40 protein-coding genes (2 of these 40 only partly in view) are annotated in these 57,671 nt (G+C 56.0%); 24 read left to right on the forward strand and 16 right to left on the reverse strand.

Going from position 1 to position 57,671, the window contains the following annotated elements:
• Window positions 1–636: the 5' end (the start) of a TolC family protein gene (locus Poly21_RS07435; RefSeq protein ID WP_146406234.1), read on the reverse strand. The gene continues 1,815 nt to the left of window position 1, outside the view; the window shows 636 of its 2,451 coding nt (coding positions 1–636); it begins with the start codon at window positions 634–636; its stop codon lies off the left edge, out of view.
• A 256-nt stretch (window positions 637–892) separates the two neighbouring features.
• Here Poly21_RS07435 and Poly21_RS07440 point away from each other — a divergent pair, with 256 nt between their 5' ends.
• Window positions 893–2,659 (forward strand): AI-2E family transporter, encoded by a 1,767-nt coding sequence (locus tag Poly21_RS07440; protein WP_302117992.1) that lies wholly within the window; start codon window positions 893–895, stop codon window positions 2,657–2,659.
• 4 nt (window positions 2,660–2,663) lie between these two features.
• On the opposite strand, the gene Poly21_RS07445 is transcribed toward Poly21_RS07440, so the two are convergent.
• From Poly21_RS07445 to Poly21_RS07455, 3 genes are read right to left on the reverse strand one after another with little or no spacing between them, the layout of a single operon-like run.
• Entirely contained in the window at window positions 2,664–2,939 is a 276-nt protein-coding gene (locus Poly21_RS07445; RefSeq protein WP_146406235.1) for a hypothetical protein, read from the reverse strand.
• Window positions 2,940–2,995: 56 nt separating this feature from the next.
• Window positions 2,996–4,183, reverse strand: coding sequence for a hypothetical protein (locus tag Poly21_RS07450; RefSeq protein ID WP_146406236.1), 1,188 nt, complete (start codon window positions 4,181–4,183; stop codon window positions 2,996–2,998).
• A gap of 12 nt (window positions 4,184–4,195) precedes the next feature.
• Entirely contained in the window at window positions 4,196–5,134 is a 939-nt protein-coding gene (locus Poly21_RS07455) for a DUF2167 domain-containing protein (protein ID WP_146406237.1), read from the reverse strand.
• Between the two features lie 214 nt (window positions 5,135–5,348).
• On the opposite strand from Poly21_RS07455, the gene Poly21_RS07460 reads away from it, so the two are divergent.
• Complete coding sequence (locus Poly21_RS07460; RefSeq protein ID WP_146406238.1) at window positions 5,349–6,290, forward strand: YihY/virulence factor BrkB family protein; 942 nt, start codon at window positions 5,349–5,351, stop codon at window positions 6,288–6,290.
• On the opposite strand, the gene Poly21_RS07465 is transcribed toward Poly21_RS07460, so the two are convergent.
• The 3 genes from Poly21_RS07465 to Poly21_RS07475 all read right to left on the reverse strand — a co-directional run bounded on the left by Poly21_RS07465 (window position 6,291) and on the right by Poly21_RS07475 (window position 10,161).
• Window positions 6,291–7,193, reverse strand: coding sequence for a thiazole synthase (locus Poly21_RS07465; protein WP_146406239.1), 903 nt, complete (start codon window positions 7,191–7,193; stop codon window positions 6,291–6,293).
• Between the two features lie 106 nt (window positions 7,194–7,299).
• Entirely contained in the window at window positions 7,300–8,778 is a 1,479-nt protein-coding gene (locus tag Poly21_RS07470) for a hypothetical protein (RefSeq protein WP_146406240.1), read from the reverse strand.
• Window positions 8,779–9,069: 291 nt separating this feature from the next.
• Complete coding sequence (locus tag Poly21_RS07475; RefSeq protein ID WP_146406241.1) at window positions 9,070–10,161, reverse strand: hypothetical protein; 1,092 nt, start codon at window positions 10,159–10,161, stop codon at window positions 9,070–9,072.
• 1,425 nt (window positions 10,162–11,586) lie between these two features.
• On the opposite strand from Poly21_RS07475, the gene Poly21_RS07485 reads away from it, so the two are divergent.
• On the forward strand, window positions 11,587–12,999 hold the full coding sequence (locus Poly21_RS07485) for a Gfo/Idh/MocA family protein (protein ID WP_146406243.1): 1,413 nt from the start codon (window positions 11,587–11,589) through the stop codon (window positions 12,997–12,999).
• 217 nt (window positions 13,000–13,216) lie between these two features.
• Here Poly21_RS07485 and Poly21_RS07490 read toward each other — a convergent pair whose 3' ends face one another.
• On the reverse strand, window positions 13,217–14,449 hold the full coding sequence (locus Poly21_RS07490) for an alpha/beta hydrolase (protein WP_302117998.1): 1,233 nt from the start codon (window positions 14,447–14,449) through the stop codon (window positions 13,217–13,219).
• Between the two features lie 429 nt (window positions 14,450–14,878).
• Between Poly21_RS07490 and Poly21_RS07495 the strand changes: the two genes are divergently transcribed.
• Both Poly21_RS07495 and Poly21_RS07500 read left to right on the forward strand, forming a co-directional pair.
• Window positions 14,879–17,773 (forward strand): PVC-type heme-binding CxxCH protein, encoded by a 2,895-nt coding sequence (locus Poly21_RS07495; RefSeq protein WP_302118000.1) that lies wholly within the window; start codon window positions 14,879–14,881, stop codon window positions 17,771–17,773.
• A 177-nt stretch (window positions 17,774–17,950) separates the two neighbouring features.
• On the forward strand, window positions 17,951–18,493 hold the full coding sequence (locus Poly21_RS07500) for a DUF1269 domain-containing protein (RefSeq protein WP_146406246.1): 543 nt from the start codon (window positions 17,951–17,953) through the stop codon (window positions 18,491–18,493).
• 367 nt (window positions 18,494–18,860) lie between these two features.
• Here the strand turns inward: Poly21_RS07500 and Poly21_RS07505 are convergent, their stop codons facing one another.
• The 3 genes from Poly21_RS07505 to Poly21_RS07515 form a co-directional block, all read right to left on the reverse strand.
• Window positions 18,861–23,888 carry a tetratricopeptide repeat protein gene (locus Poly21_RS07505; protein ID WP_146406247.1) on the reverse strand — a complete coding sequence of 1,676 codons (5,028 nt, stop codon included), beginning with the start codon at window positions 23,886–23,888 and terminating at the stop codon, window positions 18,861–18,863.
• 198 nt (window positions 23,889–24,086) lie between these two features.
• A complete protein-coding gene (locus Poly21_RS07510) occupies window positions 24,087–26,432 on the reverse strand; it encodes a polysaccharide biosynthesis tyrosine autokinase (RefSeq protein ID WP_146406248.1) in 2,346 nt (781 codons plus the stop codon).
• 497 nt (window positions 26,433–26,929) lie between these two features.
• The gene (locus Poly21_RS07515) at window positions 26,930–27,811 is read right to left on the reverse strand and encodes an exosortase/archaeosortase family protein (protein ID WP_302118485.1); all 882 of its coding nucleotides are present in this window, start codon (window positions 27,809–27,811) and stop codon (window positions 26,930–26,932) included.
• A gap of 566 nt (window positions 27,812–28,377) precedes the next feature.
• On the opposite strand from Poly21_RS07515, the gene Poly21_RS07520 reads away from it, so the two are divergent.
• Together Poly21_RS07520 and Poly21_RS27230 are read left to right on the forward strand one after the other, a co-directional pair.
• Window positions 28,378–29,436, forward strand: a complete 1,059-nt coding sequence (locus Poly21_RS07520; protein ID WP_302118003.1) for a hypothetical protein — start codon at window positions 28,378–28,380, stop codon at window positions 29,434–29,436.
• 190 nt (window positions 29,437–29,626) lie between these two features.
• On the forward strand, window positions 29,627–29,872 hold the full coding sequence (locus tag Poly21_RS27230; protein ID WP_302118005.1) for a hypothetical protein: 246 nt from the start codon (window positions 29,627–29,629) through the stop codon (window positions 29,870–29,872).
• 4 nt (window positions 29,873–29,876) lie between these two features.
• Here the strand turns inward: Poly21_RS27230 and Poly21_RS07525 are convergent, their stop codons facing one another.
• The 3 genes from Poly21_RS07525 to Poly21_RS07535 form a co-directional block, all read right to left on the reverse strand.
• Window positions 29,877–30,365, reverse strand: a complete 489-nt coding sequence (locus Poly21_RS07525) for an accessory factor UbiK family protein (protein WP_146406250.1) — start codon at window positions 30,363–30,365, stop codon at window positions 29,877–29,879.
• A 52-nt stretch (window positions 30,366–30,417) separates the two neighbouring features.
• The gene (locus Poly21_RS07530; RefSeq protein WP_302118007.1) at window positions 30,418–30,996 is read right to left on the reverse strand and encodes a YdcF family protein; all 579 of its coding nucleotides are present in this window, start codon (window positions 30,994–30,996) and stop codon (window positions 30,418–30,420) included.
• 124 nt (window positions 30,997–31,120) lie between these two features.
• Complete coding sequence (locus Poly21_RS07535; RefSeq protein WP_302118009.1) at window positions 31,121–32,107, reverse strand: FemAB family XrtA/PEP-CTERM system-associated protein; 987 nt, start codon at window positions 32,105–32,107, stop codon at window positions 31,121–31,123.
• Between the two features lie 434 nt (window positions 32,108–32,541).
• Here Poly21_RS07535 and Poly21_RS07540 point away from each other — a divergent pair, with 434 nt between their 5' ends.
• From Poly21_RS07540 to Poly21_RS07555, 4 genes are all read left to right on the forward strand, one after another.
• Window positions 32,542–34,353, forward strand: a complete 1,812-nt coding sequence (locus Poly21_RS07540) for a potassium/proton antiporter (protein ID WP_146406251.1) — start codon at window positions 32,542–32,544, stop codon at window positions 34,351–34,353.
• A gap of 171 nt (window positions 34,354–34,524) precedes the next feature.
• Window positions 34,525–36,492: a cytochrome c3 family protein gene (locus tag Poly21_RS07545; RefSeq protein WP_146406252.1), complete on the forward strand. Its 1,968-nt coding sequence runs from the start codon at window positions 34,525–34,527 to the stop codon at window positions 36,490–36,492.
• Entirely contained in the window at window positions 36,489–36,926 is a 438-nt protein-coding gene (locus tag Poly21_RS07550) for a hypothetical protein (protein WP_146406253.1), read from the forward strand. Before Poly21_RS07545 ends, Poly21_RS07550 begins: the two co-directional genes overlap by 4 nt.
• Window positions 36,916–37,668, forward strand: a complete 753-nt coding sequence (locus tag Poly21_RS07555) for a 3-keto-disaccharide hydrolase (protein ID WP_302118011.1) — start codon at window positions 36,916–36,918, stop codon at window positions 37,666–37,668. The genes Poly21_RS07550 and Poly21_RS07555 overlap by 11 nt, the downstream gene beginning before the upstream one ends.
• Before the next feature lie 318 nt (window positions 37,669–37,986).
• Here Poly21_RS07555 and Poly21_RS07560 read toward each other — a convergent pair whose 3' ends face one another.
• Window positions 37,987–38,913 carry an endonuclease/exonuclease/phosphatase family protein gene (locus tag Poly21_RS07560; RefSeq protein WP_146406254.1) on the reverse strand — a complete coding sequence of 309 codons (927 nt, stop codon included), beginning with the start codon at window positions 38,911–38,913 and terminating at the stop codon, window positions 37,987–37,989.
• 257 nt (window positions 38,914–39,170) lie between these two features.
• On the opposite strand from Poly21_RS07560, the gene Poly21_RS07565 reads away from it, so the two are divergent.
• The 8 genes from Poly21_RS07565 (at window position 39,171) to Poly21_RS07600 (ending at window position 48,505) form a co-directional block, all read left to right on the forward strand.
• Complete coding sequence (locus Poly21_RS07565; protein ID WP_146406255.1) at window positions 39,171–40,421, forward strand: serine hydrolase domain-containing protein; 1,251 nt, start codon at window positions 39,171–39,173, stop codon at window positions 40,419–40,421.
• Window positions 40,422–40,545: 124 nt separating this feature from the next.
• On the forward strand, window positions 40,546–41,670 hold the full coding sequence (locus Poly21_RS07570; protein ID WP_146406256.1) for a metallopeptidase: 1,125 nt from the start codon (window positions 40,546–40,548) through the stop codon (window positions 41,668–41,670).
• 116 nt (window positions 41,671–41,786) lie between these two features.
• On the forward strand, window positions 41,787–42,854 hold the full coding sequence (locus tag Poly21_RS07575) for a LacI family DNA-binding transcriptional regulator (RefSeq protein WP_302118015.1): 1,068 nt from the start codon (window positions 41,787–41,789) through the stop codon (window positions 42,852–42,854).
• A 5-nt stretch (window positions 42,855–42,859) separates the two neighbouring features.
• Window positions 42,860–43,882 carry a nucleoside hydrolase gene (locus Poly21_RS07580; RefSeq protein WP_302118488.1) on the forward strand — a complete coding sequence of 341 codons (1,023 nt, stop codon included), beginning with the start codon at window positions 42,860–42,862 and terminating at the stop codon, window positions 43,880–43,882.
• A complete protein-coding gene (gene rbsK / locus Poly21_RS07585; RefSeq protein ID WP_146406258.1) occupies window positions 43,879–44,811 on the forward strand; it encodes a ribokinase in 933 nt (310 codons plus the stop codon). Before Poly21_RS07580 ends, rbsK begins: the two co-directional genes overlap by 4 nt.
• Window positions 44,808–45,794: a sugar ABC transporter substrate-binding protein gene (locus Poly21_RS07590; RefSeq protein WP_146406259.1), complete on the forward strand. Its 987-nt coding sequence runs from the start codon at window positions 44,808–44,810 to the stop codon at window positions 45,792–45,794. Before rbsK ends, Poly21_RS07590 begins: the two co-directional genes overlap by 4 nt.
• A gap of 150 nt (window positions 45,795–45,944) precedes the next feature.
• Complete coding sequence (locus Poly21_RS07595; RefSeq protein ID WP_146406260.1) at window positions 45,945–47,564, forward strand: sugar ABC transporter ATP-binding protein; 1,620 nt, start codon at window positions 45,945–45,947, stop codon at window positions 47,562–47,564.
• On the forward strand, window positions 47,561–48,505 hold the full coding sequence (locus tag Poly21_RS07600) for an ABC transporter permease (RefSeq protein WP_146406261.1): 945 nt from the start codon (window positions 47,561–47,563) through the stop codon (window positions 48,503–48,505). Before Poly21_RS07595 ends, Poly21_RS07600 begins: the two co-directional genes overlap by 4 nt.
• A gap of 23 nt (window positions 48,506–48,528) precedes the next feature.
• On the opposite strand, the gene Poly21_RS07605 is transcribed toward Poly21_RS07600, so the two are convergent.
• Window positions 48,529–51,150, reverse strand: a complete 2,622-nt coding sequence (locus Poly21_RS07605) for a U32 family peptidase (protein WP_146406262.1) — start codon at window positions 51,148–51,150, stop codon at window positions 48,529–48,531.
• Window positions 51,151–51,452: 302 nt separating this feature from the next.
• Between Poly21_RS07605 and Poly21_RS07610 the strand changes: the two genes are divergently transcribed.
• From Poly21_RS07610 to Poly21_RS07630, 5 genes are all read left to right on the forward strand, one after another.
• The gene (locus Poly21_RS07610; RefSeq protein ID WP_146406263.1) at window positions 51,453–52,370 is read left to right on the forward strand and encodes a DUF1559 domain-containing protein; all 918 of its coding nucleotides are present in this window, start codon (window positions 51,453–51,455) and stop codon (window positions 52,368–52,370) included.
• 37 nt (window positions 52,371–52,407) lie between these two features.
• The gene (locus tag Poly21_RS07615; RefSeq protein WP_146406264.1) at window positions 52,408–52,794 is read left to right on the forward strand and encodes a BlaI/MecI/CopY family transcriptional regulator; all 387 of its coding nucleotides are present in this window, start codon (window positions 52,408–52,410) and stop codon (window positions 52,792–52,794) included.
• On the forward strand, window positions 52,794–53,888 hold the full coding sequence (locus tag Poly21_RS07620; RefSeq protein ID WP_146406265.1) for a M56 family metallopeptidase: 1,095 nt from the start codon (window positions 52,794–52,796) through the stop codon (window positions 53,886–53,888). Before Poly21_RS07615 ends, Poly21_RS07620 begins: the two co-directional genes overlap by 1 nt.
• A gap of 129 nt (window positions 53,889–54,017) precedes the next feature.
• Window positions 54,018–56,483: a glycosyltransferase gene (locus Poly21_RS07625; protein ID WP_146406266.1), complete on the forward strand. Its 2,466-nt coding sequence runs from the start codon at window positions 54,018–54,020 to the stop codon at window positions 56,481–56,483.
• A 166-nt stretch (window positions 56,484–56,649) separates the two neighbouring features.
• Window positions 56,650–57,671, forward strand: partial view of an LptF/LptG family permease gene (locus Poly21_RS07630; RefSeq protein WP_146406267.1) — the 5' portion only. Its footprint extends 172 nt past the window's final position; 1,022 of the gene's 1,194 nt are visible here — the first part of the coding sequence; the start codon lies at window positions 56,650–56,652; its stop codon lies off the right edge, out of view.

A 57,671-nucleotide genomic window follows, 5' to 3' on the forward strand; every position in this document is an offset into this window, starting at 1 on the left:
TTTGCTAATCGCACCTTGAGCGGTAGCGTCGTCGGACTGAAAGTCAGCCCGTGACACGATGCTGTCACCCGAGTTACGCGGGCGGTCGGTGTTGCCATAGTTCAGGAAACCGCTGGCCTGTGCGTCAAACTCCGCCAATGCGTCTTCCACGCCACCGATTTGGTTAGCTCGCAGAACGCCTCGCGGCAGCACACGATTGCCATTTCCATCAATGGTCAGCGGAACCGACTGCGTCGTTGATTGGGTGATGGCGACATCGTAGACACTGCCAAACTGATCAGCTGTACCACTGATGAACTGGTCAGCAACATTCTGGCGAGTTTCCAGGATCCCACTGGTCGTAACGAAGAACTTGGCATTGCCCAACGCGATCGAGACAGCTTCCTCGAGCCCGAGGTTCCAGAACTCATAATCGTGATTGCCGATCGTCAGCGGGGGCAACGTCTGAGTCGTATCGGGTAGACTCTCGACATCCACATCGGGATATTCAATCTGCGTCGCGGCCTGAAGGTAATACTTCAGATCGGGCGATTCGTTTAGAAAGAATGGCTGAGTGGGTGCACAACCGCAGGCAATCAAGAGCGAAAGCCCGAGTTGCAGGTAAGCAGTGTAGCGGTATAGCAGCGAGCGTTTCATGCCCTGGACTTCCCTGGATCGGCGGTGACCGGCAAATCCATGAATCGCGATCGCCACAAAGCAATCGTGTCATGCATTCCCGTAAACCGTTGAATTGGAAAGCCCCCCTACAAAAATCTCACGCCGTACGCTCCACCGAGCGACATGAGATCTCTGTCCGAGAATGCTATCGACCAAGCTGGCTGGTAACCTTTGACGATTCTGACGAATTTAACGAAAAAAAAGAAAACCTCGATAAACTCAACCCGAGCGATTGATGAGCAAACGACGAAGCCGAGCTAAAAACCAGTCTGCCCGTGAAACCTCTGCCCGTGAAACCGGAGCGAAGGAAACCGGTGAAGTCACGCACGAGGCGTCTGGAGCGACGCTCGGCGAAAAGGCTGCTGGCGAGCCGACAGGCAAACAGACAGTCACCCCCCCATCAAACGTGCCGCCGGTGTGCGGGCCGATGGCGGGTGGCGCCGATCCAACCGAACCCTCGAGTGCTCCACCGCATCACGAAAAATACGTTACCGAGAGGATTGCCTTGGACGCCTCAGGCGGCGGCAAGCAAGCATTTTTCCCCCAACTGCCTTCGTTATCGCGGATCATGTCCGTGGTGATGCTAGTGATCGGGATCCTCGCCGTGGGGGTGCTGTTCTACCAGGTGATGGTCGGATTCTTCGTCCCGTTATTCATGGCAGCGCTACTGGTGGTGATATTTCGACCGGTTTATATGTGGTTGCTGCAGCAGACCAAACAACGCCGGCGGCTTTCCGCTGGACTGACGACTGCCTTGGTGCTGTTTATCGTGCTATTGCCGTTGGGAATGCTGATTTCGATCGCAACGACGCAGTTCACCGTTCTGCTATCGCGGATGAACGGAAGCGCCTCGGTGGCGCGAGATCAGATCCGCGATCAACTCGGCCTGAGCCTTCCTCACGCTGAGTATTTTCGCGCTCTCGACCGAATCACTGACACCATGGGAGTCGGTGGAGCCGTCCAAACAGAGAGAAGCACCGCTTCGTCGGCGGACAATCGGGATGATCTACTGGAACGGGCCCAGGAACTGGACAAGGCGGCCGCCATCGTGAGCTACTTGCAGGAGGACGTTGCGGGACCAGAGTCTGCTGTTGACGCGGCAGCTCAGGCGGTGACGAACATCCACAACTTTTCTGCAGCCCTGCGGGAGACGGCGAAACAGGAAACGGAGGCGGACCGGATCGGTCAGACGAACCCACTTTTGCGACTGGACGTTTCGGAGCAATTTGAGCAGGACGCAGTCAAGACGGCCGCGTCGATCCGTGCCTGGATGCACCTCAAACTCGGCGGGGCGATGCTAAGTCAGCTGAAACTATTGGTGAATCCCGATGAAGCAGACTTCACCCGCCTGATTCGTGGGGCGCGGGAGTCGCTGCAGCCGCGATTTGTGAAACTGACCAGTGCAACTGGCAGCATGCTCGCCAAAATCCTGTTCGGATTGGCCATCCTCGTCATCTCGGTGTATTTTTTCTTGATCGACGGGCCTGCCATGACCTCCACGTTGATGCGTCTCTCACCCCTCGACGACGCCTACGAACGGCAATTGCTCACTCAATTTGATCGCACCAGCCGCGCCGTCGTGTTGGCGAGCGTCGCCAGCGCGGCGGTGCAAGGAATTCTTGCCACCTTCGGATTTTGGCTGTGCGGATTCGATCAAATTATCCTGCTCTTGTTTTTGACCAGTCTGATGGCGTTGATCCCATTTCTTGGTGCCGCGTCGGTCTGGGTTCCCTGCGTCCTGTGGCTGGGCTTTGTCGAACAGCGCTGGCTCGCCGCTGGCCTGCTGGCCCTTTGGGGCGCGGCGGTCGTCTCCTCAATCGACAATGTGATCAAAGTGTACGTATTGCAGGGCCGCAGCCAACTGCACCCGCTATTCGCGCTGCTCAGTGTCATTGGTGGAGTTTCGGTGTTTGGACCGATCGGGATTCTCGTCGGTCCGATGGTGGTCGTGTTCCTGCAAACGATGCTAGAAATCCTCAACCACGAAATCCAAGACTTTTGAGCTGTTAGTCAACCAAGGAATATAGCCCGCCACCATCACGGCGAAGTTTCCCCTGCTCGGCCAATAACCGCCACACGGCAGCCGGGTATTGATCCGGTGGCCGGATCGCTGCAACGCCGGACGTGTTGCCCGCGGACATGGGGCCGTAACCGAGTCGTGATTCGTCGTCCAATCGAGTGAGTTTCAGACGTTTGCGAAAAGCCTTCATCGCTAACCGCAGCTCCTCCTTCGAGAACTCGGGTTCAGCAGGCACTTCGGGAGTTTCGTTAGACTCAGTCATGGTTTGTCGATGTGAGGAGTGGAACGCTTCAGTAAACACGTGGTATGGGTCATGCATCATACTCGCAAAGGCAGCGTTGCGCGACCACCACACCGATCACACACCGCGTTGTCTCGCTCAAATTGTTGCCAACAACGTGGGCAATAGGACAACGAGTATTCGTCTTCGGCCCGGGGTGGCTTCAGACTCTCCTCGAAAGCGATGTTGTGTGCGGCAAGGAACTGAGTAATTCTTTCTCGTTGGTCGACTCGGCAATCCTCTAGAATCGCGATTCCGAGGGCGGGGTCCAGTGATTCCTCAGGCAGGTCGGGGGCGAGCGGGTAGACGAAATCCCGCACGACACGATGAGCGAAATCTCGCAGCCGATCTGGCGAGTCAATCGTCGCCGAGACTGCCAATGGATGAAGCAGCGACTTCGCCAACAATTGCCGACTCAAATAGTCAATCGCTCGCAGCGGTACCGCCGGCGACAACAGCGAGCACGCAATCAATTTGAATCGTCCGATGCGGTCGTCTTGAAACAAGCAACAATGTGCTCGCCACACCAATGCAACCGTCGTCCACCACAACGCAAATAGGACCACGATGTACGTCGCGGTGGTCTGGTTGTCGACTTTCAAGGGCAAGACGCCGTAATACAGCAACATTCCAATGGGCCCGATCCACGCTAGCATCAAATGCGCGCATCGGCGAATGGGCGGGGTGAGAGCCCGCAGACGATCCAGACGTTGCGAAATTTCGTCCGTGTTGAAGAGACCGCAATAGAATTGATCGATTTGATCAATCCGCGCTTGTTCGGATAGGCAGGCTAGTTCCCGGAGCACACCGGCGAAGTGATCCGCCATCACGGTGCTTCCCATCGTGCAAATGAGCTGCTCACCGCTGCGGACGTCACGCTCGCGAGCCCGGCAATTTGTCAATTGCTGCCAGGTAAATACGTCCCCAGATCGAGTCGGCCGATCATTGCTCGTCGGAGACGCTGGCACAAATGCAGCGATCCCCCGCGCCGACATCGAGATGGGCACTTCGTGGCACAGCAGTGTCATGTCCGACGGCAGCACCCCGCTGAGCAGCAGCGATCCATGATCGTTGCCCGTCAGACGGATGGCGGGATGACGATTTTGAAAAGAACCGTGCCGTGACACGAAAACGGCCACGCCGCTCCGCGCCCACACCAGGGTTTCCCATGCATATAAAAGAACAAGAACGACGAAGATCCATTCGACGTCGGAGAGAGACGGCATCAGTTTAGCGACCTACCGAACCGCTTCGCTGCGGTCGCCGCCACTGAACAGCTTTTTAAAGAACGAGCCGAGCGCCCCAAAGAAGACAACGATGCCCAAGATGACCGCCTTGCCACCCTTGGCCAGCAGCAATCCGAGCTTAGCCAGCAATCCGGTCTTTGATGCAGCTACCAGCGCGCCGCCACCCACGAGCCCAGCCAACCCATAAGCAGCGACTTTGTCGCCCTGTCGCCATTCTGCGTACTGATTGCCTGTGGTGAACTGGTATCCTTCTAGGATTTGATTTACCGCCGGCAACGCGGCCCGATACGTTTCAGGATCGCCCACCAATGTGGCCTCCATCACGCCCCGTCGACCCAGCATCCGAATGTCATAGTTGATAGCGTTGCCGCTGGGAAAATCCAACTTGAGACCCCACGTGAGATTGTTCGTTTCGGGGTCATAAAACGGTGGTTTCGCCCAGCTCATCGCAGTCAGTTCCTCAAGTCCCATGGACCGTCGCTCTTCATTGCCTGCAGGTATGGACGCTCGAAAATCGCTCATCAAACCCTCCGGGTCGAGCGCCTCCCGATCGGAATCGTCGACGTATCCAATGTCGTCAAACTGGAACACGAGCGTCCAATCTTCATCCTCTGAGTCCGGCACGAGGGCCCCGAGCATGTTGGGATTTCGAGGATTACCATAAAGTTCCAATAACTCCTGGGCGCCCGCGGCACCGGTGTAGGAATAGCCTTCTGGAATTTTGATTTCGGCAATGTCACCAATTTTGCCGACGCTGGGCCCTTTTTGCCATTCAATTGCCGCAAAACGCTGCATCAATGCCATTTGTTCCGGCGAGATTCCCGGCGGGGGCTCAGAATCCTGTGCGTCGGTCGAGCCGGCCAGGAAGATGAGAACGAGTAACAGCATGCCAGCACTGCGAATGCCAACCAAATCGATGGAACGGAACATTAATTGAAACCCTCAACAACGTGTATCTCGGTGGTATGCAATAACAGCTAACTTGGCGACCATCGCCCGCGGCGAAGAATCTAACGCAATCGCCGTAGGATGTAAAGAAAAAACGCGTTAGAGCTTAGTTGGCGCGGGAATTGCGAGCCCCGTTCCATGCCTACTGCTCTCCGGGCCGTCACCCCTTTTATGCCTCTCTGAACAAGTAGAATTGATGGAATTTTTGAAACAGACGCTACGTGAATTCTCCAACAATAATTGCTCGACACTCGCCGCTGCGTTGGCGTACTACACTGCCTTCGCCCTGCCGCCGTTGCTCTATCTGTTGCTCACGATTCTGACACTTGGTCTGTCGCTGATGTACGACAACAAAGACGCCGAGGCCAAGGCGCGGAATGTCTTGACCGGCAAAGCTGCTGAAATGCTGGGCAATGAGGCTGCGACCGAACAAATCTCGACCATCCTGGAAAACGATGAAAAGTCAAGCGGCAAGTGGTGGAAGACACTGCTGAGTTTCGGGGGCATCGTCATCGGGGCGACTGGAGTCGTCGCGGCGTTGCAGGCAGCGCTCAACCAAGTCTGGGAAGTTCAGGCAGACCCCGAACGGGCGACTTGGAAAAACTTGCTCGGCAAACGACTGCTCTCATTCGGCATGATCCTCGGCCTCGGCTTTCTGCTGCTGGTCTCGTTGATCGTCTCATCGGTGCTGGCAGCGTTGGGGGACCGGGTCGGCAGCATGATCGGGATGTCAGGCGCATTCGCTTCGGGGATCAACATCATGGTACAAGCAGTCGGTGTCTTCATCGTGTTTGCCTCCATATTCAAGTTCATGCCTGATGCAATCGTCAAGTGGAGTGACGTGGTTGTCGGCGCACTGATCACGACGACACTATTCCTCGTGGGCCGTTATGGACTGCATTTGTACTTCACCTACAGTTCGCCTGGGGCGCAACTCGGTGCCGCCGCCGCATCGCTCGCCGTGTTATTGGTGTGGGTGTACTACACCGCCATGATCGTCCTGTTGGGCGCTGAAGCAACGCAGGTCTACGCGGTCCGCTATGGCGATGGCATCATGCCGGAACGTCACGCAGTGCGAGTGGTTAAAGAAATTAAACGCGACGAAGAAACAACGGAGCCAGGCGGCTCTGTCGGTTGACTAGGTTGCCGTCCCGTCTTGCGCGCTACCGTAGGGGCGTGTGCTGATGATGCCCTCACTCGGGCTGCTGGCGGTGCCGTAGAGTCGACGGGGAATGCGTCCCGCCAGAGCGGCATGTCGCCCCGCTATCACCCCGTGCTTCATTGCCGCAGCCATCCTCACAGGATCACGGGCATGGGCGATGGCGGTATTCAATAGTACTCCGTCAGCACCGAGTTCCATCGCGATTGCCACGTCACTGGCGGTGCCGACTCCCGCATCAATGATCACCGGATAATCCGGATCGTCCTGTTTGAGATACTCCAAAATAATTTGTAGGTTGCCGGGGTTCAGGATGCCTTGCCCGCTGCCGATCGGACTGCCTGCTGGCATCACACTGGCCGCGCCCACGTTTTTGAGCCGCAGTGCTGTGACGGGGCAATCACTGGTGTAGCAGAGCACGGAGAATCCATCTGCCACCAGCTTCTCGCAAGCCCGCACTGTCTCGCTCGGGTCGGGTAACAGGGTCTTGGAATCCCCCAGCACCTCGAGCTTGACCCAATCCTGGCCCGGATTCTCAAGGGTCTGCAGAATTTCGCGACCAAGCCGAGCGGCGCGAACTGCGTCCGCGGCGGTGTAACATCCCGCCGTGTTGGGAAGCAGCGTGTAACGAACAGGATCGAGGAAATCCAGAATGTTCTGGCCCGTTTTGTCGTAGAGCCGCTCCCTTCTCACAGCGACTGTCACGCACTGTGCTCCCGAGGCGACTAACGAATCTCGCATCTGATGCATGGAATCGTAGCGTCCCGTCCCAACAATCAATCGACTGTTGAGAACGTGGTTGCCAATCCGCAGGGGTGCGTCGTCGGCAAATGGATCGGGGTCTTGGACGTGGAGGTCGGACGAGTTCGGGGGAGTGGACATCACGCATCCTGAGATAGCAAGTGTTTTTCCACATCGTAACTCTCGACAGGTCGCTCGGGAATTACCCCGAGCGACCTGTGAAACCTCGCTCGCGTCGATGCCGCGGTTAGGGTGCGAGGATGTTGTTGCCCTGTTGTTGGCGTTCATCGACGTCCTTAAAGAACCCTGGCAGGCTATTGGGGATCGAGCCCGCTGCGTCGGATGCCTCGGGTGCGAAGTCCCTGCCACGAACAGCCGAACCGAGTGGCGTCGTCAGTGAATCGTCAATGGTCCGCAGATATGCTTGCAGTTTCCAAGCCGGAATCACGGTAACACCGAGCTCTTTCGCTTGAGTTTTTAGCTTCGATATCGCGATGACGTCTGCAGAGTCTGCTTCTTCAGCACCCTCTGGCGATTCACCGAGCACGAGGAATCGCACGCTACTATCCAGTTTGCCTTCGCTGCTGCCGTCGGGATTCATGATCGCCGCGACCTCCGCTCCGGCGGCACGCACCATCGACGCGACAGCATCGGTGTCGGGCCGAGCGTCATCGTCAAGATCGATATTCCAGCCCAGGGCAATCTTCACACGCCGCCCAGGAGCCCAGAAAGGCGAATAGATCTGATCGCCATCGATAATTGGATATCGAATTTCGGGACGGGCGACCACGCGAGCTTCCGCACGATGTTGACCAAGAACCTTGGTGACCTGAATAGTCGCTTTGACCTTCGCATCCTGCAGTCGAGTTTCGTCAGCATCGATCACGCCAAACGTGACGCCCGCATGCAGATTGTCGGCCGAGCCCAGGTTAATGTTGACCACGTTGCCGTCGCGGACCACGTAAACAATTTGTCCCTGCGTACTCTCGAAATTATCGCTACGGAGTTTTTGCAACTCGATGAGCTGAGTATTGATGGTCGAGAGCAACGTATTCTCTCGCTTCTCGAAGTCCGCCATATTGGTTTTGAGCCTCTTTCGCGCAATATTGAGTTCCTGGGAAGTCCGCAGGAGCGTGTCGTGATTCTCAGCACTGGCGAGCTGCATGGTTTCCCGATCCTCAGCGAACTTCGACTGTTCTTCCTCGAGCTTCTTGTTGGCTTTATCTTTGTCCGATTCCGCTTGCGATTGAGCCTTCCTCGCTAGGTCGACCTCAGCGTCCGCTTGCGTCCGAATTGTGGTGGCTTCTTCCCGGGCCTGGCTGTACTGCACATTGCGCGAGCGAATGGCGTTGACGAGGAACTCGGGAAGGGCCGGGTAGTTCTGGTTCTGTTTGTCCACTTCTTCGCCGAAATACGACATGTTGCGCACGAACTGCTGTTCAATCGTATCCATGTCGGGGTCTCCCCCCGTGCTGGTGGACAGTTGCTCAATTTGAGCTTCCGTCAAATTGCCAACCCCCAGCATGAATTTCATCATTGTCGCTTGACTCTGCATCGTCTGCAGTTCTCCCCGCGCAGTACTCAACTGACCTTTGGCCGCGTCGGCGGTCTGCGAGGAGGTGCTCCCCCACTGGTAGAGGAAGAAGTTCAGGGCCAAAGAAAGGACCAGGAAGATCAGGCAAGCGATCAAGCTGCCACGGATGACGGAATCGTCGCGTGCGGCCATGATGAGGGTCGTGGATTAGGGGGAAGTAGAGGCGGTTGCACCCAATTGTATTCGCAGAATGCAGGGATCACACGCGCCGAACTGAATTTTCGTTACGAATTGCCAGGGATTGGGGTTCGGGTCGTCCCGGTTGCGGCGGGTAGACCGGAAAAACAGGTTCCCGAGGCTCACTGATCTGCCAGCTGATCTGGGATGGTCACCTGATCTGATCAAGTCAACTGCCGGTTCAGCGGGTCCGGAGCGGCCTGCAAGCGGGGTGCGGGTGCTCGCGAAGGGTACGGCTCGATTCATTCATTCGCTGTCGAGTTCCCGGCGGATGTTGCGTACCCGGTCCTGGATGAGCAGGGGCAGCTTGCTGCGCAGCAGATTTCGCCCGGCGAACCAGTTAGGCGGTTCATGGATAACAAATCGGATCTGAACGAGGGATGCTGCTGGGTCACCAGGCAGCGTGGTGATCGCTACGTACCCACCCATTCCCGCGTAGGGTTCGGGTGTGCCGAGTACGCGCTGGCCAACTTCCGTCCGCTCGATCGGCCGCCACTGGTTGGCGATCGAATCAGCCTGCGGCGAAGCTGAGCCGAAACGAGCGTCGAGCAACCACGTCAAAATGATCGGAGCCGACTCGTCATCGGTCGACCAGATCGACCGTCGGGCGCGAGCGACGCCACTCAGAACGACTTTGCTCATAATTGGTAATCGCAGGTAACCCAGGGACTCGAACTTCTCGTCGCGCGTGACGCCGTACTGCGATAGTTCTGCAGTGGTCAAGGTGCGGGTGAGGGGCTTTTCAATGTCGTCGGCACTCGCATCTGGCTCGCGATCAATCGTTTGGTCGTCTGTCTCATCTCCTACTTCGGATTGAAAGTCATCCAATACCCGTGAATGTCGAATCTCGGAGATAGATTGATGAACCACAAAGGCGACATCGATGAAATGTCCTACTCTCCGGCCCTCAGCGTCCTCGATCGCGTCCGTTTTCACCGCCAACGGGGCAACGACGGAATCGCGGACAAAACGCGTGACGCCCTGGGGGCCAGCGATTCTCGTCAAAGATTTTGTCGCCACAGAACGATCAACCAATTCGCCATTGATAGAAACAAATGTGGGCGCAGGCAGCGTGTGAGAAACATCTGGGGTCAGCGAGATCCCCGTGGTCGTCATTTCGCGGAGCAGGTTGTCGGACGCCAGCCGCTCATCCACTTCATCCTGCTGGACGTCCGAAACACTGGCCGACGTTTCATCCGCGAGTGGCTCCGGTGCAGACTGTTGAACTTCATCGGAGGCCAATATTATGCTCTGGCTCATACCGAGAGCAACTGCGATGGCAAGGGTCGCATGGAAAACAATCGCCGGCGGTCGCTGCGTCAGGCGTGCTGAAGACATTCGTTTTACAAGGTCCGCTGCGTGCTTGATGCGCCAGTCGGTCGTAAGCAGGCAACTGGCGGGACATCGCCACGAGATGCACCGGGGCGACTGCGGAACTGGAGCAACAGAGGGAGATTGGCGCGAATTCATTAATGAATGGGGGCTACGAGAATGATGGCGAACAGAACTTATTAGTGACGCACACCTGGGGCCAAGCGTCAAGGCAATGGTGATCGAAACATCGACCAAGCAGATTATCAAGGCCACAGAATCGTCATGACCGTTCGATCAATCAGAGCCGCTACAGACCACCACTGAACGAGTCATAACCGAGCGAATTGGCAAACTTTCCACTGACAGAATTGCTTTCGTGACCGATATCTACTTGTGCATCGGTAAGCTTTGCTTGGTTTACCGAATCGGCAAATCGCACTGAGTCGGACTTGGGCCTCCCTGTGGCCAATCACCAACGTCGGTGCTGATGAACAAATTTCCTCTCAAAAGAATCCATGGAGACCTTACGATGCGTCGTATTCTAGTACCTGCTGTTTTGGCTGTCGCGTTGCTCGCCGGAAATGCTTCCAGTGCAAGTGCCTTTGGCCACATGAAGTCGCTCTTTGGCGGTTGTGACTCCGGTTGCGACACAGCTTGCGAGCCTGTTTGTGGCTGTGAGCCAGTTTGCGAACCCGTTTGTGGTTGCGAAACCATCGTCGAGCCAGCCTGTGGCTGCGAACCAGCGTGCTGCACCCCCAAGAAGGGCCTGCTTCACAAGCTGTTCCATCACCACAAGAGCTCCTGCGACACCGGTTGCTGCGAAGTTGCTGCACCCGTCTACTGCGAACCAGCCTGTGGTTGTGAGCCAGCCTGTGGTTGCGAAACCTCTTGCTGCGACTCGAAGCCATGCCGTCCCTTCGGTGGCTTCTTCGCCCGCATGTTCGAAAAGAAGAGCTGCTGCGACAGCGCCTGTGAGTCAGCTTGCGAACCCACCTGCGGTTGCGAGCCCACCTGCGGTATCGAAGCACCTTGCGGCTGCAACTAAATAACGTTGCCGTTGTCAGAACCTCGCGTGAGCGGACTGTACTCCATCCAAAGTGCGTCCGTAACGTCCAGAAATATCGAACGTCAGGCATGCTCCTGAACTGATTTTAGCCAACCCCGTGTTTGGAATTGAATTCCAAACACGGGGTTTTTTCGTGTCAAGCTGCAACGAGATGGTGCCGAACTTTCCGTAAGGCAAACAATTGTGGTAGGCATACGTACTTGTTAAATTAGGCAGTCCCGACGGAATGTTCGGGGGACGGCAGCGTTCTGACTAGTTCTGTGGCGAAATCTTCCCCGCGTGTCAGATCTCCTGCCCACCTACCTCACCTGACCGCTTGCTGATCAATGTTGACCGCGCAAGCTGCCCACCTCCACACTTTTTTCTAGATGGAAAAACTTCTTATGAGCAATCGAACTAATCGTCGTCGTTTTCTAAGTCAGTCGGCGGCCGTGTCTGCGGGCGTCGGCTACTTTGCCGGCACCTCGCTGGCAGCGGACGAGAAACCTGCCTCGGCGTTGAACGCGTTGTCAGCTGGCTGCATCGGAGTTGGTGGTAAGGGTGGTAGCGATACCAGCCACATCGGCAAACAAGGTGTCAAGATCGCTGCGCTGTGTGACGTCGATCGCGATACTCTCTCCAAGAAGGGGCGTGAGTTCCCCGACGCCGAGCACTTCGACGACTATCGTGAGATGCTCGATAAATTGGGCGATAAAATTGACATCGTGACGTGCAGCACGCCCGATCACAATCATGCCGCGGCATGTGTCAAAGCCATGAATATGGGCAAGCACATCTATTGCCAGAAACCCCTCACCTGGTCGATCAAAGAAGCTCGTGTGATGCGAGATACCGCTGCAAAAACTGGCGTGATCACGCAGATGGGAAATCAGGGCACCAGCGAAGATGGACTGCGAGAAGCAGTCGAAGTGATCCGCAGTGGCGCAATCGGCGACGTTTCCGAAATTCACATTTTTTCCAATCGCCCGGTTTGGCCACAGGGCGGCGGCCGTCCCGATAAAGTCGACCCAATTCCGGATTCGCTGAACTGGGATGCCTGGATCGGCCCTGCACCGATGCGTCCGTTTGTGTCTGGCATCTACCACTCGTTCAACTGGCGAGGTTGGGTCGATTTCGGCACCGGTGCACTCGGCGACATGGCTTGCCATACCACCAATATGCCCGTCATGGCTCTCAAACTGTGGGATCCAATCGCTGTCACGGCTGTGAAGAATCCAGGGATCGTCGAAGGCGAGCAGTTCCCTGCCAGTAGCGAATTGATGTTTGAGTTCCCCGAACGCGAAGGCCTCGTCGCCTGCAAGTTTCATTGGTACGACGGCGGCAACCTGCCACCAGAGAGAATCATTTCGCAACTTCCAAAATCGTTCCAAAATCGTGTCGCTAAACAGCGCGAAGGTGGACCGAAAATGTCAGGTGCCATCATCGTCGGCAGTAAGGGTATTCTGTTCTCGCCAGATGATTATGGAGCAAAGTACTACCTGTTGCCCGAAGACAAATACACCGATTACAAAGTCCCCGAGCAAACCCTGCCCCGCATCCCTTACAAGGGTGGCGGCGACGAACGTCAGAAATGGGAATTCGTTCAGACCGTCAAGGGCGAGTATGAACCAGGCACGATGTCGAACTTCGGCTACGCGGGCCGCTTGACCGAAACGATTTTGGTCGGCAACCTGGCGATGCGTGCAGGTGAAGGGCAACGTATTGAGTGGAATGCCAAGGACCTCACGAGCCCCAACGTCGAAGCAGTTAACCAGTTCGTCAATCGCGAGTATCGCGAAGGCTGGACACTCGGTTAAGCCGCAAGAAAATGCGACTTACTGGCGGTGTGTGCTTCGCGCCTCCGCCAGCGAATTATAGAAACCTAGACAGCACGGATGACGCTGCCGGTGACCTGTCATCGGCATTTGTCGCCCCGTCCGCGGGATTTCAGAGATTCTGGAGTTGGGGACTAGCGTGCACAACGTCTGCCCCAACCCCAGCTTTTCAAGTCGCCAATGAGACTGAGCAACAAGTCTATTCCCTGCTTCCGCGCTGAGTCGGCATTTCGCTATCGTGTTCACTCTTCGTAATGAAGCCGTCATCGTTCTGGTCCAGTCGTTTCCACAAAGCTGGCCCGCCTCGAAACTCTTTCTCGCTGATCCGTCCGTCACGATCGCGATCCTGGCTGGCGACGACCTTCCGCCACGAAATTCCTGGTCTGCGTGGTTCGCGATCGGGTGATTGCTGCGACGAAGAAGTATTGCTCACGGTACTCTCGGATGTAGTTGCAGCCGGTTCCCCGACGGTGTTACCGTCTCGTTTCAGATACTCGTCAAAAAAGTTGCGCACCATTTCGCTGACTGACGGATCATGGAACCCAATTCCGCCGTGCCCCGCTCCGTCAATGGTGTGAAAATGGGCAGAGACCTCAGCCTTTTTTAGCGTCTCAAAGAGAAGCTTGCTTTGATTGAGGGGCACCGTAGCGTCCTGCCTTCCGTGCACGATCAAGAACGGCGGATCGTTCTCGTCAACATAAGTGATCGGGTTGACTCGACGGACCTTCTCAGGATTCTCTAGTACGAGCCCGCCAATCAACTTGGATTCCGGTGAGCCAGCGGCAGCATGCCCCTCGTATCGAGGCGTGGTCACGAACACATTGAAATCCGTCGGTCCGTAGAAATCACAAACAGCCTGAACGCCGCTGGATTGATCGAGATTTTCTCCTACGTCAAACGCTTCGAAACCACCGCTGGTGCCGATGAGGGCGGCGAGATGCCCTCCGGCCGAGCTGCCCCAGACGCCCACTCGATCCGGATCGAGATGGTATTCATCGGCATGCGCTCGAAGCCAACGGATAGCGGCCTTGCAATCTTCGATCTGGGCGGGAAACGGAGCCTGGCCGGTGAGCCGATAGCCAATGCTGGCTACTGCGTATCCCTGTTGGGGGTACCCCGCGCGAAGCGGCGGGCAACCATCTTTGCTGCCCCCTTGCCAGCCGCCCCCGTGTATCCAGAGAAGTAAGGGAAGCATCTCCGAAGCATCCGGCACGTAGAGATCAAGTCGCTGGCGACCGTCGCCGCCAGGGACGTAAGCGAGATCACGGTGGGCCGTCACACCATCAAGCAATCTTGACTCAAGCAACCTTGACTGAACTTGGGATCGCGGCATCGGGCGGCGCGCAGTCTGTGCGAATGCCGGCAGGGCAATCCAAATCGTCGCTGCCGAAAGACAAACTGTAAGGATGGTCGATTGAGATAATCTATTCATGAGTGTCTTGCAGGGGGCAACGAGTTCTAAGTGGTTCGGATTTAACCCAAGAAATTTCATTATGTTTCGCGGGCAACTTTGCAAAACCGTTGCCGCTCTCATCGGTGCTTGGAGCAATCACCGTTGAGGGATGGTTTCACCCGAATACCAACCAGCTTGTCTTAACTCGGCGGCGTGAACTTCCCGTAACCGCATCTGCTACAATCGCATTCAATCTCGTCGCTGGTGGAGTTGTCGAGGCAACGACGTCGTAGATACCGTCAAGGCCATCTGCACCCACGTTCTTCCTGTCCAGTGGCGGCAGACGAGCCCCGCTCATAGCGAATGACCAACCGATCGATGCGTGCGTGTTTTGACTTGCTCTACCGCCAACGGCGTCGATTCTCCGGCAATCGCGTAGGCTTCAGAACTAAAAGTATTCGATCAAATATGAAGTATCAACTTTGCGTCGCCGCAATACTCACTCAGTCGTTGTTAACCATGGGCGTTGTCTCGTCTCAATCGAGCGTCGCTCCCGAGTCGATCCCGACCTCGTCGGAGAGTCGCTTTCCGACGCCATACAATTCCGAACCCGAAAAGACCGAACCCATGTCGGCCGAAGAAGCGGCGGCGACGGCGGTGTTGCCGCCAGGATTTCGGTGCGAAGTATTTGCCAGTGAGCCCGACGTACAGCAACCCATCGCGATGTGCTTCGATGATCGTGGGCGAGTTTGGGTGGCGGAGTGTTACACCTACTCTGAAAAACCTGGGACTTGGGACAATGATTTGCGAGATCGCATCATCATTCTCGAAGATACCGATGGAGACGGGCGTGCCGACAAACGCGATGTTTTTTGGGACGAGGGCGTACATCTGACAAGTGTGGCAAAGGTGGACGGTGGTGTTTATGCCTTGTGCCCGCCGCAACTCCTGTTTCTTCCAGATGCCGACGGCGACGATATTCCTGATAGCGCCCCTCAAGTATTACTGGATGGGTTTGATATCGGCTCGAGCAGCCACAACGTTGCGAGCGGTTTGAAAGTTGGCCCTGATGGCTGGCTGTACGGCCGGCACGGCATCTTGTCAGTCTCGATGGTGGGTGCTCCTGGCTCACGAGACAACCAACGTACACCGGTGAATACAGCAATCTGGAGATATCATCCGGACCAGCAGATATTTGAAGTGTTTTGCAATGGCGGAACAAATCCATGGGGATTGGATTGGAATGCTGACGGGCAACTGTTCTACACCAACACCGTAATTGGCCACTTATGGCACGCGATTCCGGGTGCATACTACGAACGTATGTTCGGTGCTCACTCGAACCCACACGTCTATCAAGTGATTACGCACACTGCCGATCACGTCCACTGGGACACAGGTGAGAAATGGTCCGATATTCGAGCAGGGATGAGCAACAGCACGGCTGAGTTAGGAGGCGGCCACGCTCACATGGGCTGCATGATCTATCAGGGCGGTGTCTGGCCGGACGAATACGTTGGAAACTTATTTACGTCCAATTTTCATGGTCGTCGGATCAACATGGATATTCTTGAACGTGAAGGCTGTGGCTATGTTGCCCATCACGGTAAAGATTTCATGCTGATGAAGGATCCTTTCTACCGCGGCCTCGATGTGCTAGCGGGACCCGACGGACAGATGTGGATCAACGATTGGTCAGACACCGGCGAGTGCCACGATAACACGGGGCTACATCGTTCTAGCGGTCGTATTTACCGGGTCGTTTACGAAGGTGGAGAGAAGAGCGGAGCGAAGGCCCAGGGCACGGACTGGCTCGCGGCGAGATCGCGTTCTGATTTTGGCACAACTGATATTGAATCGATGCTTACCTCCGCGGGTGAAGCGAAACGTGCCTTGGGCGTGCGCTATTTGTGCGAAGACGCTGCGGAGGATCCCACCACGATTGATCGCCTGCTTCAGATTGCTAACGAGGATACTTCGGGTTTAGTCCGACTGGAGGTCGCCGCTGGTCTCCAGCGATTGCCCGTGTTGCATCGACTTGAGATTGCATCGGTGTTGTGCCAACACAGGGAGGACGCAGACGATCGCCAACAGCCGCTGATGATTTGGTACGGCATTGAGCCAGCCGTGGCGGCGAGTCCCGAAGCCGCTGCGAAGCTCGCGATCGAAACGCAAATCCCTACGATTCGACGTTTAATTGCTCGCCGATTGGGGGAGTCGATTGAGGACGATCCGGAAGCCGTTGATCGCTTGCTCGCTTCAGCACTCATCCCTGAAAATCGCGGCAAACTGACAGAGATTTTGCGTGGACTTGACGAAGGACTTCGGGGGCGCACCAGGGCAGACGCGCCGCCACAATGGGAATCTGTAGTCGCAGCAGTTCAACGCGATGGTTTCACAGAAGAGAAATCGTTGGTTCGAGAACTTTCACTGGTATTCTTGGATGGTCGCACTCGCAAGACTGTTTTCGATTTGGCATTCAATGTGGACGCCGATCCCGCCATGCGCCGCGCCGCTCTGGCCAGCTTGATGCGCCAACCCACTGCCGACTTGTTGCCGAAATTGTTAGCGGCCGGGAACGATCACGTGCTCGCCAGTGATGTGGTGCGAGCGTTTGCCTATTTCGATGATCCGGTGGTCGCCGAACGCCTGATGGATCGTTGGAATCGATCGCCTCTTGACCGCGTCGCGGCGATCGATTCACTGGTCGCGAGGATCACGCACACAAGCCGGTTGCTTGACGCCATCGAAGCAGGGACGATGCCGAGTACCGCTATCTCGCCGTATCAGGCTCGACAGATTGACAACCATGGCGATGCCGAGCTCAGTGAGAGGTTGCGAAAACTGTGGGGAAACCTCCGCGATACACCCGCCGACAAGCGTCAAGATTTACAACGTTTGAAAACCATCTTGACGAAGGACCGAATAGGTCGTGCGGACGCCCGCTTGGGAAAAACGCTGTTTATGAAACAATGTTCGGCCTGCCATCAGCTGTACGGCGATGGGCATTCCGTCGGCCCCAACCTGACCGGGAGCGACCGCCAGAATCTCGACTATCTGCTTAGCAATATGATCGACCCAAGTTCCGTGGTGGCCTCCGCCTACCGCATGAGCGTTCTCGTACTCGACGACGGCCGTGTCCTTTCCGGCGTTGTGACGAATGAAACGGTGCGGACCATCGCAATTCAGACCCAACAACGAGTTGAGCATGTCGATAAAGAGTCGATTCTAGAACGCAGAATTTCTGATCTTTCGTTGATGCCCGACGGTATCCTTTCGCAGTTGAGCGACGACGATGTTGCTAACTTGATAGCGTACCTGATGACGCAACGCCCCCTCGACTCGGTGTCGACCACTCCATGATGGAAATTCCATCGCGAACAAAGGATGCAAGCCGCGATGGTGGCGCCGCACGCGATGGTGGCGCCGCATACCACGAAAACTTGCATTTGCAACCGCGCGGGGAGTTGGTCTTTGGGTAGGTTGATGAATAGAATTTGATTTCTGTTGCGTCCTGCACTTCCGAATGAGGCATCTACTATGGAACCCCCTACCGAAAATCACGACGTTGCGGTCGGTACCTTTGCATCCCACGTCGAAGCTGAATCAGCCATCAAGCAACTACACCATGCCGGCGTGGACCTTGAGCGTTTGTCAATCGCCGGTAAGGATTACCACACCGAAGAGCACGCCGTCGGTTACTACAACACCGGTGATCGCATGAAGTACTGGGGTGCTATCGGAGCGTTTTGGGGTGGGATGTGGGGCGTTTTGATTGGCTCTGGATTGTTTTGGTTACCAGGAATTGGGCCATTGGTTGTTGCCGGGCCGCTCGTGGGCGCGATCGTTGGCGGGCTCGAAAATGCAGTCGTCTCCGGTGCTATGGGCGCCCTCGGTGGAGCGATTTACAGCATTGGGATTCCGAAGGACAGTATTGTCCAATACGAATCGACACTGGGAGAGGGAAAGTTCTTGGTGATCTATCACGGTCCAGCCGACGAAGTTGCCAAGGCACGCGAAATCCTCGCTCAAACGGCGGCGTTGACTGTCGACCATCACATCAACCAGGAGCAGGCAACTTAGTCGGCACAAACAAACGCTCGCAGTGTCCCACCGCGCCCATCCAAGCAGGTTGAAATTGCAGCAGGAAGCCTCGCGGATGTTCGGCGACACACTTCGGGGAGCCTATGTCGAATTAACATCGGCTCATCCGACTGCGCATGACTACGCAATGGCAGTGAAAACACGTTGGTGAAACCGTCTCACTGTCGCAAGGTCGCCACCGTTGCATCCGATGAGGCTCTCAGATTAGGCAACGGCAAGCACAGGCGAGGCGACAACCTATCCAAACAGGTGCCTCCATTGGCCCCGACGTCGCTTCGCGGGTCTGCAGGCGATGGTCCTTCTCAGAATTGCCCAATCTCTCAGCTAGGTTGTACAATAATATGGGTTAGGAAGCCGATTCGAATTTCGCCTTCAGTTCCTTGAGCGTCGCACGTTCACTGGCAGTCAATCCGGTCGGGTCGAGCTTATCCAGATCAAGATCCCGCCAATTTCTCGCCGCTTGCGACTCCTTCTCCTGAACGACCTGTGCCAAAATAACGTGGAAGAGGTGTCGTGGCTCACGCGATGCCGCGAACGCCTCAGCAAATGTTGCCTCCGCTTCGGCGAGTCGTCCCGATGCCATCAAAACGACACCTTTCGTATCGAGCAGCTCCGGATTTTGATTGGTCAAGCGTAAGGCCGTGTTAATGGGACCGAGCCCTTCAGATGCACGTTCTGGGATTTCCGCGTACGACATCGCCAGATTGTTCAGTGCGCGAACGGACTCAGGATTGACCTTCAACGCATTGACAAAGCATTCTGCCGCTTGATCATATTCTCCCTCGGCCATTTTGAGAGTTCCCAAGCCTTCGAGGAATGCCGCATTGTCTTCGAACCGTTTACTCGCATCATCGAGTGGGTCCTTATTGGCGCTGATCAGGGAGGCCTGCGTTTCACTATCTTTGAAGTTCAGCAGTACTTCGACGAGCAGTGTCGCAGACTGAGCATCTTGATATTTCGCGTAGTGCTCCGCACATATCCGGACGGCATCTTCGAGCTTGTCGACTTGCCCCAGGGCAACGATGTAGGGTCCCAGTGCTTGGGTGGGAAACTCTCGATAGGCACGTTCGAACCACGGCACCGATTCTTCGACAAACCCTAGTCGCTGCAGTGAACTCCCTGCTGCAGCCAACACGCCGAGTGCTTGTACTGTCGCTTGGTCATTCAACTCGTCGGACTTACCAGGAGTGAATTTGCTTAGGGAACGTCCAGCCCAGTCGTCAACGATTCCTGGCATTTGATCACGCCGTCCCTGACGCTCGGCGAACCTCGCAGCCACCTCGAGTGCTTGCAACGAATTCCCAGCAAGAGCGTCGAGTTTTTTGATTAAGTTCCTGATTTTCGCGTCATCGTCGGCATCTTTTTGATTGAGCAGGTAACTCGCGTATTGATAAACATCGCTTGCTTCAGCCGCAACGCTGTCCATTAGTCTTTGATAGAGCGCGCGAATTTCAGTATCGATCTGCGTCAACTCGGGTTGTGACAGGTCCTTTAAGATATTGGGCTCCTGTTGCAGGAGCGATGCCAGGTATCGGGTTGGTGTCCTCCAGTCGCCGCTTTGCTTCTTCACTAAGCCTTGCAAGATTGTTTTGGCCTGATCCAGCCGCACGCGAGCGGGCTTCGAGCCGGCATCCACACGCAATTCTCGCACTGCTTCGCTTCCGAGCAGAATAGCGTGCATCACCTGATTACTCGTGGCACCACCGCCTGAACCAGCTAGCAGATCTCCGATTGCCTGCCAATTCACCGGCTGGCCATCGGCACTGCGCGCGACCAGTTTTTGGGCGAGTAAATTACGTAGACGATCGTTGGTTTGATCTCTCTGCAGAGCCTTTCGTAACGCTGAGATCTCGTCGCTCGGCCGGTCGAGTTGGCGGTAGAGTTCCGCGAGCCTGAGCTGAGCGTCTGCGGTCGGATCGAGTTCATCCGCCCGGACGAGAAGTTGCAGGGCCTGCTCAAGGTCTTGCTTGGCAAGATAAGCTTGACTGAGCAACTTGTTTTGGGCAGGCTCAGGAAGATCACTGGATTCGATCTGTTCGATGAGCGCGTCGACTTTATCGTCTTGATTGAGAGTGATTGCCAAACGCAGATTCGCCGCGACGACACGCGCGTCCTCGTCTCCCGCGAGCTTCGTTGCTGCAGCGATCGCGTCCTCGACCCCCTTGGTGAGTTCAGCTTGCCGGGCTGCATCGCGAACGTTCGCCAATGCGGTGGTACCCGTCGCGGCAACAACCAATTGCGCGTTGACATCCTGAGGATGCTTGGCGGCGGCTTCCTTCGCCACGTCCATACTTTTGGTGTAGTCGCCCTGCTTCAATGCCAGGTCAATTAAGGTTGCGGAAAAGCGGTCGGACTGACCCGATGAATTCATCTCAGCAAATTGAATTTCCTGCTCCGCTTCTTCGATCCTGCCCAGAGCGATAAGTTGTTGCCACAGCAATTGCCGGGTTTGTAGGTTGGTACTTCCCGCGGCGATAGCCCGTCGTAACTGAGTGACGGCATTTCCTGCATCTCCATCGATAGCAGTAATTCTGCCTTGCAGCGCGATTGCATCTCCCCAACGAGGGCGCAGTGACAATATAAAGTTCGACAGCTGACGCGCTTGCGACAGACGAGGATCGTCCTGGTCTGCACCGCGAGAGGTTTCACTCAGCTCCTCGAGTAACTGATTGGCGCGAAGGTATCGCCAATACGTTCCATCCGCACCTTCGCGTTGTTTCAATTCCCTGAACCAATATTCATAAAGTTCATCGGAGGAAACCGTTTTTCCGTTAAGGGTGAGTAATTTGGAATCCGCCGGTAAACTTCCAGCCAGCTGAGCCACGACCATGAGAGTTTGTAAACTGAATTGATCGTCGGGGATTGCAGTCAGCGCTTGATAGGCGAGTTCGTTGTCCCGTCCACGAGAGGCGAACACGGCAGCGTCTTGCAGAATGCTCGCTACCGAGACTTGTGTCGATGCCGACGCCAATCGTTCATCGTTCACTCGGGCGGTCTCCATCAAGAGCTTCGCCGCTTCTACGTCTCGGCCCAACGCTGATAACGTGCGGGCACGAACGAGCGGTTCAAAGACGCCTCCCCGATCAGAGAGTTTTGACAACCGATCGAGAGCAGCCATTGCTTCCGAGTCAAGCTTGGCTTGAGCTAAACGTTCGGCAGCCAATGCCTGCAAATTCGCTTCATCGGGGTATTGCTTGGCCAGCTCATCGATCTGGCGGGCCAATTCTGGGGAACGCAGGTGAACCTCGGCGGCGACATTCTCAGGCGGAATGGTCAATTCGAAAGCTTCTACATAGTGCAAGCTCTCTCGTAACTGTTTGATTTCGGCCTCGGTTAAATCGTCTGGCGACTGCAGACTTGCTTGCAGCGGTTTTTTAAGCTCCGCTGCAGCGTCGCGAATCAAATGAAAGTTTTGCTGGTGAGGCTGCAACTGAGTCTGGATGATAAAACGCGACTCCATCTCTGAAATCGTGTTTAGCAGGGACGAATCGGATTCAATCAAATCCAATTGGCGCAACGAATTCAATTGATTCCCCGATCGGCTCCAAGCATCCGAGGCGAGTTTACGCAATGGCGTATTTTCGGGATCGAGGGTAACGGCTTTTTCGAGTGCCATCGCGGAGGCGTCCCAGACACCCTGATTGGCATAGTACCCAGCCAGATGAATCAATGCGTCAACGCGATCCTTGGAAGCGATATCTGCGTCAGAATCAACGACGTTTCGGAGCAGGCTGATCGCACCGACCTCATCACCTTGCCCAGCCAACAGGTAACTCTTGAGCACATCGAGTTGCCAGCGCGCCGCCGCAAGCTGTCGACCTTGAGCAATCCGCTCAGAGCGTGCAAGTTCAGCATCGGTGACCCGCGCCAGCTGCTTTTCAGACGAATCAATTGCATCTGCTAGCTGCTGCGTAGCCTTGTCTGCAGCCGCCCAATCGCCCTGGCTAGCATACACCGCCGCGATGGCACGCGGCAGCAGAATGCTATTTCCACCTACGATCTCGATGGCATTGTTCCAAGCCACCAGTGCCTCGTCCGAGCGATCCAAGCTTACGAGCAATTTGCCATATTCAAAATACAAACGTTCCAAAAGATTCATTGGTACCGAGGGCACTTCAATCACTGTTAGTAGCCGCAACTGTTCCAGCGCATGCTCTGGATCGGTCTCCTGATCCAATCTCGCCGCATTAAAAACAGCCAGAAAATCCCAGTAAGCCGTCGGCATGGGATTGGCAGTTAGCAACGACGCGCTCGGCCTCGAGGCTGGCTCGTTCGCAGCCTCAACATCCGCATTCTCCAGTGTCTGTGCGTGTGACAACTCCGCAAGGCGTTGCCGAGCTGGGACCGCGGCGGCGCGCAGCACCTTACTGGCTTGATCCATATCGCCTTTGGATTGCAGGTAGCGATGAAGGACGAGTTGCGCATGACTAGTCGACGTCTCACGGAGGGTGTCGACGGCCTGCTGCTCAATCGCATCGAGTTGCTTCGCTGAGAGCGATGCACCCCCACGTGAATCGCGAAAGAGTTCCGCATTGTCAGTTCGCGTGAACAGAAAGTGCGTGATCAGATCCAGATTTCGCGGGTTTTGCTGGAGGGCGGATCCAACCACAAACGTCGCCGGCTGATTGGCCAGCCATCCCCAATAATTCTCAACTCTGGCGACAGACTGGGGGTCTCGAGTGGAATAGCTACCGTCTGCGATCTCGCCTGCCAAGGCGAGCGCGAGCGAGGTCATTGCCTGCGGGTCGTTCTCGGGAGCATTGAGTTCCGAGATCTGCCGTTCAGCTTCACGATTCCACGGACCACCCAGCTGTATCAATCTCGCGATGAGGCGCACACGCAGGTCAGTCACTTTACTAGGGTCCTTGCTCCCAATCTGGCCGATTCCGCCACTCAATGCTTGGCGAGCAGCGTCAATCCGTTGACCGCGGGACGCTCTGTCCGCTTTGTCTGCGGCTTTGTCGGCGGCGATGGCCATTTGATAAATCGCATCGACGTCATCGGGTGCAAGCAGAGCATACCTCCGCAGCCATTTAGCCTGATCCTCAAAGTCTTGTTGCTTCTCGGCGTTCTTTGCAAGCTCCATGAACGTCGAGGCAGTGGTTGCAGAATGGTAGTAATACGAACCGATTGCTGCTATCAGCAGCGTCACCACCACCACCCCGGTGATCAGCAGTAGCTTGCCATTCCATTTCCAGCGATAGCGACGCGCCAGTGTTGCCGATTGGGCGCCATTGCCGATGCTCCGCGGCACTTCGGGAAGGTCCTTGGAGACATGGGATCCCGCAAGGTTGGAAGTTGTCGACGAAGGCTCACTGCCGGGAGAAACACCGTTGTCGTCGTCAACGCTTCGATTCGTGTCAGAGTGTGTCATTAAAATGATTACGATTCAGCGGTGCTGAGGTGGGAAGTAGGCCGTCAGAGGCGTTGGCATAAAAAAATGAAAATGCACCGGCGCGCTCGACTGCCGATCGAGCTCCAAATCGATTTATCTCATCATGAATTGGAACGATGATAACCGGCTGGCAAGACTAGCAGATATCCTTGTCGCAAACGCGATTCTTTGGGAACGCTACGTCGCCATCGTGTCCGGCAACGCGTAGTGGTAATTGCCGTAACGATATCCATATTGGCGAGCGGAGACACCTGAAAAAACGGTGCCTGCAACCGAGGCGCCAGCTGCTTGCAGCCGACGTGTGGTGCGCAAGACGTTTTCTTTCAAGCTCACATCTCGCATCACACAAATCAACGTCGCGTCCACGGCAGAAGCAATTGCGAGTGATTCCCCAGCCGCCAGCACCGGAGCGGTGTCGATCACGACGTAACGGTATGTCAACAATGCATCATCAACGAATGACTTGATACTCGTGGGGCTAACTAAGCGGTGGGGACTCGCCGACAACTGCCCAGCGGGCAAGATATGAATCAAACGGCCGAGAGATGAATTAACGGCCCCGTCAAGGGTCGACTTCCCAGCCAAAACTCCGGTGAAACCCGGCCCCATCTCGATCCCAAATATTTCATGTTGATCTGGGCGTCGCAAATCACCGTCGACCAACAGCACTGTTTCACCGGTGGACTTTGCCATCGAGAGCGCCAACTGGGAGGCGACACTGCTTTTGCCCTCGCCTGACATGCTACTGACCACCGCGATTGAGCGGATGTGGCGGGTATCGACCGACAAGAATAGGTTCGAGCGGAGCGAGTCGATACTCTCTTCAAAAACTCTTCGTGCCTTTTGAGAACCCGAGCCCGCGGGCAGTCGAGACACCTCGCCCAAAACAGGCGCCAAAAGCCCCGTTTTGTCGTGCGTCTCAGCGTCGGTAAGACGCTGTACCTTGAACTCCCAAAGCAACCCAATCAGGAACGGGATAACAAAGGCACCGGCGGAGGCCAACGCTAGCTTCTTGTAGGGCACTGCTTCCACGGGCGCCCTCGGTGGCGTTGCGGCGGCAAGCGTGCGCACGGCACCGTCTTGACGCCGTTCGGTCCGAATGGCGGCGACGCGTCCACGTAGCTTCGTCAACACATCCGAGGCAACCGCCTGCTCATCTTCAGCGAATTCCAATTCGGCTGTCATTCCTCCATACTGTTCCAGCCTCTCTCGTTCTTCGTCGTATTCCGACTGCACAACGTTCAATTCCGCAACCATCTCCTTGCGGCTACGTTCCCGTTCCTTGAGTTGGGCCTCTCGGTTTTTTGTTTCTTCAAGTTTCCGCTCCTGCTCAGTAAGAGCCAGCTGCCGCTTCTGCTGTTCCTGCTGCCACTCGAGGGTGCGCTCCGCGACCGCTTTGCGTTGCCGATAATCCTCATCAACGATCCGTTCGAGCTCCTTGGTAACGCGGGTGCGGGCGGAGTCTCGTTCCTGTTTCAACGTGTCTTTCGCATCCTCCAGGTTCTGCTTCATGTCGAGATAGTAATCTTTACTGATCCGAACCATGTCCTGAATTTCGAGATCCAGCACAACAGCGTTGTATCGATCCACCACCGCTCTGGCCGCCTTTACCTTGGCGTCACCGTCGATCGCGTTTTCGATTTCTCGCTCACTGACGGTTGCCTTCTGGATCTCTACCGCGGCAGCTGGCGCGGGGTCAGGCACTTTTGAACCGCCGACTTCTAATGCGGGCAACTCAGCTGCCATCACGTCGAACAAAGCCAGTTTAATTTTCAGGTCCCCCACCTGTGACCGAAGTTCCGACATGCGGGTCGCGTGCGCTTCGGAGTCACTTCGACCGATCGATTGCCCTGGAGCGTAACCAAACGATTTTTGTTTGAGCAACTGCACACGCTTACGCCGCTCATCAACTTCTTGCTCCCAACGCTGAATCTCGGGATCGAGCCAGCGTTCGAGATTATTCACACGCGTATTGTCGAATGAATCTCGCTGCCGCAGGTAAGATTCGACGATCGCATTGCAGACCTGTGCCGCCGCCTCGCGATCAGTGTCGGTATAACTGACAACCAGTCGCGAATCCGTTCCGCCACTGCCAATGGACAGGTTCTTGCGTAAGTTCGCTTCGGCAGTTTCGGGGTTGGATAGACTGGGAGCAGTCCGCAGGCTGGGGTCTGCCAATACCGGGTCAAGCACGATTGGATTGGTAAACAGATTCTTTTCCGTACGAGCCATATTCTCCATCACGGGCATCACGCCTTTGAAAACCACGAAGTCTTCGTTGGCTTCGAGAAGATAAGATGCTTGGTAACGGGGAACGAAACCTCGGATGACGACGAACGCAGCAATGCCAGCAAGGGCCGCTCCCAAGGGAATCGCCCACGGCCAACAACGACGAAATGTTACCCATAATATCCAAGGATCAAACGCTTTTGCCGCAGCGTCTCCGGAAGGTGCTGGCAACGTTCTGCCCTGTGTGCCTGGGACGCTGGCATGGCCACCCAAATTGTTATGATTATGAGACATATACTGTTGGTTCCTTCGAGCTCCTACCGTCGGGTGGATTTCGATCACTATAAAGATGAAATGAGCAGTCGGTGTTGTATCCGATCCGCTCGATCGATGCATAAAATGTTTCGCCGCGCCCTGAACCGCCACATCAAGCCGAACAGGCTAAGAAGCGTAAACGCACCCGCGGAAGCGAACGCGATCCTTGGATGGGCAGGGCCTTGCATGGGTGAGTTTGGGGTCGTCGCAACGCCGGTCGTGCGACGAACTTCGCTGTGACGGCGTGCGGCGCCACTGGATGTTATACGCCCACGGAGCTTGGTCAATCTCGTCAGCACATCCGCTGCTGCTTCGGGCAGCGAACACACTCGCACCGGTTGACGCTGTGCGAAAACAGAAGCGCGTTTCCGATCAGGCGAGTGGTCGGGGCTATGTGACATGTTCAGTGGGCTCCTTCAGACGGAAATGCATCGACCGACAGTGATGGTAAAATACTCAGTTCACGATACGTCCGATCAGCTCAGTCCATGTACAAAATCTCTCGCCGTCGCCTGCTCCACCGGTCGGTAGACCGCTTGCCAGTAACACTTCAGTAACCACAGCAGTCCAAATGCCGCTGGAATCATGCAGTACCCTGTCCAGTCATGAATCAAAGCCCGTTTCCCTTCACTACCCACCCACTGGTACAGCAATCCTACGGCGACAATCCGCATTGCGTTGACAAAAATCGCCAGCGGTACGACCGACAGCAGCAACACCAGGCGATCCCACCAAGATCGCTGGATACTTGCCGCCCAAAAACAAGCTAACGCAGCAACGCCGATAAAAATCCGCAGTCCCGAGCAGGCTTGCTCGACCATCAATCGCTGGTCGGCGATCCAGATCACGTGTGCTTCAGACACCGCAGGCTGGCCAAGAACCCGCAAAATCGCAGTGCTCAATCCCGTCGCGACCCCTTGTAGTTTCCAACTCAGCAACGTCTCGGCTTGATATGGCAACGGGATCATGAAGAACAGAAACCCAATTGCGGGCAGACTCCACCGCATCGCCGCGGGCCCCAGCATCACCCATACGATGCCAGCGATCAGCGGCAAAATTGCGTAGCCATCGAGGAAATCCATGTAGAGCAAGCGACTAGCAAACCGCATTAAGATAGCCAAGATTATCAATGACACCCCCCAGTAACTCGGCCGCCGGCGAACGCCTGGGAAGGTTTCACTGCGATTCGCCAGCAGCAAACCAGCCAGGAGTGGGACTAAATAGCCATGTGAATAGTCCGGCTCACTACGCCAGGTCGACTCCGCCCACACGAGTGTGGGCCAAAATGCATAAATGATCACCAGCAAGAGCGGCACAAAACGCACCAACCACCAACCCGTACTGCCGAGCGATGACATTGGCACGAGTTTCTCTGGTGCTACCAGCTTTGATGATTCACTCCGCGATGCATTCATCCCCGACGGAGTTACCAGTCGAGCAGGATGTCGTTTGCGATGTTGTCGTCTCGATTGCGCCACGGCAGAAATCCAAGTCCCGGCCAGCAAGGCCAGGTCCATATTGCAAAAAGGTGGGGAGCAGAGCGATTTGAATCTTAGGGAGCAGGCACTCGATCTGCCATCAGGCATTGCCCATTTGGCAGGTCGAACACTCGGCGAAGATTCTCTCTGGCGAGCTAAATAATAGCCACTCGTTGGGCGGGGGCAACCCGCAGGTTTACCGCTTTTGGAACGCGGTCGAAACTGTTCTGTATCCACAATTCCAGGTAAAACATGTGGAATCGCTCAAGTTGTTTAAAATCATTGTGCCAATGTCAGAAAATACAACCTCGTGCCCGCCTAATGTGTATTCTGGGCGAAACTAAGCCGAATCTGTTTTGACGCGATCGAGACTTTGATGGGTGATTTTGACAATTCTGAATTCTAGAAGATTGCGTCGCCAATCCGGAATGGGGTCTCACTGAATCATGACGTTCTGGACAGAATCGGAATGGAGGGTGTTTGCGAGCACAGCCAAGGAGAACCTGCAATTCGAACAAGAATTGCCGTTCGCCTTGATCGGTTCGGGAACGCATTGCCATCCACGGTTGCCGGTGCAGGCTGAGCTCGAGACGGCGTATTTTGCCTGCAGTTTCGATGATCGCATCGAACTCTGGCCGCTCTGTGCGGTAGCATTTCCAGCATGGGGAATTATTCCTTGCGATGTCGAAGTACTGCTAGGACACTACCGCCTGCGGTTCGAGAAGCACCCCAAACCTAGCCTGGAGCGAGCAGGGTCAAATTCGCCGCAAGACACCTCGTTGATCCCCGGCCCAGGTCAGATCCCGGGCGACATGCGGCTGACGATGGCGTGGGAGCAAAAGTCGGTGACGAAACCGATCGCACGCGCCGTGACCATCCTGGGCTCGCAACATCCCAGCGTTTGGCGCACACGGGGGCGGCAGATGCTTCCCTGTGATCACGCGTTGGTGTGTGCGAATCATCGGCTGTGGCTGGTCGACCTCCACCCCCCCGAAAATTCGATGAAAAATTCAGCCGTTTTTGAGTTGTTAGCCAACCAGGAATACTATCAGGTGGGCGACATGCGGCTCTCCTTAGGTCCAGCGAGCGTGGAATGTGAGGCGTCCGTAACTCGCCGAAAGCGTCTGCAATCGCGAGCCGATGCGAGCGAAACGAGCAAGTCGCATGGTTCGTCGGCGAGCACGTCGGTCAAAACCCTGCCAGCAGCTGAACGAGTCACGCGTGAACGGGCCATACCGGAAAGAGTTGCGACTGAAGGAGGTGGCAGTGCAGAGGACTACGAGAGAACCGACGCCAAATCAATGGTTCTGTCAAATACCGCCGCAACGAGCCCCACGCCAGTGCTCGAGGGCTTTGATTGCCCGGAGATGCTGACCTCTCGATTAACAGGCCGATTAGTGTCCATCAACCAGAGCCGGTTCACTCGCGCCAAGTCGCTGCGAGTTGGTGCAAGTGCGATCACTTTCGCCGCCGCGATCGCATTTCTTGTATGGCTATTTCAATGATAATTGCTTACCATCGGCACGCGGTTCGCTACATAAGCAGCATTATCCTTCATTAGCGGCGGCCCCATTACCCTTGCCGTCTTTATTTACCAAGAAAATGTGTTGGCTTAGCCGATACGTAATAGCATAAGTGACGATGTAAAATACGATGCAGATTGCCAAGTGCATGCGAAAATAGGTTAGGTACGCCATGACCCTCTTCTGGACCGGGATGCTCTGCGCGGCGATGTTTTTCGCATTATCGACGGTGGTAACCATCGTGTTGATCCGTTCAGCCCCCAAGATCGAAGACGAGGGCTCCAGCAGACGGTACCGGGTTCGCCGTCGCCACCGTGCGCAGGTCGAGGGTAAGCGGGTTCGTTGGACGTATCTTGATAAACGAGTGCTACGACGGAAAGGCAAAAGCCAGTCAGCGGTGTCGCCACGGAAGTGGTAAACGGCTAGTTCCGCAATCGCTCAAGGGCTTGAACTCTCGCTTCCAAGGCTTCTACTCTCTCATGGAGGCGAAGGACCAGTTGCCGCAGGTCGGTGCTATTCATCCCCGCTGGCGATGAGTTCTTTCCCACGTCCAAGCTAGACTCCCGCGGTGCTGCATCTCGCGTTTTAAATGGATTTTCGTTTTCAGTCCCGTTCGGAAGCCAGGCCTGCAGCTGCTTCTCGGTATCAGAAATGGCCTGTTCGATAACTGGCAGCGTGGGGTGCTTCGGACCGAGGTTGGCCCGGGTCCTCCGAAGATTCTTAAGGCTATCGGCGAGCTCGCGTCCGCGGTCGGTCAACAGAGCGGCCGGCGGGATACCGTCATTGAGCTTCATTCGGGGGTCGTTTCCAGCCTCCTGCGCCCCTGCGCTATCGCGCGCCGCTTGGTACGTTACCGCAAGTGGGGCCGCGACGCAGAACGCCAGGAGTAGCTGTTGAGGTATGCGTCTCATATTCGTTTCTCAATTGCCGTTTCGACCTGGGGCCGAGCGATGACAGTCAATTTCAAACAACCAACCAGTAGATTGCCAGTTTGACGTATTCGATCCAGATCGGTAAGTGCGTTTCAGCGCTCTCAGCAGGCAACGCGGCAGAATAGATGGAAACCTGGGTTTCAGGGGGGTAGGTACGCGTGAAGCAGAGTCGACTGCGACGAGTGTGCGGTGGTGAGGTGACAACGACAAGTCGCTTGACCTCTGGCAACTCTTGGAAAACTCCCATCGCTTCACTGCGTGAGCTCAACCAATCGTCGCCGTCGGCGTCGATCGATTGGATATCTGCGGCGGGAACTCCGAGCAGCTCCAAAAAATCGATTTCACGCTGCAGTCGGCTGTCGCTACGGTGGCGGACGAAGTTAAATCCCGCCGATTGCTGTTCATTGAGCAGCACGACTTGGTTGACACGGCGGAGGTGGTAGAGGTCGGCGGCGGCGCGTAGGCGTTCCCACATCGCTGGGCCATCGGCCATCACATAAGCGACCTCGCCTTCCGCCTGTTGATCATGAACATAGAGCGGAGTGATCAACCACCCTCGTACGGTAGCAGACGACGCGGCGAAGAAGCACGCGAGGGTGAGGCACAGCAATCCCCAGAATCGAAAACGCCAGCGTAGCGCTGCCGGCGGGAGAGTGCACTTGCTAGGCCCTTGAGTGAGCACCGGATGAATGACCTGAGTCGAGAGAGGGATGGCCTGCGGAGAACGCGACAGCCTAGGGAATTCCGCGGACAATGGGCGGGCCGATGCACTTGGTCAGCCACACAGGCAGTCGTTGCCAAATCCGAATGAGGCGTTGGTTCCCGCCGGCATCCGGGCGCATCTCGTTGGGGTCGCCCGTGCGGACATAATACTGCCAGCAGGCCGGGAACGGTCTCGCCCCCCACTGGGCTTTGAATTTGTAGGTCCCACTGCCCTCGCTGGAGCGTCCAAAATCAAACGTGTGGCTGCCTCGTTGAATCGCTCGCTGCAACAAATGGCGATACATCAGCATGTTCGCGTTGGTACGATTGAAAGCTCGCAGGCAACTAGCGCTGGGGACCTCGGTAACACCACCACGGTGGACCAGCAATCCGCCAGCGATCGTCTGACCTTCGTGACGGACGACGCAGAACTCCGCATCACCGCCAAACTCGGCGATGATTGACCGAAACAGTTGCTTCGAGAACACGGGTGTCCCTAAGTCTCGCATGTTATGGGCAAACACTGCATAGAAATCGTCGAGTACCGACAAACCATCGAAAGAAACCTCCAGCCCGTGCTCGCCTGATTTTCTGATCTGGCTACGCAGTTTTGACTTGAAGGATGTTTCGAGCTCCTCATCGGTAGCAGGCAGGGCTAGCCGCATGTGCACCTTGTCGGTGCGTTGAAAGTTGAAACTGGGATGCTCAATGGGCTTCTCATGGCGTAACTCCAAGTACTTGACCTCGAGTTCGTCAGCGAGCCCGCAAGCCCGGTCTACCAACGCAGTGGCGGCTGGTAGCGAGTCAGCCCAAACACCACCGGTGTTGACGTACGGTAGACTGACCAAGAATTTTCCGAAGATGGGGCCTTTTACAAACAGGAGCGGCAGCAGTCCAACGACCGCACCCGCATCTCGCGCTTCGAGCAGATAGGCCGTATGACCGAACCCTCGCTGCAAACTTGTCAGCCAATGCATATCATGGCTGGCTAAACGCGGAGCATAGGGATGGCGGGACATGGACGCGTTGGTTGGCGGCCATTGGAACGGCCAAGTGCTGAGTTGGATGTCCAAGAAACTCTCCGGTGTCTGGGGCGGCTTCCTGATAACGATCACACCGAGCCATAGAGGAGCTTACCGAGTTTCACGCTGGATCACTAGCCGATCGCGCTGCCGAACAGGGTAGGTCGGTTGATGGTGGGCGGAACCTGGGGAGATCTGCAGCTGCGGGCGTGCAGTTACGCTCCATGTGCCGCGACAAGACGTAGCAAAACGTTAACGTGTTCGCATTTTACGGAAATTAGCAATCGCTGGCGGGGCGGTAGTTTCAAGCGTTAATTGCAAGCTAACGTTCAAACGCAGACCCAAATTGATGACGACATCGGAGCAACAGGTTGATTGTTTTTGTTGCCTTGGACATGCTATGTGCCTACATCTCATGATCGGGACTGCGAATGGTAAGTGTTGAAACAGGCATCCTCATCACGGGTGTTCTACTGCTGCTGGGTATCGCTTCGAACAAGTTTTCGTCGCGAATGGGCGTGCCCGTGCTGGTGCTGTTTCTCCTCGTCGGAATGCTGGCGGGATCCGAAGGCATCGGCGGAATTGAGTTTGAGAATTACACGATTGCGAATGGCATCGGTACCATTGCGTTATGCGTGATCTTGTTTGACGGCGGACTTCGCACACCCTTTCACACGATCCGCTCGGCTTGGAAGCCCGCAGGGATGTTGGCAACGTTGGGTGTGTTCATCACCGCGTTGATTACCGGCCTGGCGGCGGCCTGGATCCTGAAGCTATCGATCTTAGAAGGCTTGCTGTTGGGCAGTATCGTCGGGTCGACCGACGCGGCGGTGGTCTTCACAGTGCTGCGCGGCGGTGGCGTGAATATTCGTCGCAGACTGGCCGAGACGCTTGAGGTGGAAAGTGGGTCCAACGACCCGATGGCTATCTTCTTGACCGTTGGACTGATCCAGGTGCTTACAGGCACCGTGCCCTTCGGGCTCGGCCTGTTGAACTTGTTCGTCAGCCAAATTGTCTTTGGCACCATCGCCGGTGTTCTCGTTGGGGGCGCGGGGGTTTGGATGCTGCAGCGCATTCGTTTGGACGCCGCAGGGCTGTACCCGGTTTTGGCCACCGCGTTAGGACTGGTTTCCTTTGGGTCGGCGGCAGCGTTGGGAGGCAGTGGTTTTCTCGCGGTGTACCTAACGGGGATCGTGATTGGCAACCGACGGCCCGTTTTCTTCCGCGGGATCCTGTTGTTTCACGATGCCGCTGCTTGGATTTGTCAGATACTGATGTTTATCGCATTGGGAATCTTGTCGTTTCCAAGTCGTCTGTGGGACGTGGCCCCACAGGCACTCATGATTTCAGCTGTGCTGATGTTCGTCGCGCGGCCAATTGCAGTGTTCGCCTGCGCGTCCCCGTTTCGGTTTTCCGCTCGCGAGCTATTGTTTTTATCGTGGGTGGGTCTGAAAGGAGCCGTCCCCATCACGCTCGCGACATTCCCGATGTTGGCGGACCTCTCCGGTGCTCCGCTCATTTTCGATACAGTGTTTTTTGTCGTCCTCATTTCAGCGCTGGTGCAAGGGTGGTCGCTTCCTACGGTTGCCAAGTACCTGAAGCTGGTTGTCCCGACGCGACGGCCGCCTCCGGTGACACTGGAGATCAGTTCGCTACGAAACGTCGAAGCGGACATTGTTGAGTATTTCGTCGACGATTCGTGTCACGCCGCTGACTGCATGATTAAGGACTTGGCTTTGCCTGCCGGGGTCGTTGTCGCCCTGATCGTACGCGATGAACGAATCATCCCGCCGCAAGGCCGCACTCAGATTGAAGTGGGGGACCATGTCATTGTCGTACTCAACCCTCAGGTCCGCACCATGGTCGATCGTGTGTTCGCGCACGGACAGCAGCCATTGACCAGCCTGCCGACGGCGCTGGAGTTTCCTCTTCGCGGCTCGATCACGGTCGGTGAAGTGGAGCGATTCTATGGATTCAACCTGCATGGCAGGCCCGAGGAAACGCTGGATGAGCTGATGCGTGAACGACTGGGTGAGGGAGGTGTCCGCTTGGCAGCGTCGTCGCGTTTTGAGCAGATCGAGTTAGTCGTTCGCGAGTTATCGGCCTCGGGATTGATCGAGCATGTAGGAATGGTCATTTTGCCTGAGCCCGAAGTATCGGACGTACCTGCGCCGGAGCCATCACCAACGGCCGCTCCGGGCATTCCGTCATCTCATGGAAAAGCCCCGAGCGATACACCTTAACTGCGATCAAGGGCACGTTTAGGAGCACCAACGCTTTTAGCTTGTCGAGACGGTGAGTTGGTCCCATGAAAGGAGCAATTCTGCTACGATGCCAACGCAATTGCCAGCCCTTTCTGAACGGCGAATGACGAGTAAGCAATTCCAAGTACACCGCGAGTCGAAGGTAACCCGATGAGTTTGTGGCTAGTCCGTCCCCTCCTTTGTACCTGCGTATTGGCGGCGGTGATGGCAGAAAATCTGGGGGCTGCCGAGGCACGGAGGTATGCCAGCAGTGACTCGGACGCCGGCTATGTCCACTGGATCGATCTCTACGACACGTCGAACCGGAAGATCACCGCAGACTCGACGCTACCATACTCTCCGCAAAATACTTGCGGGCGTTGTCACGACGAGCAAACAATCTCGCATGGTTGGCACTTCAACGCGTTCGCGTTGGGGAGCACACAGGGGCGTCCGAGCGAGCCCTGGATTTGGGACGACGCCCGCACCGGAACCCAGCTTCCCCTGTCCTACCGAAGTCAGCCCGAGACGCAGCGCAGTACCTTCGATCCTCGCGACATTGGCCTCACGCCCTGGCGAATGGCCTCTCAGTTTGGCGCCCGTTTTCCGGGCGGCGGTTTTGGTACCCCAGAGCAGGCCGCCGGACCCGCCCCAGAGACAGCCGAAAACACAGACGACTCGGAATCGCCTATCCCGCAATCTCCGCGTTGGGATTTCTCAGGCAACCTGGAGATTGACTGCATGGTCTGCCACGCGACGTCAGGGCAATATGATTTCGAATCACGTCGCCATCACATCGACGACGAGAACTTTGCCTGGGCACCCACCGCTGCCATGCACCTCGCCACCGTCGAAGGCAGAGTCTCGCGGATCAAGGACGATGCCGACCCAGAAGACGAAAAGACTCAGGCGGCGTTACCGAAGTTAAGTTACGACGCAGAGCGATTCGCACCCGACGGAACAGTTTTCTTTGATCTGGTTCGCGAGCCCGACAACAATGCTTGCTACCAGTGCCATACCACCGTGCATGTCAACGATGACGGGATGGAGCCGGCCTGGATTCATGATGAGGACGTGCACCTGCGAGCGGGCATGAAATGCGTCGACTGCCACCGGAACGGACTCGATCACGACACGGTTCGCGGTTTTCCAGGTGAGAAACGCGCCGACGGTTTTTCCGTTAGCACATTGTCCTGCCAGGGGTGTCATTTAGGTGAGGAAAGCTCTGGCCTGGCATCGGAGAAAATCACGTCCCGCGCCGGCCGGTTGGGGTCCCCCACACCGCTCCATGCAGGACTGCCTCCCGTGCATTTTGAGCGTCTGTCCTGCACAGCATGTCACTCGGGTGCAGTGCCGCGCGACGAAGCGACCCGAATCATGACCTCGTTGGCACATTCACTGGGTGCGAAGGAGCGTCGGACGGGCTTTGAGTCACCGCAGATCCAGGGGCCGATCTACCGTAAGCTCGCTGACGGAAAAATTTATCCCGAGCGGATCATGTGGCCAGCTTTTTGGGGCATCCTCGAGGGTGATGCGATCACGCCGCTCAACCCAGACGATGTCTTCGAATGGACGCGCCGGCCGCTGCGAGTGCGGAAGAGCTTTATCGAAGAACTCGCAAGTGATCCGGAGAAATTTGATGAGAAGGTAGGTGCATCTCTCGCCGCGATCGAGACAGAGACGGGAGCGGAGCAAGCGGTGTACGTCTCCTCGGGAGCTGTCTACGGCCGCCTCGAAGACGAAGCGGGCAACTTCTCTCTGGAGTTGTTACCGGGTGACTTTGGTGCAGCTCAACCAGTGTCGTGGCCGATTGCTCACAACGTGCGTCCAGCCGGTTGGGCGCTCGGTGCAGCCGGTTGCGTCGAGTGCCACTCCGACGAGGGCAAGATCTTCACTTCGGTCGTCAAGCCGCTCGGGCCCGCTCCGCTTGACGCAGAACCAGTCACCATGGCCAGCCTTCAAGGCTTAGACGCGGCTCAACTAATGCGTTGGAATCAGCTTTTCGCTGGCCGATCAAGTTTTAAAGTCCTTGTGGCGATCTCGCTGGCAATTTTGTTCGTGATCATGTTGATCGGCGTCGGATCGGTCGCAGGACTGTTGACGCGTCGGCTATCGTCGGAGGGAGAATCAAAATCATGAAACGTATTTTTCGAATCCTGGTGGCGGTTGCATTGCTGACGGTCATCATGGCTTTGCTGGTGACGTCGGTGGGCCGGCACCCGCTGCACGGCGCCCGCTTGATGTCCCATATGTTCGCCAGCGGTGTGCTCGTCGTCATCTTGCCTCTATTTGCGATCGTTTGGTTGAGTCCGATGTTTGACGCAACTAAGCGAGGTGTGTCGCTCAGGATCGGATATTGGGCGGTGCTGCTAACTGGTTTCCTGACAACGGTCACCATGTTTCTTTCGATGCTGCCCATCGCCGGGACCGATCAGCTCCAACAATTGATCCTCATTCATGGTTATGCTGGTTTAGCCATGGTGGCAGCAGGCGTCCTGTTCGCTCTTGGTTGGTTGCTATCAAGTCGAACGCCATTACATCCTTCAATTAAAAGTAGTATCGATGACAATTAAGCTCTGGTTGACCGGCGTTCTCTTGATGGCATGGAGTTGCACACCAGCCCGTTCCGCCGAAGACGTGGCGGCTTCCGCTGATGCCGATTCGAGCATGGTCGTTCGCGCCGCGGTCGATGACACAGGTCCCGGGTGGCGGTCTCTCGTCGAATCTGACTTCACGGCCGTCAACAGCGCTGAAAATACTTGGTCTTGGTCCGACGGCACGCTGCATTGCACCGGGAAGCCCGTGAGTGTTCTGCGAACCAGCAAGCCCGTGAAGAACTTTGAACTGGTTGTCGAGTGGATGCATGAGCGAGCAGCCGGAAACTCGGGAGTCTTCGTTTGGACCACGCCAGAATCGATCGAGAAACTCACCACCGACGGTAAGCCAGGGCTGCCTGCTGGGATTGAAGTCCAGATACTGGATCATGGGTACACGGACATGATCAAGGCACGCGGACAAAATTCAGATTGGTTCGGCACCAACGGCGACGTGTTCCCCGTGCGAGTCAAGATGACACCGTTTCCACCGCTGTCACCCGATGGCAGCCGCAGCTTCCCACGAAAACATTTGGCGAAAGGGCACGGCAACTGGAACCAATACTATGTGCGGGCGATCAATGGCGAAGTTCGATTGTGGGTCAACGGAGAAGAAGTCTCCGGAGGGACGAACATCGAGCCGGCCGAAGGTTATCTTTGTTTAGAAAGCGAAGGTTCGCCAATTCAATTTCGCAAGCTCCGTATTCGCGAGTTGCCCTAGCTGGACAGCGCCACTTTGGATGGGTTCCCTCGCAATTCGCTAGGTTTCCGAACGGATTAGCCGTTTTGGCGCTAGCCACGGTTTTTCTCGTAAAAACCGCGGCTAGCGCCGTGCGGCTAATCCAAAGTGGCGCTGTCCAGCTAGGAGCCGCGTCAGAGGGTAGTTTCCCCCTTCGATTAGTGATCGTCGCCAATTCCTTGAGCATGCTGTGTGACTCGCACCATCGGGACCGAGGCTTCGCTCGATATGCTGGTCCCGGAGGGGCCGAGTGTTGATGCGGTCTCGATCGTCCGATTTCAGCGCAGCCGCTGCTGAGGCTTATTCGCTAGCGAGTGTTGCCACGACGGCGCGATGATCCGATGGCCAAGCGCCAAGTTCAATATCGGCGCCGCCTTGTTCCCCCACTGTCGCGGCGTGCATCGTTGTTAGCCCATGAGGGCTGACAAAGATGAAATCGATGCGGTCGTGATGGTCGTGTGGATCCGATATCGACGTGGTCGTCGTCCAGGTCAGCCCCGGCTCCACAACTTCGTTGGGGTAAATTGCTCGCCAAGCATCAACCATTCCCACCTCGGTAACCCGCTGAGTTGTCGGAAACTCTACTTTAAGCGGGCATTTTCTCGTCGCCGCCGCCCGCTCCGTCCAATCTTGATGAGACGGCTCGTTGAAGTCACCGGTTAAGATCACTGGCTCCCGCATGTCGAAACTGATGCGCAGCTCTGCCAACAGGCTGGTCAGTTCGCTTCCACGAGCCTTCTGGGCTGCATCGATCGCTTGTGATTCGGTCTCTAAGAAAGGGGCATTGGCGTAGGGGATTCTCAGCAATTGGTAAGGCTGATAGGGAGCATGAGGAAAATGCACATTGAAAAACATCAACTCACGCCCCGGGGACAGCTCGATCTTCGCCCCCCATTTCTTGGGCGTGCTGGCAAGAATTGGGAATCGGCTCAAAATCCCCGTGCTGCCGCCCTGGTCCAGATAGTGCCAACCCATCATCTTCGCAATTTTTGCTCCGTTGTCTGGTCGTACGCCATCGACGGCCCGACCGAGCGTTTCCTGAAGACCAACAATGTCCGCTTTCGCCAGGCGAATCGCATCAATTGATTTTTCCAGCGGCTCACCGCCCGCCTCTCCGCCATGCCAGAGATTGAACGTCATCACGTGTAGTTCGGCGGCGAGCGAAGTCTGCGCGGACGTCAGTCCCAAACACAGTACAGCGAGGGTCAGCAACAGCGTTTTAGTCATGAATCACTTTGCTCTTTCCGTTGGGACATAAGGGCCGTTGGAAAATAAGGGACCTGCCAAGATAGCGATTTTCCGCGCCGCCGTGAGTAGTGTATCGGCAACGAGCTGGAACGAGCGAAGCCGCACGCGAGTTCCTGCCTGATGGAACAAGGCGATATACTATCACGTGTTGATTCTTCGTTCCGTGTGGTCGCAATCATCGGCTCTCGTTCCACATTCTCACTTCGACGAAATGCTTCTTCCTCAGATACTGCGATATGAAATTATTGGTACTGCCTCCAATTGTTCTGCTTCTATTGATCTCCATCGCGAGCGGGGAGGACTTAGTCATCAGTAATTGGACAGAGCATGGCCTCTCGCCGGAATCGCGAGCATCACTTGAATCTCATTTGTTCGAGAGTGTCGATGAAGGCAACGTCCCGGGCGGTTCAATCCTGATCTTGCATGCAGGCGAAGTGATTTTTCGGAAAGGATTCGGATACGCACACCTTCGCCACGAGCGACCGTTCTCTGCGGATGCGCCGTTCCGGATTGCCTCGCTTTCAAAATCCATCATCGCCACACTCACGGTCATTCTCGATGAGCGGGGCGATCTCGATTTAGACTCACCCATTGACCGCTATCTGCCGTCCGCGAGCAGGTTGCGTCTAGGGTCGGGAGCTCAGCCCGAACGATTGCCCACGATCGCCGAGTGCCTGAAACACACTGCCGGGTTCATCTCCGACTACGACGACGGCGGGCGACCCTGGCTGGTGTACACCGGACGAGGAAAATCGCTGGCAGAGGTGGTGGAACTCGAGATCGAGATGCCGATGGCTCGCCGTCCAGGGGAATCGTTCGCCTATAGCGGCATTGGATACGACATTGTGGGGCGAGTGATCGAAAAGGTGTGTGATCAACCACTCGACGAAGTGCTGCAGCAGGAGCTTTGCCAACCCCTGGGCATGCTCGACACGACGTACTTTCCGGACGAGAGAACACGCCAGCAGATGCCAAGCTTCTATTGGCAATGGCGTAGCGACGGTCACTTTCGCCGTCAGCTCGATCGCGAGCAGATACCCCGTGATGAATACAAGAGTGTCGGCGGCGGTATCGTATCGACCCTCGATGACTTGGCACGTTTCCTACTGTTGCATCGCAACCGCGGACTTGTGGGCAATGAATCCTTCGTCGACCCCATCACTCTCGAGCGGATGTATTGGCGGCAGAAACCGGGGGCGTTCTACGGACTCGGGTTCACCCTCGGTCCGCAAGCGGACGATGCGCTTCCGAACTGGATTTTCCACAGTGGTTCGTCGGGCACGATGATGTGGTGGGATCGTCAACGCGACGTGATTGCAATCATCGCGACGCAGCATCGCCGCAGTGCCGGCGAGCAGAAGCCTGGAACGCCAGCTCAGATTTCGCTCGACACGCCCAGTTGGCAAGCGATGACGAAATCTCAATGGATTGATCCCATCCTCGAGGACATCGAAATCGTCGAGCGTCCAAACACTCGTTCTCGCTAGCCCCGCCAACGAAATGAGCCGGCACCACTCTTCGCGCCCCTGAGCGCGCTGGCAACTGGCTGAATCCAATTTCCATCATTGCTCCTATTAAACCTTTCCTCCTTGTCCTAGGACGACCATCAGAATGATTTTAAAACTCGCACGTCTGGCCGCTCTGTGCACCGCCTTCGTCGTCTTCACGACGCCGTCTTCGGCTGGTGATTTGGACTGCAACTACGATAGCGGTGCAACGCTTCGGCATCCCGTGGTTTTGCTCAGAGGTACTGTCGATGGGGATTCCGGCCGCGGGCAGTCCCCTCAGGTCAGAGTAGGAAATTCGGTCGCGCCGTGCCTATGGCGGGAGCAGCAGTTCAAAGCCTTGGTGCGATTAAACGAGGGTGAGAACACCATTTCTGTGGGGGACCGAACGCTCGTACTTCACTATCGCCCCTCGACGAATCCCCACTATGTGCGATTGATTTGGATGACGGATTCGACTGGCGAGACCGACTTTGCGACGCCCGCGGAACAAGGGCCACAAGACTACAAAGAAAAATTAGCGACTGCAGCCGAGCTGATGCAGGCGTTCACAGCCGACCGGATGATGGCGCTCGGATTGCCACCACAAACATTTCGTTTGGAGAGGGATGAAAACCTTCGGCCGGTGGTGCATACCTGGGCGCAACCCCAGACAAAAGACGCTTACTATGCACTGGACTCGCAAGCCTGGTGGCATGATGTGCGTAAGTGGATCGACCGTGAGCATCCTGACGCCATGGCGAAGAACGTCGTCTTGGCAGCCTACACACGCAAAGATCCCGAGTCAGGCGAGATGCTGGCTCACACAGCCTTGGGCGGTGCCAACCTAGGCCTCTTCGGCAGTGCATCGGTGTTCAGTTGGCCCAGTTCACTCGATCAAGCGTTCTCATGTTTTCAAGACTCCTCCGCATATGCAACTACCGCAATCCATAATGACAGCAATGGACGGAGTGTGATCTGGGGATTGGCCTCAACAACGATCGGGGCAACGCTGCACGAATTGTCCCACGCGTTCGGATTGCCTCATTGCGAGGACAACCTGTGCATCATGACGCGTGGTTTTGACTATTTCAATCGCGCATTCACCTTCGCTGACGCCCCGAGTGATCGGAACCGCAATGCGCTCGCATTTGAACCGCATCAGGAAGCTCATTTTGGAGCCGAGTGCACAACTCAGCTGGCAGTGTCTCCATGGTTGCGAGCGGAACAGTCGCCACCAACGAGCCGTTAGTGAATGTGAATTCGCAGAGTACGTTTAACTGCTGCCGGCTTGCGGCGTCGATTGGGGGAGCTTGCTAGGAGCGAGCATGGAAGCTATTATTCCCGTGCACAAACGGTTGTGCAGCGATGACGCAAAATAATCACTCGGGCCATGTCATGGCGATGGAAGCCTCCTCCACGATCACCCTTAGCGACGTCGCGCAGGCTGCGGGCGTGAGTGTTTCGACCGCCTCACGCGCCCTCAACGGGTTGGACGCGAAGTATCGGATTTCCAGATCGACTGCCGAGGAAGTCCGACGAGTGGCGGGCGAACTTGGTTTCCGGCCTAACCAAGCGGCACGCGCCTTTCGCTCGCAGCGTAGCGGTTTGGTCGGGGTGGTCGTCCCTGACATCGCCAACCCGTTTTTCGCCGCGATCGCCCGCGAAGTTACGCTCGCTGCCGAGCAACACCAGTACTCAATTTTGATTGCCGATAGCCAGGAGTCCACACTGCGTGAGCAAAACCTGCTGCAGGAGTTTGTCTCACGGCAAGTCGAGGCTCTCGTTGTCTGTCCTGTCGGAGTCGAGTGTCAGCATCTTGTTGCGATTCATCAGTCGAACTTGCCGTTGGTGTTGGTCGATCGAGTATTCCCTCAATGCGAGATGATGCAAGTCACTTCGCAGCATCGGACCGGTGCACAGCTAGCTGCAGAGTTGTTGTTGGCCAATGGGCACCGCCACATCGGAGTGCTGCAAGGTCTGCCCGGTACCTTGCCGAATGATGAGCGTTTGCAGGGGCTGCGAGAGACACTTCATTCGGTAGGCATTCCTTTCGACTCGGAGTTCGTCGATGGCAATAACTTCACGGAGGTTTCCGGCTACGAGTCTGCCACGCGGTTGCTATCGCGACACCCTGAGATTACTGCATTCTTTGCGTTAAGCACTCCCAATGCACTCGGGGCGCTGAGAGCCTCAGCCGGTCTGGGACGGAGTGTTCCCGATGACCTATCAATCATGACCTTCGACGACTCACCTTTTGCTGATTTTATGCGGATCCCGTTGTCAACGGTTTGCCAAGACGTTCAAAAGCTGGGTGAGCAAGCGGCATCGATCGTCGTATCCGCATTGCGTGATGGGAAGATGCCACCGCCTACACTTCAACAATTTCAAGTAACTGTTGTTCAGCGTTCCTCCATTGAAAGTGCCCGATTATGAGACGAATGGTTTTTTCGACAATTATCACGCCTTCCGCGATCCTAATAGGAGCGATACTGGCAATCACTGTTCGCGCCGACGATTCGCTCCAGCGTCCTGTGCCGTTCATCTTCGATACCGATATCGGAAACGACTGCGACGATGTCCTGGCGATGGGGGTGATCCATGCGTTGCAGTCACGCGGCGAGTGCAAGCTACTCGCCGTGACGACGACAAAGGACCATGAGCTGGCGGCTCCTTTCGTTGACGCCATCAATACTTTTTATGGACGCGGCGACATTCCAATTGGTGTCTGCCGCAGCGGAGTGACACCTGGCGCAGGTCGGTTCAATATTCTCGCCGCCGAACGTGATGACAATGACTTCCGCTATCCGCACGACTTGGTTTCTGGCCAAGAGGCACCCGCTGCTGTCGCCGTGCTGCGCAAAGCGTTGGCTTCCCAACAGGACGGTTCGGTGGTGATTGCGCAGGTGGGTTTCTCAACCAATCTGGCAAACCTGCTCGCATCATCTCCTGACGAACACAGCGACCTCGATGGGAAATCATTAGTCAAGAAAAAGGTGCGGCTGCTATCGATCATGGCGGGAGCGTTTACCACCGACCACCGGGAATACAATATCGTGAAAGATATTCCCGCCGCAAAGATAATTGCTTCGCAGTGGCCTACGCCGATTCTGTGGAGCGGATACGAGGTTGGGCTGGCCCTGCCATACCCGCACGCCAGCATCGAGCTGGATTACGCCTACGCGCCGCATCATCCGCTCGCCGAAGCATACGTTCTGTACAATCCGCCGCCACATGATCGCCCAACATGGGATTTGACATCGGTGCTGCAGGCAGTTCGGCCCGACCATGGCTATTTCGATTTGTCCGCTCCAGGCCGAGTCTCAGTGGCTGACGATGGCCGGACTACCTTTTCCGAAGAGGACAATGGACGCGACCGATACTTGATCATCGGCGACCACCAAAAATCTCGCGCCATCGAGGCGTTGGTTCAATTGTCAAGTCAGCCTCCAACGCAACAATGACCGTACGAACGCCCAAGTTAGTCGTCCTTGGTTCTATCAACATGGACTTGGTCGTCCGCTGCACCGCGATTCCCACCCCGGGGCAAACCGTCATGGCGAGTTCGTCGAACGAGTTTTGCGGTGGCAAAGGGGCCAATCAAGCAGTCGCGGCATCGATGGTCAATGCGCAGGTCGATATGATCGGCTGCGTTGGCAGCGACGCTTTTGCGGACCGGCTGATTGAAAACCTGCGTCAGCACCGCGTCGGTACTGAACACATTGAACGATCTGGTGAAGCCTCAAGCGGCTTGGCAGTGATTGCTGTCGATGATCGCGGTCAAAACTCGATTATGGTCGTGGCCGGTGCCAATGCTTGCATCACCCGCGATCAAGTTGAGAATGCACGCGCGCTGATTGCTAGTAGTGATGTGTTATTAGTACAGCTGGAAATTCCTATTGAGGCGGTACTCACAGGAATCCAGATCGCCAAGGAAGAGGGCGTTCGCGTGATTCTCGACCCCGCTCCTGCACTGACACATTGTCCTGCGGAGTTGTTTCAGGTCGACTTGATCTGCCCCAATGAGTCCGAGGCCGCTGCGATGGTAGGTCACGCCGTCGATACTTACGAAACCGCGATCTCAGCAGCTCACACGCTGCAATCGAGAGGAGCGTTGCATGTTGCGGTGACAATGGGTGACAAAGGGACGATATTGCTCACCGGAAGCGATCACCATGTCGTTCCCGCTTTCGACATCAATGCAGTGGACTCGACCGCAGCTGGCGACGCATTCGCGGGCGCTCTAGCGGTCCACTGGTCTGAGCACGGTTGTCTCGTTGACGCCGTACGATTTGCCAATGCAGCTGGCGCCCTCGCGGCCTCCCGCCGCGGTGCTCAATCGAGTATGGCGTCCTACCACGAAATTGAAACGCTTTGGAGAACGAAGAAATGAGAGCTGGTCTTTTGATATTGGTACTGCTATGTGGTTGCAGTGCTCGGGATACCGATCGAGATGCCTCCGGTCACGCGGGTGCAGGTGCTGGAAACAATAAGCCTCGCGTCGCCCTGATTATGAAATCGTTGGCGAATGAGTTTTTCTCAACCATGGCTGATGGCGCGACCACCCACCAACGTGAACACGCCGAACAGTATGACCTTGTCGTCAATGGCATCAAGGACGAACGTGACTTGAGTCGCCAGGTGGAGTTGGTACAAGAGATGGTCGCAAGTGGAGTGAATGCAATCGTGATCGCGCCAGCGGATTCGAAGGCACTGATTCCAGCACTCCGACGCGCAATGGCCGCCGGAATCGTGGTCATCAACATTGATAATAAGCTGGATGAGAAGATGCTTAAGAGCGAGGGGCTGAGTATCCCTTTCGTCGGACCAGATAATCGAGCGGGCGCCCAAGCAGTCGGCGACTATTTGGCTGGAAAGTTAACACCCGGGGACGCGGTCTGCATTTTGGAAGGACTGCAAACCTCCGAAAACGGTCAGCAGCGTAAGGCGGGGTTCGAAACCGCGATGAACGAAGCGGGCATGAAGATTGTCGATAGCCAGTCCGCAGAGTGGGAGATGAGCAAAGCGAACACGATCGCCTCATCCATGTTGAGTGAGCACCCTGAAATCAAAGCAATCCTCGCTGCCAACGATAGCATGGCAATGGGAGCGATCGCGGCTACCAAGAGTGTCGGTCGGGCAGGTGACGTGTTGATCGTCGGCTTCGATAACATCGCGGCTGTCCAAGAGGCGATCCGTGGTGGGAAGATACTGGCGACGGCAGACCAACACGGTGATCAGCTGGCTGTCTTTGGCATCGAAGCGGCACTGAACTCACTGTCCGATGCTGAGACCGAGCTGAAGAATGTTGAGACACCCGTTGACTTAGTGACAGCAGAGTCGCTCGCGAATGATTCCGCGTCCGAGGAGCTCTAACGGGGCACACGACTTCCGTAACTGGCCAATCGACATAAGCGAACTGTTCACTTTGGACAGAGGCTACTAGCACCTGCCCTCTAGAATTTGGCCCCTAAAATCTGGTCCCTTGGTAACACTGGGCTGAAGGAACACTCAGCAACCGAATATATGGATCCACCACCACCTCTGCTCGTTGTCGATCGGCTCATCAAACGGTATGGGGCCGTGACGGTATTGGACGACGTGCACCTTGGAATCGCCGCTGGTGAAATTCACGCGCTGCTGGGAGCCAATGGTGCTGGAAAGAGCACGCTCTGTAAAATTATCTCCGGGCTAACTGCAGCATCCGGCGGGGCGATGCAGTTCGATGGCCTGGAGTATGTTCCCCGGGACAAGCAGGCCGCCGAAACGCGTGGAATCCAAATTGTACAGCAGGAATTGAACCTGATTGGATCGTTATCGGTTGCCGAGAATTTACTGCTGACCAGAATGCCGATCCGCTATGGATTCATCAATCGCCGTTCATTACATCACCAGGCTCGCGTGGCGTTAGACCGTCTCGGTCTGTCGGACATTGATACTCATGCCAAGGTTGACTCGCTAGGAGTTGGCCACCAACAGATGGTGGAAATTGCTGCGGCTCTGGATCAACAGTGCCGATTGTTGATTCTCGACGAGCCAACCGCTGCACTTAGCGGTCGAGAGACAGATCGATTGTTTGAGCACCTCCACAAACTCAGGGACCGAGGTGTCGCCGTTATCTACATCAGCCATCGATTGCAGGAGGTTTCGCGGCTTGCCGATCGCGTCACATTCCTACGAGATGGCAAGGTGGTCTGCACCCGTCACACGTCGACGCTCAGCACTCCGGAAATGGTCGAATTGATGAGTGGCGATGATAGCGTCTCTCATCTGAGCAACTTCCGTTCTTACGCGACCGAGCGCACTGCGCTGCGGGTCGTTGACTTAATCCGCGACAACGTCGTCAAGAAAGTTAGCTTCTCCGTTCACGATGGCGAGCGATTGGGGATTGCTGGGCTGGTCGGTTCGGGTAGAACCGAGCTGTTGAGAGCAATTTTTGGTGCCGATCCTTGCACCTCCGGCGAAGTTTATTTACGAGATCAAACTCAGCCCTGTCAGTTCCGGCATCCCGCCGACGCGGTGAGGGCAGGCATCGCGATGGTCACCGAGGATCGCAAGCAAAACGGCCTCCTCTTGCCTCAAGCCATTCGGGTCAATGCTTCTCTCGTTGTCCACGGGCAATCTGAGCGCTGCGGTGGTAGCTGCATGATGGAGGCCCCCGCGGGCCAGGCAATGACTGATCGGGATGTCGTCAGGCCGCATTCCCTACGGAGAAGGCTCAGTCGTTTTGGATGGATTTGCAAGGCCCGTGAGCAGACCGCCGCAAAGCAGACCGTGGAGCAGTTGGAAATCCGATGTGCATCCATCGAGCAATCGGTCGGCACGCTGAGTGGCGGGAACCAACAGAAGGTCGCGGTGTCGAAGTGGCTGATGCAGGACGCGAATGTTTTTTTCTTCGATGAACCTACTCGGGGAATCGATGTTGCCGCGCGACAACGTGTTTACCACCTGATGGAATCATTGGCGGAGGCTAGCAAAGCGATTGTGATCGTGAGCAGTGACCTCGAAGAACTTCTCGAGACGTGTGACCGGATTGTAGTGATGTCCGCCGGCAATTTGGTCGCGGAGTTTTTACGTGAGAATTGGTCGCGTGACGCGATCATGCAAGCAGCGTTTTCGGGATATCTAACAAGCGAGACAGCATGAAAACCACAATGCTTCAGTACGGCGGATTGGTCGGGGTGCTCGTCATCCTCATCGTGTTCTTCAGCCTCCAAAGTCAAAGTTTCTTTCAGCCCAGCACGGCGATCCTGATCGCGAATCAGATTCCTGAATTGACATTGATTGCGGTCGGTATGACGTTGGTGTTGGTGATTGGACAGATCGACCTCTCGGTTGGGTCAGTGATGGCGTTGTCGGCGGCGGTGTTGGGCACACTGATGTCCAATCACGACTGGCCTCTGTGGGCTGCCATTCCCGCATGCCTGGTGACTGGTGGCGTTTGCGGATTGTTAACAGGAACGATTTCAGTTTGGTTTCGCGTCCCCTCGTTTATCGTTTCGCTGGGGATGCTGGAGATTGCCAGGGGGGCGACGCGGCGAATCTTAGACTCAAACACTCTTTCAATTGGGCGTGACATTGCTGTTGTCAGCGAACCGATTGACTCGCTGCGATTGTCACCCATTTTCCTGGTTGCGTTGATCAGCGTAGTCGCGGCACAGCTGCTACTCACTCAAACGGTTTTTGGACGCTTTTGTGTCGCGATCGGAACCAATGAAGAGGCGGTGCGGATGTCGGGGATTCGCACCAAGCCTTACGCGATCGGAGTATTTGTGATCAGTGGGGTGCTGTGTGCTCTGGCGGGACTGGCGCCCACTTCGTTGATGGAGGCTGCGGATCCAGGTGCAGGAATTGGGATCGAATTGGCTGCCATCGCCGCGTGCGTGATCGGCGGCACGAGCTTGATGGGAGGCCGCGGAAACGCGATTAGCACTCTGTTAGGTGTCTTGATTATCGCAGTCCTGCAAACAGGACTCAGCCGCATGTCGGTTGATGATGAAAATAAACAAATCGTAACAGGCACGGTGATTATCGCTGCGGTTCTACTCGATACGCTACGACAAAACTGGAACAGAGGTCGTCAATAGCGTATGAGGATCGGCGATTGCGGTCACAGTATTGCGAGCGGATTCCGTTTCGCTTCCAAGGTTCCTCGGGTGACGCCCACGCGATTGTCGGCTGCCAAAGTTCGCCATACGTCAGGGCCGCTGACCTGACCGTCGAGTAATTGACGATATAATCGCACCATTTTCTCAGCTTGAGCTGCCGACTCATCGAGCAGTTCCACTCGAAACCAACCGATTTGGCGGTTGATCAATGATCCGACAACATCAGCAGCGCTTTGAGGAGTGGCGTTGAAGAGTGTGTTGCGACATGCGATATCGGCTTGCAAGACATGCATCTTGCCAACGCGATCCCGCAACTGCACCACGTGTCGATCGCAGGGACGACCGCAATTGGTTTTATTGGTTCCTGGCGATAACACACTGCAGAACACACAGTGCTCCATATGAAACATGGGCATGTGTTGGTGCATGACCACTTCGATCCAACTGCCGGGCGTCGCGGCGATGAGGCTGTCGAGTTGATCTGCATTGAGATCGTAGGATGCGGTAACTCGCTGAACTCCTCGCCCGATCAACCATTCCGCCGCACGATGGTTGGCAACATTGAGGGAGAAATCAGCCACCGTTGGAATACGTGCCGTGACGGCGGCGTCGATGGCGGCTAGATTTCTCGCCAAAACACCGTCAGGCTCATATTTCAGAATCTGTCGGATCAGGCCCATCTCGCCAGGTTTCTGCATTCGAATCGAGGCAATCCAGGTCGACACACCAGCCGCCCGACCGATGCGCACGGCATCACGATGAATTCGGACGTCGTGGAAGTCCGCGATCACGTTATCAACTCCCATCCCAACCGCCGTTTCGAGTTGTTGCAGGGTTCGGCAAAGTACCGCTAGTTTGGGTGCGACATCGCCCGCTCTCTTCGCATCATCTCGCATACCCCGGATCAACGATTGCCCTCGCTGCACGTCGACGTGGCGAACGGGGCATTCTTCAAGCTTTTTCCCAAGTTGCTCCACGACTTCCCGCCGAGCCGAGTTGATCATCGCAAGCGGAACGATGGGGGCGCCTGAGATCTCGGCGTCCAACCGACCAAGATGAAACACCGTTCCGCCAAGTCTGCCGAGTTTGTCGATAAGCACCTCGCGCGTAATCGCATGCTTGCGCGCGGGTTCGAGAGGTGAGTCAGAGATCACTTCGACGTGAATGGGCTCGCTGTCTTCGTCATGCGGACTCGCGGGTACAAATCCTGTCATTCGCAGCGGTTCGCCCACTTTCGCCTCGACGCGAAAATCAATGGGGCGAGTGCGTCGAGGCTTTCCACCGAACGTTGCCGCCAGCTTCTTGTTAAGTTTGGGGTCGTCGTTCTTGAACACGATTGCATCGTCTTCAATGCGGAGGAAATCGATGGAGTCGCGTGCAAAACCGATCCACACATCACTTCCCGCCACCGCAGTCTTCAGCTTCTCGTTCGCCCCCTTGCTAGCAGCAGATTTCTGCCGACGATGGTGGAGTGCCAGCGAGTAAATCCGCCCGCCCTGATGATTGTCGGCAAAACCGCTGCCGGCATACGCATCATCACGGGATGTTGGTGGTTGCGAAGCGATTGCGAGTCCATCACCGAGGGAAACATCGGCGGCAAGAGTCAAACGGATTTCGTCTCCGCGAATATCCGCGACTTGGCCGAGTACGATCCCCTGCTTAGCTGCTCGCACTCCCGGCACGAGCCGCTTGTGGTCGTTGCCCTCCAGCCAGCCCGGGGCAAAACCACGCGAAAAGGACAATTCCATTTCCTGCCGATCCTGCGCACTCATGTGTACGACACCTTGAGCGACGGCTTGGTCGATCGCACGGCGGTAGTGCCCTGTGATATTGGCAACGTATTCCGGGGTCTTCAAACGCCCCTCAATTTTCAAGCTATTCACCCCGGCGGCAATCATATCGGGAATCGCTGCGTAGCCCGCCAAATCCTGCGGCGAGAGCAAGTACCTAACGTCGCCGAGGTTCTGATCCTCGCCATCACACACCAGGTCATAGGGCAGTCGGCAGGCTTGGGCACACTGCCCCCGGTTCGCACTCCTCCCGCCGAGAGATTCACTCGTCAAGCATTGGCCAGAATATGCCACGCACAAAGCACCATGGATGAAGGCCTCCAGCGGCATGGACGTCGCCGCGCGGATTTTGCTGATTTCCGCGATCGACAACTCCCGCGCGAGGACAACTCGTGTCAGTCCGAGATCTGCTGCAACGGCGATTGTTTCCGCCGAGGTTAAGCTCATCTGCGTCGATGCGTGAATTTCCAACTCGCTGCAGATCGCACGGACGATTCGAGCCACGCCGAAATCCTGTACGAGAACCGCATCCACCCCGGCCTCAGCGATCGCCGCGACGACTTCGATGAGCGACTGCATCTCGCTAGGAAAAACGAGTGTGTTGAGAGTGACATATCCACGCACCCCCCGGCGGCGAAGCATGTGCATCAATGCGGGCAAATCACCCAAACCAAAATTTGCTGCCCGCGAACGGGCATTGAAGCCCCGGTCGACACCGAAATAAATTGCATCAGCACCGTTTTCGACAGCGGCATCGGCGCAGTCCCAGCTGCCCGCTGGAGACAATAGTTCGGGAGGGGTGATAGCAGGCCGGTTTTCGCGAATAGGTTCCATTTCCTCAGGATACCCGTTAATCGCAGCACGCCCAGAGCCAACTGGGAGATTCGGTGGCGTGATTTTTCGAGTCGAAGGGAAGCGTCTGCGCGGAGCGAAGCCTCCACCACTCGGCCGCAGGTCAGAGACCGCAGCTCCTAAGCTGCCTGGATGAGATGCGTCAGACGTCCGACGATGCGTGGCGCGTCGAAGCTTCGATTGTCCCGGACATGCATCCTCGCGTGTCTGTCCCGTTAGCTGGCATGGCGGAACAACTAAGATCTTCGTATACTGCGTGAAACTCTCCATGAGAAAGGACTCACATGGCCCAGCTTGACGCATTTCAACGACCGATTCGCATTCGCCGCGTCCACAGCGGTTTCACGATTTTCGAGTTGCTCGTTGCGGTTGCAATCATCGGCATCTTGGCGGCGTTGCTGTTGCCGGCGATAGGTGCTGCTCGTGAATCAGCGCGGCGGATTCAGTGTGTAAGCCACCTTCGTGAAGTCGGTTTGGCGTTGCACAACCATCATCATGCGATGCAGCGATTGCCCACAGGATGGAGATTTGACCCATCGAATCGCTCTGCCACTGGATGGGCGGTCGCATTGCTGCCTTATCTGGGGCAAACTGCGCTTGCTGACCGGGTTGATGTAAACAAAACGGTTGACGACCCGGTACATGCGATGGCCCGCGAGACGACACTGGATGTCTTGCTCTGCCCCTCCGATATCGCCGAGCCCAACTTTCGTTTGTTTGCCGAAAGTGAGTTCGGGGGCGATGAGGGGTTGGCTGATCGATGGAGCGGGGCTGAGCCCGAGATGCTGGTGCAGCTTCCGACAGCCAATTACGTTGGGATGTTTGGAACGATCGAAGCGGATGATTCCATCCCGGCTCCGCTGGGCGACGGCAGTTTTCTAGAGAATCGCTCGACCCAATTTCGCGATTTCCAGCGTGGCCTGTCCAACACGATCGTGGTGGGCGAGCGAACGATGAAACAAGTACCTTCGACATGGTTGGGTGTGAGCCTACGAGGTGAGGATGCGGCAGCCCGGCTTGTGGGTTCGGCGCTTGAGGGAATTAACAATCCTCTGGCTGATGAGGCAGATTTTTCCAGCCGACATCCCGATGGTGCCAACTTTCTCTGGGGCGACGGTCACGTCAGTTTCGTAACGCGACACGTTGATTTAGACCAATACCATCGCTGGGCGCGGATACGCCTGGATCCCAACAATCGATAAGACCTGATTGATCACTTTCAAATGAGAGCCAGACGTCATGCCACGCGCATTGAAACAGCACATGGAATTAACGAAATGCGAAGCCGAAGTCATGGACGTCGTGTGGGCGAAGGAATGCGTCACAGTCCACGACGTTGTGGATGCCGTCGACCGTGAATTGGCGTACACGACGGTGATGACGACAATGAAAATACTCGAAGGGAAACAGTTCCTGCTTCGCGGCGAGAAACGAGGTCGAGCGTTCACGTACACCCCGAGAGTATCACGAGAGCAGGTGCGAGCAGGGATGCTGAAGTCCCTGATGGATCAGCTATTTGGCGGCTCGGCCCGATCACTCGTATTGAGCCTTGTCCAGTCATCCGCTGTCTCGCCGGAAGACATTGAAGCGGTCAAGAAAGCTGCAGCCGAACTAGGAGACGCCTAATGGACTCGATGCAGAGTCTGGAGGTTGCCAGTTCCCTGTCCATGCAGCTCGCGGTGGTCGTAACGGCGACGATTGTATTGCAACATTGGCTTGGCGATGCCCGAGCAGCATGCCGACTTTGGACGCTGTGCTTCGTGGGTGTGCTGGGACTCATTGGCGCTGCCTTGCTATTGCCGCACCGGCGCATATTTGACTTTCCAATTTCCGGTGACGCACAAGTCATGCTATTGGTCTTCCGTTGCCAAACCGCCATTGCAACCACCCTGTTGATGATTTGGGCAACAGGCGTTTTTGTGCTGATAACTCGGCGACTTTGGCTCAGTTTCCAACTGAGTCAGTTTCTCTCCGACCAATGCGTGGAACTAGATGTTGCAGTGTGGCGAGGTCGCTTTGGCTTGGATTTCGCACGACGTACGCGTCTGCTCGTTTCGGACAAAGTTCACGGCCCGTTCTGCTGGCAACTGCACCGCCCCACCATTGTCCTGCCCCGAGAGTTGCTCTCGGAGGATGAGGCAACGCTGCGACACGTGCTCCTGCATGAAGTATCGCACTTGCAAACCAGCCATCCAATGCAGCATTTTCTCCAAGGCGTCTGCTCCATTATTTTCTGGTTTCATCCTGCGATGTGGTTCGCCGCAAGGGACGCGGACTTGACCCGCGAGTTCCTCTGTGACGAGGTAGCCGCGACCGCGTCGGGCAAGATCAGTGCTTATCTGCGAACTCTGGCAAAGGTCGCCGAGTACAGCGGAAGCAAGCCCGATGTGGAGGTGCCCCGTGGCACCTTAGCGTTTGGAAACCAAAAGAGTGCCCTGCTGAAACGCAGCGATCGCTTGGTTCGTTTAGCCGGTCACGCTGACCAACCCCATCGATGGCGCGGCCTGGCGGCCACCACGGGATTGCTACTGCTAATTGTCGTGGTCCAGCAGCTTTGGCTGCCGACCAATGTACTCGCATCAAGTCGCAGTCAGTGGTCGCCCTGGCCGACTTGGTCAGCGAACCTATGCCACGATGCATTCGGCATTTGCGTCCGCGATTACGAGTCATTCGAAGCACGCTCGCAACTCCATGAATGGATTTCGCAGTGCGATTCATGACGGGTCAGCCTTATTGATTGGCAATTGCTCGAACTACTGAATATTTCGCATTTCGGGGTTGCAGCGTGAGAGACGTCACGTTTATTCTCTGGAAAACTACTAACTCTTTCGTAACTAGGGAGTGCATGGATGCACCCGCTCACATCCCGTTCTCAATCTGAACACCCTTCGCTGTCGCTTGTTCTTCCCGCCTGGAACGAATGTGAAATAATCACAACGGCGATCCAAGAAGCCGACGAGGCGCTTCGCGGCATCACGGACACCTACGAAATCATCGTGGTCGACGATGGCAGTATTGATGGGACTGCAGAGTTAGTTCAGCGGGTGGCCGAAACAAATCCTGCGGTGAAGCTTGTGCGACACTCTCCCAATCAGGGCTATGGGGCTGCACTGCGAAGCGGATTTGCCGCCGCGTCGATGGACTTGGTGGGCTTCACTGATGCAGACTGCCAGTTCGATCTGACGGAACTGGATCGCTTCATGCTCTTGTCGCAGCGGTATGACGTTGTCTGCGGCTATCGGATTGACCGCAAAGACACGCCGCTACGATGTTTCTACTCGCGTGTCTACAACTTGATGGTGCGTACGTTGCTCGGCACAGAGGTGCGGGATGTGGATTGCGCGTTGAAGGTGTTCCATCGTGATGTCGTCAAAGACCTGCAGATCACTGGCAGCGGGTTCCTAGTGAATTCCGAACTGCTGGTGCAAGCGAAGCAGCAGGGCCGCAACTTGGTTGAGGTTGGCGTCTCCCATCGCCCGCGCACCGCCGGCGAGAGCACGGTGTCGATCCACCACATCCCCAAGGTCCTCGCGAGTTTGGCACGGTACTGGTGGAACCAGGTTCAGTTTCCCGCGTCATCCGCCCCCTTAGCGAACGACAAAACGAAGCAGCACAAAGGTGCGCGACTGGGAGCAATCGCGAGTCTCACCGGTGGATGGGACTACACGCTTGTGCTGCAAATTTCGTTGTTGATTCTTGCGGCAATCTTCATGTTCACGAACTTGAGTTACCCGCTCATTGATCGTGATGAAACTCGCTACGCCGAGATTCCCCGTGAGATGCTAGCGACAGGCAATTGGGTGTTGCCGCAATTGAACTTTCACACGTATTACGACAAGCCTCCGCTACTATATTGGCTGTGTGCGGTTAGCTTTCAACTATTTGGAGTGAGCGAGTTCGCGGCCCGACTCGTGCCTGCCGTGGCGGCGTTGTCTACGATGGCCGCGACGATGTGGTTTGGCACACGCAACTTCGGTAAGCGTATAGGCTTATTAACCGGTGTGGTTCTGATGCTGTCGGTTGGCTTTGCATTCACGAGCCGCTACTTGCTACTTGACGGCGTGTTGACGCTGTTTGTTTCGCTGTCGCTATTTTCCGCATACGAAGCAATTAAGACGAGACAGCTCGATCTCCGCTGGTGGACTCTGTCGGGTGCATTTGTTGGGATCGCATTCATGACCAAAGGTCCGCTTGCCATCGTTCTGTGGTTGCCGCCGGTGATGGCGATGGCCTGGCTATCGGAATCGTTTGCGAAACCAAGGTGGCGACACTATGGGATCGTCGCAGCGGTGGCATCTACCATCATTCTGCCGTGGTTTATCTCGGTCAGCCTGTACGACGCGAGCTTCGTAAAAGAATTCCTGATCACACATAACGTGCGGCGATTCGCGGGTGAGTTTCATCCCAAACCCATTTGGTACTTCATTCCTGTGTTGTTGATTGCGGGACATCCCTGGTCATTTTTGACGATCCCGTACCTGCGATTTTTGTTTGGTCGTCGACAAACCTTTCGGGATGCTCGCCCCCCACTGATCGGATTTCTGTTGCTTTGGTGTACGTGGCTATTCGCATTCTTCTCGCTCTCAAGTTGCAAGTTACCGACATATCTTCTGCCGGCCGCACCCGCCCTGGCGTTGATGTTTGCACATTACTTGGATCAGCTACTCCACGAATCCTCTGAATCCACTGACCATTGGTTTGCCCGTTTCTGGTCGGCCCGATCAGCCACAGCGACAACCTGCCTTGCGGGGTTTGGATTTGTGATTTTTGTGGTGCTAACCCAGCATAATGTTTCGGTCGGCACCTATTTGTGGGCCATGTTCTGGACCAGTCTCTTGATGTCATCGCTGTTGTTGCTCAGTGATCGCCACCAAGCGAAGTTCGCATGGATTACGTCGTCTGTCGTAGCATTCTTGTTTGCGGTGATGGTCATGCACCATATGGTTCCATCCTACAGCCGTTCGCGGACGCTGTTTGGCAATTCTTCGCCACTGAACGAGCAATTGGCGGTATCCACAGTGCCCGCCATCGCGACACTCGAACACGAGTTTTCAGGAGTACCGTTTTATCTCAACCGCAGCAATATTTCCAATTTCGCGAACGCGGAGGATGCCAGATTTGGAGGATTCGTACGCGAGAACCCAAACTGCATCCTCATCGTGGAGCAGAAAGTAAGCGATGAGAAGATCCATAAGGCGCTGCCCCGTGGATCAGAGCTGACCATGATCGGCCAGCGTGGCCAAGCGTTGATTTACCGCGTCCATGCCCCCATTGCGGCACACCGCATCGCACAGAAGAAGAAGGTGGTTCAATGAGCCGCCCTCTCACTCGACTTAGTGGGTGGGGTCAATTGATAACCATGCGTGCTTGCGGTCTACGGCCACGTGTTTTTGGAATTCAACACAATCTCCAGCGAGAGACTCCTACGTTTTCCATGGTGGCATCCACCCGGCCGCCCCTGATTCGAACTCAGCGGGTGCCATGTTAACACGCATTCAGCGGCGGATCGTCCTCGATATCGCAGTCATGTTTTTCACGTCCCTCCTAGTCATCACGATGCTGGTACTGCTAGTCGGTCTGGTTCGAGAAGCCATGAATCAAGGCCTCGGTCCGAGGAGCATTTTGCGATTGATTCCTTACACGCTGCCCAATGCTCTTTCGATGGCAGTCCCCGGCACGGCTCTGTTCAGCGTCTGCTCGGTGTATGGGCGGATGTCTGCGGACAATGAGTTCGTCACCATGCAGTCGGTGGGCGTTTCATTGTTGCCATCAATCTTACCGGCCATCGTGTTAACGACGGTGCTGAGCGTCGCCACAGTTGGATTGATTAACGTCGCTTTTACGTGGGGATTTCATGGCATCGAACGAGTCGTGATGTCTTCGGTTGAGAGCATCGCATACAGAGTCCTCCAGCGGGAACGTAGTTTTCAACACAGTGGCTTCTCAATCACTGTGAGGGGTGTCGAGGGGCGTGATCTCATCGAGCCTCAGATCAAAATCAACCGTCCGCATACGGATCCGGTCACGATTACCGCGCGCACTGCTCAGATGACTTACCAAGACACCGCTCAAGCCCTCGAGTTCCGAATTACAGACGGCTCCGCGTCGGTTGGTAACGCGGCGTCGTTTCAGTTTCCCAACACGTTTGTGCAGACAGTACCGCTCGCCGCCACGTCTCAGGACACCCTGTTGACCGCACATCCTTCTCACATGCCAATGCGCAGTCTGCCGATGGCGTCGCTGCAGCAGCGTGAGGATCTCCTGCGACGTGAGCACGCGATGGCCGTCAATGTCGGGTTTAGTTTGTTGACCTCACGACCTCATCGGATGATGGATGCCAAGTCGCTTGAACGAGAAGCAGGGGCCACCCATAGCCGCCAGCGACTCCATCGCCTCGGAACTGAGATGCAGCGGCGATGGGCCAGCGGTTTTACATGCTTGGCAATGTCGATGTTAGGCATTCCGCTAGCGATCCGCATGAAGGCCTCCGACACAATGACAAC

It is taken from the genome of Allorhodopirellula heiligendammensis (assembly GCF_007860105.1).
In the GTDB taxonomy this organism is placed as follows: Bacteria; Planctomycetota; Planctomycetia; order Pirellulales; family Pirellulaceae; genus Rhodopirellula; species Rhodopirellula heiligendammensis.

Excerpts from the sequence above, each read along its gene's own strand:
- Poly21_RS07505 (WP_146406247.1), bottom strand. The coding sequence starts at position 23,888 with ATGACACACTCTGACACGAATCGAAGCGTTGACGACGACAACGGTGTT.
- Poly21_RS07485 (WP_146406243.1), top strand. The coding sequence starts at position 11,587 with ATGAGCAATCGAACTAATCGTCGTCGTTTTCTAAGTCAGTCGGCGGCC.
- rbsK (WP_146406258.1), top strand. The coding sequence starts at position 43,879 with ATGACCGTACGAACGCCCAAGTTAGTCGTCCTTGGTTCTATCAACATG.
- Poly21_RS07540 (WP_146406251.1), top strand. The coding sequence starts at position 32,542 with ATGGTAAGTGTTGAAACAGGCATCCTCATCACGGGTGTTCTACTGCTG.
- Poly21_RS07490 (WP_302117998.1), bottom strand. The coding sequence starts at position 14,449 with ATGAATAGATTATCTCAATCGACCATCCTTACAGTTTGTCTTTCGGCA.
- Poly21_RS07500 (WP_146406246.1), top strand. The coding sequence starts at position 17,951 with ATGGAACCCCCTACCGAAAATCACGACGTTGCGGTCGGTACCTTTGCA.
- Poly21_RS07475 (WP_146406241.1), bottom strand. The coding sequence starts at position 10,161 with ATGTCTTCAGCACGCCTGACGCAGCGACCGCCGGCGATTGTTTTCCAT.
- Poly21_RS27230 (WP_302118005.1), top strand. The coding sequence starts at position 29,627 with ATGACCCTCTTCTGGACCGGGATGCTCTGCGCGGCGATGTTTTTCGCA.
- Poly21_RS07565 (WP_146406255.1), top strand. The coding sequence starts at position 39,171 with ATGAAATTATTGGTACTGCCTCCAATTGTTCTGCTTCTATTGATCTCC.
- Poly21_RS07575 (WP_302118015.1), top strand. The coding sequence starts at position 41,787 with ATGACGCAAAATAATCACTCGGGCCATGTCATGGCGATGGAAGCCTCC.
- Poly21_RS07625 (WP_146406266.1), top strand. The coding sequence starts at position 54,018 with ATGCACCCGCTCACATCCCGTTCTCAATCTGAACACCCTTCGCTGTCG.
- Poly21_RS07515 (WP_302118485.1), bottom strand. The coding sequence starts at position 27,811 with ATGTCATCGCTCGGCAGTACGGGTTGGTGGTTGGTGCGTTTTGTGCCG.
- Poly21_RS07525 (WP_146406250.1), bottom strand. The coding sequence starts at position 30,365 with ATGAGACGCATACCTCAACAGCTACTCCTGGCGTTCTGCGTCGCGGCC.
- Poly21_RS07465 (WP_146406239.1), bottom strand. The coding sequence starts at position 7,193 with ATGTCCACTCCCCCGAACTCGTCCGACCTCCACGTCCAAGACCCCGAT.
- Poly21_RS07595 (WP_146406260.1), top strand. The coding sequence starts at position 45,945 with ATGGATCCACCACCACCTCTGCTCGTTGTCGATCGGCTCATCAAACGG.
- Poly21_RS07580 (WP_302118488.1), top strand. The coding sequence starts at position 42,860 with ATGGTTTTTTCGACAATTATCACGCCTTCCGCGATCCTAATAGGAGCG.
- Poly21_RS07440 (WP_302117992.1), top strand. The coding sequence starts at position 893 with ATGAGCAAACGACGAAGCCGAGCTAAAAACCAGTCTGCCCGTGAAACC.
- Poly21_RS07605 (WP_146406262.1), bottom strand. The coding sequence starts at position 51,150 with ATGGAACCTATTCGCGAAAACCGGCCTGCTATCACCCCTCCCGAACTA.
- Poly21_RS07535 (WP_302118009.1), bottom strand. The coding sequence starts at position 32,107 with ATGTCCCGCCATCCCTATGCTCCGCGTTTAGCCAGCCATGATATGCAT.
- Poly21_RS07620 (WP_146406265.1), top strand. The coding sequence starts at position 52,794 with ATGGACTCGATGCAGAGTCTGGAGGTTGCCAGTTCCCTGTCCATGCAG.
- Poly21_RS07470 (WP_146406240.1), bottom strand. The coding sequence starts at position 8,778 with ATGGCCGCACGCGACGATTCCGTCATCCGTGGCAGCTTGATCGCTTGC.
- Poly21_RS07550 (WP_146406253.1), top strand. The coding sequence starts at position 36,489 with ATGAAACGTATTTTTCGAATCCTGGTGGCGGTTGCATTGCTGACGGTC.
- Poly21_RS07545 (WP_146406252.1), top strand. The coding sequence starts at position 34,525 with ATGAGTTTGTGGCTAGTCCGTCCCCTCCTTTGTACCTGCGTATTGGCG.
- Poly21_RS07590 (WP_146406259.1), top strand. The coding sequence starts at position 44,808 with ATGAGAGCTGGTCTTTTGATATTGGTACTGCTATGTGGTTGCAGTGCT.
- Poly21_RS07555 (WP_302118011.1), top strand. The coding sequence starts at position 36,916 with ATGACAATTAAGCTCTGGTTGACCGGCGTTCTCTTGATGGCATGGAGT.
- Poly21_RS07600 (WP_146406261.1), top strand. The coding sequence starts at position 47,561 with ATGAAAACCACAATGCTTCAGTACGGCGGATTGGTCGGGGTGCTCGTC.
- Poly21_RS07495 (WP_302118000.1), top strand. The coding sequence starts at position 14,879 with ATGAAGTATCAACTTTGCGTCGCCGCAATACTCACTCAGTCGTTGTTA.
- Poly21_RS07455 (WP_146406237.1), bottom strand. The coding sequence starts at position 5,134 with ATGTTCCGTTCCATCGATTTGGTTGGCATTCGCAGTGCTGGCATGCTG.
- Poly21_RS07570 (WP_146406256.1), top strand. The coding sequence starts at position 40,546 with ATGATTTTAAAACTCGCACGTCTGGCCGCTCTGTGCACCGCCTTCGTC.
- Poly21_RS07520 (WP_302118003.1), top strand. The coding sequence starts at position 28,378 with ATGACGTTCTGGACAGAATCGGAATGGAGGGTGTTTGCGAGCACAGCC.
- Poly21_RS07445 (WP_146406235.1), bottom strand. The coding sequence starts at position 2,939 with ATGACTGAGTCTAACGAAACTCCCGAAGTGCCTGCTGAACCCGAGTTC.
- Poly21_RS07610 (WP_146406263.1), top strand. The coding sequence starts at position 51,453 with ATGGCCCAGCTTGACGCATTTCAACGACCGATTCGCATTCGCCGCGTC.
- Poly21_RS07615 (WP_146406264.1), top strand. The coding sequence starts at position 52,408 with ATGCCACGCGCATTGAAACAGCACATGGAATTAACGAAATGCGAAGCC.
- Poly21_RS07510 (WP_146406248.1), bottom strand. The coding sequence starts at position 26,432 with ATGTCTCATAATCATAACAATTTGGGTGGCCATGCCAGCGTCCCAGGC.
- Poly21_RS07560 (WP_146406254.1), bottom strand. The coding sequence starts at position 38,913 with ATGACTAAAACGCTGTTGCTGACCCTCGCTGTACTGTGTTTGGGACTG.
- Poly21_RS07460 (WP_146406238.1), top strand. The coding sequence starts at position 5,349 with ATGGAATTTTTGAAACAGACGCTACGTGAATTCTCCAACAATAATTGC.
- Poly21_RS07450 (WP_146406236.1), bottom strand. The coding sequence starts at position 4,183 with ATGCCGTCTCTCTCCGACGTCGAATGGATCTTCGTCGTTCTTGTTCTT.